Annotated in this window: 30 protein-coding genes and 1 pseudogene (1 of these 31 only partly in view); 7 read left to right on the top strand and 24 right to left on the bottom strand. The window is 71.5% G+C overall.

Going from position 1 to position 57,671, the window contains the following annotated elements:
* The 3 genes from E0L36_RS06940 to E0L36_RS06930 all read right to left on the bottom strand — a co-directional run.
* Nucleotides 1-1,534, bottom strand: partial view of a type I polyketide synthase gene (locus tag E0L36_RS06940; RefSeq protein WP_374705513.1) — the beginning only. 3,614 nt of this gene lie to the left of the window's left edge; only the first 1,534 of its 5,148 coding nucleotides appear in the window; it begins with the start codon at nt 1,532-1,534; the stop codon falls past the left edge of the window.
* Nucleotides 1,531-12,879, bottom strand: coding sequence for a type I polyketide synthase (locus E0L36_RS06935; RefSeq protein WP_180927927.1), 11,349 nt, complete (start codon nt 12,877-12,879; stop codon nt 1,531-1,533). Before E0L36_RS06935 ends, E0L36_RS06940 begins: the two co-directional genes overlap by 4 nt.
* A gap of 276 nt (nt 12,880-13,155) precedes the next feature.
* Complete coding sequence (locus E0L36_RS06930) at nt 13,156-13,818, bottom strand: TetR family transcriptional regulator (protein ID WP_180927926.1); 663 nt, start codon at nt 13,816-13,818, stop codon at nt 13,156-13,158.
* A gap of 82 nt (nt 13,819-13,900) precedes the next feature.
* Here E0L36_RS06930 and E0L36_RS06925 point away from each other — a divergent pair, with 82 nt between their 5' ends.
* Both E0L36_RS06925 and E0L36_RS06920 read left to right on the top strand, forming a co-directional pair.
* Nucleotides 13,901-16,135: an MMPL family transporter gene (locus E0L36_RS06925; protein ID WP_180927925.1), complete on the top strand. Its 2,235-nt coding sequence runs from the start codon at nt 13,901-13,903 to the stop codon at nt 16,133-16,135.
* Between the two features lie 1,796 nt (nt 16,136-17,931).
* Nucleotides 17,932-19,068 carry an ankyrin repeat domain-containing protein gene (locus tag E0L36_RS06920; protein WP_180927924.1) on the top strand — a complete coding sequence of 379 codons (1,137 nt, stop codon included), beginning with the start codon at nt 17,932-17,934 and terminating at the stop codon, nt 19,066-19,068.
* A gap of 61 nt (nt 19,069-19,129) precedes the next feature.
* Here E0L36_RS06920 and E0L36_RS06915 read toward each other — a convergent pair.
* Nucleotides 19,130-19,292, bottom strand: a pseudogene (locus E0L36_RS06915) (IS5/IS1182 family transposase); the annotation flags it as partial.
* Nucleotides 19,293-19,567: 275 nt separating this feature from the next.
* A complete protein-coding gene (locus E0L36_RS06910; protein ID WP_180927923.1) occupies nt 19,568-20,212 on the bottom strand; it encodes a TetR/AcrR family transcriptional regulator in 645 nt (214 codons plus the stop codon).
* 309 nt (nt 20,213-20,521) lie between these two features.
* Here E0L36_RS06910 and E0L36_RS06905 point away from each other — a divergent pair, with 309 nt between their 5' ends.
* Nucleotides 20,522-22,009, top strand: a complete 1,488-nt coding sequence (locus tag E0L36_RS06905; RefSeq protein ID WP_180927922.1) for an MFS transporter — start codon at nt 20,522-20,524, stop codon at nt 22,007-22,009.
* Nucleotides 22,010-22,273: 264 nt separating this feature from the next.
* Here E0L36_RS06905 and E0L36_RS06900 read toward each other — a convergent pair whose 3' ends face one another.
* The gene (locus E0L36_RS06900; RefSeq protein WP_374705512.1) at nt 22,274-22,999 is read right to left on the bottom strand and encodes a D-Ala-D-Ala carboxypeptidase family metallohydrolase; all 726 of its coding nucleotides are present in this window, start codon (nt 22,997-22,999) and stop codon (nt 22,274-22,276) included.
* Nucleotides 23,000-23,551: 552 nt separating this feature from the next.
* On the bottom strand, nt 23,552-24,454 hold the full coding sequence (locus E0L36_RS06895) for a hypothetical protein (protein WP_180927920.1): 903 nt from the start codon (nt 24,452-24,454) through the stop codon (nt 23,552-23,554).
* Between the two features lie 285 nt (nt 24,455-24,739).
* Between E0L36_RS06895 and E0L36_RS06890 the strand changes: the two genes are divergently transcribed.
* The gene (locus E0L36_RS06890; protein WP_180927919.1) at nt 24,740-25,381 is read left to right on the top strand and encodes a hypothetical protein; all 642 of its coding nucleotides are present in this window, start codon (nt 24,740-24,742) and stop codon (nt 25,379-25,381) included.
* 145 nt (nt 25,382-25,526) lie between these two features.
* On the opposite strand, the gene E0L36_RS06885 is transcribed toward E0L36_RS06890, so the two are convergent.
* Nucleotides 25,527-26,729 carry a glycosyltransferase gene (locus tag E0L36_RS06885; protein WP_308416708.1) on the bottom strand — a complete coding sequence of 401 codons (1,203 nt, stop codon included), beginning with the start codon at nt 26,727-26,729 and terminating at the stop codon, nt 25,527-25,529.
* Nucleotides 26,730-27,408: 679 nt separating this feature from the next.
* Between E0L36_RS06885 and E0L36_RS06880 the strand changes: the two genes are divergently transcribed.
* On the top strand, nt 27,409-28,314 hold the full coding sequence (locus tag E0L36_RS06880; protein ID WP_180927917.1) for a GH25 family lysozyme: 906 nt from the start codon (nt 27,409-27,411) through the stop codon (nt 28,312-28,314).
* 273 nt (nt 28,315-28,587) lie between these two features.
* On the opposite strand, the gene E0L36_RS06875 is transcribed toward E0L36_RS06880, so the two are convergent.
* The 5 genes from E0L36_RS06875 to E0L36_RS06855 form a co-directional block, all read right to left on the bottom strand.
* The gene (locus E0L36_RS06875; protein ID WP_219636120.1) at nt 28,588-29,277 is read right to left on the bottom strand and encodes a TrkA family potassium uptake protein; all 690 of its coding nucleotides are present in this window, start codon (nt 29,275-29,277) and stop codon (nt 28,588-28,590) included.
* On the bottom strand, nt 29,270-30,610 hold the full coding sequence (locus E0L36_RS06870) for a potassium transporter TrkG (protein WP_308416655.1): 1,341 nt from the start codon (nt 30,608-30,610) through the stop codon (nt 29,270-29,272). Before E0L36_RS06870 ends, E0L36_RS06875 begins: the two co-directional genes overlap by 8 nt.
* Nucleotides 30,611-31,052: 442 nt before the next feature.
* Entirely contained in the window at nt 31,053-31,772 is a 720-nt protein-coding gene (locus E0L36_RS06865) for a DUF981 family protein (RefSeq protein WP_180927916.1), read from the bottom strand.
* Between the two features lie 268 nt (nt 31,773-32,040).
* Nucleotides 32,041-34,503: a PI-PLC domain-containing protein gene (locus E0L36_RS06860; protein WP_258016071.1), complete on the bottom strand. Its 2,463-nt coding sequence runs from the start codon at nt 34,501-34,503 to the stop codon at nt 32,041-32,043.
* Nucleotides 34,504-34,714: 211 nt separating this feature from the next.
* Nucleotides 34,715-36,064, bottom strand: coding sequence for a cytochrome P450 (locus E0L36_RS06855; protein WP_180927915.1), 1,350 nt, complete (start codon nt 36,062-36,064; stop codon nt 34,715-34,717).
* Nucleotides 36,065-36,501: 437 nt separating this feature from the next.
* Between E0L36_RS06855 and E0L36_RS06850 the strand changes: the two genes are divergently transcribed.
* Nucleotides 36,502-37,665 (top strand): polyprenyl synthetase family protein, encoded by a 1,164-nt coding sequence (locus E0L36_RS06850; RefSeq protein ID WP_180927914.1) that lies wholly within the window; start codon nt 36,502-36,504, stop codon nt 37,663-37,665.
* A gap of 243 nt (nt 37,666-37,908) precedes the next feature.
* On the opposite strand, the gene E0L36_RS06845 is transcribed toward E0L36_RS06850, so the two are convergent.
* Nucleotides 37,909-40,407, bottom strand: a complete 2,499-nt coding sequence (locus tag E0L36_RS06845; RefSeq protein ID WP_180927913.1) for a type I polyketide synthase — start codon at nt 40,405-40,407, stop codon at nt 37,909-37,911.
* Between the two features lie 332 nt (nt 40,408-40,739).
* On the opposite strand from E0L36_RS06845, the gene E0L36_RS06840 reads away from it, so the two are divergent.
* On the top strand, nt 40,740-41,381 hold the full coding sequence (locus E0L36_RS06840) for an endonuclease (RefSeq protein ID WP_180927912.1): 642 nt from the start codon (nt 40,740-40,742) through the stop codon (nt 41,379-41,381).
* 99 nt (nt 41,382-41,480) lie between these two features.
* Here the strand turns inward: E0L36_RS06840 and E0L36_RS06835 are convergent, their stop codons facing one another.
* From E0L36_RS06835 to E0L36_RS06790, 10 genes are all read right to left on the bottom strand, one after another.
* On the bottom strand, nt 41,481-44,369 hold the full coding sequence (locus tag E0L36_RS06835; RefSeq protein ID WP_180927911.1) for a LuxR family transcriptional regulator: 2,889 nt from the start codon (nt 44,367-44,369) through the stop codon (nt 41,481-41,483).
* Nucleotides 44,370-44,607: 238 nt separating this feature from the next.
* Nucleotides 44,608-45,381: a thioesterase II family protein gene (locus tag E0L36_RS06830; protein ID WP_180927910.1), complete on the bottom strand. Its 774-nt coding sequence runs from the start codon at nt 45,379-45,381 to the stop codon at nt 44,608-44,610.
* 291 nt (nt 45,382-45,672) lie between these two features.
* The gene (locus E0L36_RS06825; protein ID WP_180927909.1) at nt 45,673-48,561 is read right to left on the bottom strand and encodes a LuxR family transcriptional regulator; all 2,889 of its coding nucleotides are present in this window, start codon (nt 48,559-48,561) and stop codon (nt 45,673-45,675) included.
* 1,342 nt (nt 48,562-49,903) lie between these two features.
* Nucleotides 49,904-50,359 (bottom strand): tellurite resistance TerB family protein, encoded by a 456-nt coding sequence (locus E0L36_RS06820; protein WP_180927908.1) that lies wholly within the window; start codon nt 50,357-50,359, stop codon nt 49,904-49,906.
* A 459-nt stretch (nt 50,360-50,818) separates the two neighbouring features.
* Entirely contained in the window at nt 50,819-51,853 is a 1,035-nt protein-coding gene (locus tag E0L36_RS06815) for a CNNM domain-containing protein (RefSeq protein ID WP_180927907.1), read from the bottom strand.
* Entirely contained in the window at nt 51,850-53,199 is a 1,350-nt protein-coding gene (locus E0L36_RS06810) for a hemolysin family protein (protein WP_180927906.1), read from the bottom strand. The genes E0L36_RS06815 and E0L36_RS06810 overlap by 4 nt, the downstream gene beginning before the upstream one ends.
* Before the next feature lie 333 nt (nt 53,200-53,532).
* Nucleotides 53,533-54,063 (bottom strand): TerD family protein, encoded by a 531-nt coding sequence (locus tag E0L36_RS06805; protein ID WP_180927905.1) that lies wholly within the window; start codon nt 54,061-54,063, stop codon nt 53,533-53,535.
* A 180-nt stretch (nt 54,064-54,243) separates the two neighbouring features.
* On the bottom strand, nt 54,244-54,531 hold the full coding sequence (locus tag E0L36_RS06800; RefSeq protein WP_180927904.1) for an acyl carrier protein: 288 nt from the start codon (nt 54,529-54,531) through the stop codon (nt 54,244-54,246).
* Nucleotides 54,518-55,645, bottom strand: coding sequence for an HAD-IIIC family phosphatase (locus E0L36_RS06795; RefSeq protein WP_180927903.1), 1,128 nt, complete (start codon nt 55,643-55,645; stop codon nt 54,518-54,520). Before E0L36_RS06795 ends, E0L36_RS06800 begins: the two co-directional genes overlap by 14 nt.
* Nucleotides 55,626-57,554 (bottom strand): GNAT family N-acetyltransferase, encoded by a 1,929-nt coding sequence (locus E0L36_RS06790; protein ID WP_308416654.1) that lies wholly within the window; start codon nt 57,552-57,554, stop codon nt 55,626-55,628. The genes E0L36_RS06795 and E0L36_RS06790 overlap by 20 nt, the downstream gene beginning before the upstream one ends.
* Nucleotides 57,555-57,671: the final 117 nt, after the last annotated feature.

Below are 57,671 nucleotides of genomic sequence, written 5' to 3'. Positions count from 1 at the left end.
GCCGGGTGTTTCCCTGTTCCGCTTCGGCCGGGCGGGACGATGCCGAGGCCGCGTCGGAATCCTCCCGCGCGGGCCTCTCCTCGAGGATGACGTGCACGTTGGTGCCCGATATGCCGAATGCGGAGACTCCGGCGCGTCGAGGACGGTCAGTCTGGGGCCAGGGAACCTGCTCCGCGAGCAGCCGCACGTCGCCCGCGGACCAGTCGACGTGCGACGTGGGCTCGTCGACGTGCAGCGTGCGCGGCATGGTGCCTTCCCGCATTGACATGACCATCTTGATCACGCCGGCCACCCCGGCCGCCGCCTGGGTGTGCCCGATGTTCGACTTGACCGAGCCCAACCACAACGGCCGGTCGGCGGTGCGGCCCTGGCCATAGGTGGCGAGGAGCGCGTCCGCCTCGATCGGATCGCCCAGCGAGGTGCCGGTCCCGTGCGCCTCGACGACATCCACATCGGCGGACGAGAGGCGGCAGTCCCGCAGCGCCTGGCGGATCACGCGTTGCTGAGCAGGTCCGCTGGGCGCGGTCAGGCCGTTGGAGGCACCGTCCTGGTTGGTCGCCGAGCCACGCAGGACGGCGAGCACGCGGTGACCGTTGCGCCGGGCGTCCGAGAGACGTTCCAGCAGCACGAGGCCGACACCTTCGGCCAGGCCCATTCCGTCCGCGGCGGCGGAGAACGCCTTGCACCGGCCGTCCGCCGCCAGGACCCGCTGCCGGCTGAAGCCGGTGAGCTCTGTGGGCGTCGACATGATGGCTATCCCGCCGGCAACGGCGAGGTCGCACTCGCTCCGGCGCAGTGAGTGCAGAGCCAGGTGCAGCGCGGTCAGCGAAGAGGAGCAGGCCGTGTCGACGGTGACCGCCGGCCCCTCCAGTTTGAAGGTGTACGACAGCCTCCCGGCGAGGACGCTGCTGGCGGTCCCGTTGATGAGGTGACCCTCGAAGCCGTCGGGGACCACGTCGATCCCCGCCCGGTACTCCAGCGGGTTGCAGCCGACGAACACGCCCGTGGGGGTGGCGCTCAGCGCGTTCAGCGGCAGTCCCGCGCGCTCGAAGACCTCCCAGCCGACCTCCAGGAGAACCCGCTGCTGCGGATCCATGGCCGCGGCCTCGCGCGGCGAGATGGCGAACAGTTCGGCGTCGAAGTCGGTGACGCCGTCAAGGAAACCGCCCTCCCGTACGTACGTCCTGCCCTGGGCGTCCGCGTCCGGGTCGTAGAGCCCGTCCAGGTCCCAGCCGCGGTCTTCCGGAAGGCCGGAGACGGCGTCACCGCCGTGACTGACCAACCGCCACAGGTCCTCGGGCGAACGCACTCCGCCCGGGTAGCGACAGGCCATGCCGACGATCGCGATGGGCTCACGGCTCCGGGACTCCACCTGTCGCAGCCGATGGCGAGTCTCCTGCAAGTCGGCTGTGACCCGCTTGAGGTAGTCGCGAAGCTTGGATTCGTTGCCGGACATGAGTCTCCGTCTCTGACGGCACGCGAGCGGTTGAGGCGTGGGATGGGCGAGAGAGGGCGGACGAGGAGGAACGCTCAGACGGTGTCGTCGAGCTCCCTGTCGATCAGGGCGAACATCTCGTCGTCGCTGGCCGTGTCGAGCACCGCGGTGCCGCGCGGGCCCCCCGGTTCCGACGCGTCCACAGCCGTCTGGTCCCGCTCCAGAAAGCTGAGCAGTGACCGGACCTGTTCGACGGCCCGCAGGCGGGTCTCCGCTTCCGGTGGAGCCGTCACCATCTCCTCTTCGAGCCGGGCGAGTTCGTCGAGGAAGGACCCGCCGGCCCGGCCGGCGCCGTCTAGGCGCAGTTCGGCCCGCAGGAGTGTGGCGATGTCACGCGCGGTCGGAACGTCGTAGACGAGCGTGGGACGCAGGGCGAGGCCCGTGGCCTGGTTGAGCCGGTTACGAAGCTCCACCGCGGTCACGGAGTCGAAACCGATGTCCCGCAGCGCACGGGCCGGATCGACGGACTCCGGACCGCCATATCCCAGCGTCGCGGCCGCGTGCGAGCGCACGAGGTCAACCAGGGCGTTGTCCTGTTCACCACGGGTCAGCCTGGCCAGACGTGCGGTCAGGGTGGTCCCGTCCTCGCCGGTGGTGGCGCTCGGCGCCACCGACTCCTCGACCGCCCGCCCGGCCTGCGGGATCTCGTCCAGGAAGCGGCTGGGCCGCCCCAGAGTGAACAGCTGCGTGAAGCGTTCCCACGCGACGTCGGCGATCGCGACGGCTTCCTCACCGTGGTCCAGCACCTGCTGGAGCCCCTGGAGGGCCAGGGTGGCGCTGATCGGTTCCAGCCCCTGCCGCCTTGCGCGTTCGAGGAGGACGGGGCGCCGCTCGGCGTCCTGCTCGTCCCACTCGCTGACCGCGTCCCAGATACCCCAGGCCACAGTCGTGACGGGAAGTCCGCGCTGGCGGCAGCGCGCCGCCCAGGCGTCGAGGTGTGCGTTCGCGGCGGCGTACGCACCGTGATCCTTGCTGCCCCACAGGGCGGCGATGGACGAGTAAACGACGAAGGCGTCCAGCTCCCGGTCTCCGGCCACCTCGGCGAGGACACGAGCACCTTCGACCTTCGCCCCCACGACGTCGTCGTACTCCTGTGGCGTAAGCGCCGCGAGCGGGCCGAGTTGGTAGAGCACGGCGGTGTGCATCACCGCTCGGAGGTCTTCACCGTCGGCGTCCAGGCTCTCCACGAGCCGGGTCACGGCGAAGCGGTCAGTGACGTCGCAAGCGGCCACGGTGACCCGGGCACCCGCCGCGACGAGTTCCTCCCGCAGTTCTCCGGCTCCGGGGGCCCGCTCACCGCGCCTGCTGGTGAGCACGAGGTGTTCGGCACCCTGTCGAACCAGCCAACGGGCCAGGCAGGCACCGAGAATGCCCGTACCACCGGTGATCAGGACGGTGCCGCGCGGCCGCCAGGTGCGGTCCGACCCTCCGGTCGGGAGCGGAGCCGGGGCCAGCCGCCGGGCGTACAGACCCGCGGACCGGACGGCCACCTGGTCTTCCGCCTGCTGGGTGAGCAGTCCGATGACACGGTTCAGGGCGCGCTCGTCCACGTACTCGGGTACGTCGATCAGACCGCCCCACTGGTCAGGGTGCTCCAGCGCGGCGACCCGTCCCATACCCCAGACCTCGGCCTGCACCGGGCTGTCGACGACGTCTCCCGCACCGGTCGAGACGGCGCCCCGGGTCAGGCACCACAGCCGGGTACCGGCGCTGGTCGCCACCACGGCCTGCAACAGCGCCAATGTCGTGGCGATGCCGGCAGCAGTAGAGGACTCTGGCGACGGAGTCACATCCCCGAACGCGAGTGTCGAGATCACGCCGTCGACAGGGCCGCTCGCGATCACCGCCCGGAGCTGGTCGGCCAAGGACGTGTGGTCGGTCGTGCCGGTCTTGACGGCCAGCGGCACCACGTCGACGTCCAGTTCGACGAGTCGCCGGTGCAGGGCCTCCGTCCACGGATGCTCGGCACCTTCGGGTATCGCGTACAGCCAGCGGCCGGTCAGGGCGGTGGGCGTGGTGACGTCGGGCACAGGTCGCCACACCTCGCGGTACCGCCAGGCGTCCACCGTGGTCTGCTCGCGCCGGCGGCGACGCCAGGAGGCGAGCCTCGGCAGCACCGCCTCCCAGGCTGCACCATCCCCGTCCGCCGCCAGGGAGTCGGGGAGGGCCGTGGGGTCCTCGTTCTCGACCGCCGTCCAGAACTCCGAGTCGGACACGTCGCCGGACCCGGTCTGGCGACCCCCGGTGGCATGCGCCCGGGTGGTCGTCGGCAACCAGTAGCGGCTGCGCTGGAAGGGATACGTAGGCAAGTCGAGCCGGGAAGCGGCGCCCTGGGGGAACAGCGCAGTCCAGTCCACCGGAACGCCTTGGACCCACAGTTCGGCCGCGGCGGCGATCAGCCGGGCGTTCTCGTCCTCCGCTCGGCGCAGGGTGCCGGTCACCAGAGCCGGTCGCTCCGATGCCTCAGCGGTGGCCTGTATGCCCGGCACCAGAACCGGGTGCGTGCTCACCTCGACGAAAGTGGCCATGCCGAGCTCCCCCGACGCGAGACTGAGTGCGTCCGTGAAGCGAACGGGCTGACGCAGATTGGCGTACCAGTACTCCGCATCCAGGGAGGCCGCGTCGAGCGGCTTCCCGGTGACCGTCGAGATCAACGGGACCCGCAGAGCCTGGGGTCGCACGGTGGCAAGGGCGGTGAGCAGCCGTTCGCGAACGTCCTCGACCTGGGGAGAGTGGGACGCGTAGTCCACCGGCACCCACCGCGCCCGAACCCCGGCGGCCTCGGCGCTGGCCGCCACGGCCTCCAGCGCCGTCGGCTCACCGGCCACCACCGTGGCCGACGGGCCGTTGAAGGCCGCCAGGGTGGCCCGTCCCTCTGTCGGTTCCAGCCAGGTCTCGACCTGGCTGGGTCCGGTGGCCAAGGACAGCATCCGCCCTCGGCCGGTGAGTGTCTCGCGGATCGTGGCCGAGCGAAGCGCCACCACCTGGGCCGCGTCCTCCATGGAGAGCGCCCCAGCCACCACGGCGGCGGCGATCTCACCCTGGGAATGGCCGATCACGGCCGACGGCGTGACGCCGAGGGACTCCCAGACGGCGGCGAGGGAGACCATGGTCGCCCACAACACGGGCTGCACGACCTCCACCTGTTCCAGCCACGCGTCGTCATCCGCGGTGAGCACCTCGCGAAGCGACCACTCCACGTACGGTGCGAGCGCCCGCTCGCACTCCTCCAGACGGGTGGCGAACACGGAGGAGGTGGACAACAGCCCACGCCCCATACCCAGCCACTGTGAGCCCTGACCGGGGAAGACGAACACCACACCGGACGTGGCCCCACCGGCGACGGAGCCGGTGGCCGCGTTCCCAGCCACCTCACCCGCAGCGATCGAGGCCAGCCCGGCACGTAGTTCGGCGGTTCCGGCGCCCCAGACCACGGCACGGTGCTCCAGCGGCGCACGGGTGACGGCGAGATTCCAGCCGACCTCCGCGGGCTTCCCCCGGGGCACGGCGCCGATGAGCCGTTCGGCCTGAGTCACCAGGGCGGGGGCGGTACCGGCCGAGATCACCCAGGGGAGCATCGTCCGCGCCGGTGAGCCGTCATCGTCGTCGGCCAACCGGTCCTCGGTCGGCGCCGCGAGCTCGGCTGGAGCCTCTTCGAGGATCACGTGGGCGTTGGTGCCCGAGATACCGAAAGAGGAGACACCCGCACGGCGTGGCCTGTCCTGTTCCTCCCACGGGCGGGCCTCGGTCAGCAGGGTGACGTTGCCCGCCGACCAGTCGACGTGGGGGCTGGGCTCGTCGACGTTGAGCGTCCGGGGAAGGAGGCCCGCACGCATCGACATCACCATCTTGATCACGCTGGCCACGCCCGCCGCGGCCTGGGAGTGGCCGATGTTCGACTTGATTGAGCCCAGCCACAGGGGCCGCTGGCCGGAACGGCCTTGTCCGTAGGCGGCGATCAACGCCTGGGCCTCGATCGGGTCACCCAGCACGGTGCCCGTGCCATGGGCCTCGACCGCGTCCACGTCAGCCGGTGAAAGACCGGCGTCGGCCAGCGCCTCGCGTATGACCCGCTGCTGGGAGAGGCCGTTGGGGGCGGTCAGGCCGTTGGAGGCGCCATCCTGGTTGATGGCGGCCCCGCGAAGCAGAGCGAGTACCTGGTGCCCGTGCCGCCGTGCCTCGGAGAGCCGTTCGACGACGAGCACGCCCACGCCCTCGGCCCATCCGGTGCCGTCGGCCGCGGCGGCGAAGGACTTACAGCGGCCGTCGACGGACAGCCCGCGCTGCCGGGAGAACCCGGTGAACATTCCGGGGTTTGACATGACGGTGACACCCCCGGTGAGGGCGATGTCGCACTCCCCCCGCCGCAGGGCCTGCGCCGCCATGTGCAGAGCGACCAGCGAGGAGGAGCACGCGGTGTCCACCGTGATCGCGGGACCCTCCACCCCGAAGGTGTAGGCGAGACGGCCGGAGGCGACGCTCGGAGTGTTCCCGGTGCCCAGGTACCCCTCGACGCCTTCCGGGAGTTCGTCGAGGTCCGTCGGGTAGTCCTGGGAGATCAGTCCGACGTAGACCCCGGCACGGCTTCCGCGGAGCGAGAGGGGGTCGATACCAGCCCGCTCGACCGCCTCCCAGGAGGTCTCGAGTAGCAACCGCTGCTGCGGATCCATCGCCAGAGCTTCCCGGGGTGAGATGCCGAAGAACTCGGCGTCGAAGTCGGGGGCGTCGTAGAGGAACCCACCACTTCGGGTGTAACTCGTGCCGACGTGTTCCGGGTCGGGGTGGTAGAGGGCATCGAGGTCCCAGCCACGGTCTGCGGGGAAGCCGCCGATGGCGTCAACGCCCTCGTACACCAGTTGCCAGAGGTCCTCCGGGGAGGCCACGCCACCGGGGTACCGGCAGGCCATGCCGACGACGGCGATCGGATCGTCGTTGAGGGCGGTCGCCGGCTGGTGCCCGGTGGGCACCAACTCCCGTCCCTCCTGGTCCGGCGCCAGTTCGGTGTGCAGATGGGCGGCGAGGACGGCGGGGTTCGGGTAATCGAAGACCAGCGCCGTGGGCAGCTTCAAGCCAGTGGCCGTGGTCAGGTGGTTGCGCAGCTCGACGGCTGTCAGCGAATCGAAGCCCTGCTCCTTGAAGGAGCGTTGTGGGTCGACGGTGTGGGCGGAGGCGTGCCCGAGGACCGCCGCGACGTGGCCGCATACCAGCTCGGTCAGCAGACGCTCTCCCTCCGTCCGTCCGAGCCCTGCTAACCGCTCGGCAAGGTCAGTGCCGCGCGCGGCACCCCCGGTGGACGCCGTGACGGCACGACGAGACGGCTTGCCGACGCGGGCCAGGGCACGTAGCAGCGGGGGCGGGTCGTCCGCGGGGCGCCGGAGGGCTGTTACGTCGAACTGCGCGGGCACCAGATCAGGCTGGTACAACGCGTGGGCGCGATCGAACAGCGCGAGCGCTTGCGCCTCCTCCAGGGGCGCGAGCCCGATGCGGCGCAGTCGGCGCAGGTCGGCCTCGTCCAGTGCCTTCGTCATACCGCCGCTCGACTGCCACGGCCCCCAGGCGAGGGAGACCGCGGGGAAACCTTCGGCATGGCGCCGTCGGGCGAGCGCATCGAGGAAGGTGTTGGCAGCAGCGTAGTTGGCCTGCCCAGCCCCGCCGATAACGCCGGAGACGGACGAGTAGAGCGTGAACAGGGCGAGGTCCGCGTCGCGCGTCAACTCGTGGAGATTTCCGGCGGCCATCGCCTTGGCCCGCCAGACCTCAGCGAACTGCTCGGCGGTGAGTGCGGTCAGCTCGCTGTCCGAGAGGACGCCGGCGGCGTGCACGACGCCGGTCAGCGGACGATGGGCCGGAACCCCAGCCAGGAGAGCGGCCAGCTGTTCCTGTTCGGCGGCGTCACAGGCCACCACGGAAGCTGTCGCACCGGCCGCGGCCAGTTCCTCGACCAGCTTGGCCGCACCGACCGAGTCCGGGCCGCTCCGACTGGTCAGCAGGAGGTTCCGCACCCCGTGGCGTGCCACCAGGTGACGTGCCAGCAGCGAGCCGAGAGCACCGGTCCCACCGGTGATCAGGACCGTGCCGTTGGCGTCCAGGGGCCGCGGCATGGTCAGCACTACCTTGCCGACGTGCTTGGCTTGACTGATGTGGCGGAACGCCGTCGGGGCCTGACGCACGTCCCACGTTGTTACGGGAGACGGGGTGAGTACTCCTTCCGCGAACAGCTCCATCAGGGTGCGGAGCATCTGACGTATCTGTTGCGGCCCGACCTCCATGACGTCGAACGCCTGGTAGTCCACGGAGCAGGTCCGCGCCACCTGCTCGGGGTCACGGATGTCTGTCTTGCCCATCTCCAGGAACCGGCCGCCCGGCCGCAGGAGCTTCAGGGACGCGTCCACGAACTCGTGCGCCAGGGAGTTGAGCACCACATCGACGCACGGCTGACCGCCCGGGGAGCGGAACGCGTCCTGGAAGTCCAGGTTCCGGGAGTTCGCGATGCTCGCGTCGTCCACGCCCAAACCACGGAGCACGGGCCATTTGCCGGGGCTGGCCGTCGCCAGCACCCGCGCGCCCAGATGCCGGGCGAGTTGGACCGCGGCCATCCCGACGCCGCCCGCACCGGCGTGTACGAGGATTGTCTCGCCCCGTTGCAGGTCGGCCAGGTGCACCAGACCGAAGTAGGCCGTGAGGAAGGTCGCGGGGACCGAAGCGGCCTGTTCGAAGGTCCAGTCCGACGGCTTCGGCACCAGCAGCCGGGCATCGGTGACCGCCAGCGGACCGAAGCTCTTCGGCACCATTCCCAGCACCGCGTCGCCTGCGGCGAACTCGGTGACCTCCGCACCCACCTCGACGACCACGCCCGCCGCCTCGGCGCCGAGCGAGGTGGCCCCCGGATAGACGCCGAGGCCCATCAGGACGTCGCGGAAGTTGACGCCGGCGGCACGGACCGCGACGCGCACCTCCCCCGGGCCCAACGGCTCGGTCACCCGCGGCGCCGGTACGAGTGCCAGCCCTTCCAGGGTCCCGGTGCCGGCAGTCTCCAGGCACCATGCCGCCTGGTCGACGGGAGGAGCCAGGGTCCCGTCAACGACGGGCAGCGCGCGCACCAGCCGCGGGGCCAACACGCTCTCACCACGTACCGCGACCTGGGTCTCCCCGGCTGCCCGGGCCGCACCGACGGCCAGCACCAGGAGGTCGTGCGGCTGTTCCGCGACCGGATCCAGGTCCACCAGCAGGAAACGGTCCGGGTTCTCGGTCTGCGCGGTACGCAGCAAGCCCCACAGCGGGGCGGAGCAGAGGTCGACGTCGGAGGAACCAGCAGCCACCGCTCCTCGGGTGACCACGGCGAGACAGGACGTCGTCAGGGAATCATGACGCAACCACTGCTGGACGAGCTTCAGCACCTGCTCCGTGCGTTCGCCTGCCGCCGTGGCTGGCGCTTCGCCCTCGCCAGTGGGCGTGGCGGGCACCGGCAGGACCACCACGTCCGGCACCGGACTACCCGCCTCCGACGCGACGCACAACGCGTCCAGGTCGGCGAAGCCGGGGCAGCCGAGGCGCACCGTGTCGGCGCCCAGCACCGCCCAGTTGTCCGTCCGCGCCGGCGCACCGTCGGGCTGGGGAACCGGGGTGGTCCAGTCCAGGCGGTACAGGGCGTCCGGTCCGGCCACCGCGGAGGAGGTCAACTGCCGTGTGGGGACCGGCCGGAGCGTCAGTGACTCGGCCGCGGCCACCGGCTGGCCCGCTGCGTCCGCCACCACCAGGCTCAACGACTCGTCACCGGAGGGCCGCAGACGGACGCGTGCCACCGAGGTTCCCACCGCTGCGAGAGTGACGCCTTCCCAGATGAACGGCAGCCGCAGCCGATCCCGGGACCACGCCGTGGGGTCAGCCGCCAGGACGGCGTGCAGGGCGGCGTCCAACAGCGCTGGGTGCAGGCCGAATTGGTCCGCCACGCCGGCCTGTGCCGTCGGCAGCACAGCCTCGGCGAAAATGTCGCCGTCGTGACCACGCCACACAGCACGCAGCCCCTGGAAGGCGGGACCGTAGGCGTACCCGGCGTCCGCCGCCGCCTGGTAGAAGCCCTCGATGTCGACCTCATGCGCCCCTGTCGGCGGCCAGACGGTGAGATCCACGGCGGGTCGGCGCGACGCGGCGTGGTCCGCGCCGAGGAACCCCTCGGCGTGCACGGTCCACGCGGCGGCGTCGCTTCCGGGGTCCTCCGGCCGTGAGTAGATCGCGACGGGCCTGCGCCCCCGCTCGTCGGCCGCGCCGACGACGGTCTGCACCTGTACGCAGTCCTCCGCTGGCAGCGCCAGCGGCGTGCGCAGCGTCAGGTCCTCCAGACTCTCGCAGCCGACCTCGTCCCCGGCCCGCAGAGCCAACTCCACGAACGCGGTGCCGGGCAGAAGCACGGTTCCCGCGATGGCGTGGTCCGCCAGCCAGGGATGAGACCGTACCGAAAGCCGGCCGGTCAGCAGCGCTCCGTCGTCCGCGGCCATGCTCACGACCGCGCTCAACAGCGGATGTTCCACGACACCCAGGCCCGCCTGCCGCACATCGGCGGATCGTGTCGTGGTGGGGTCGAGCCAGTAGCGGTCGCGTTGGAACGCGTACGTCGGCAAATCCACCCGACGCCCACCAGCACACACCCGACGCCAATCCACCTCACCCCCCACCACCCAACTCTGCGCCAACCCCACCAACAACGACTCCACCTCACCCCGACCACGACGCCCCAACGACGCCACCACAACCCCCTCAGACCCACCCCAACCATCCACAACCAACCCAGACAACGACCCATCAGGACCCACCTCCAACACCTGACCCACACCCTCCCCCTCCAACCCCACCACCACATCAAAAAACCGCACACAATCCCGCGCATGCCGCAACCAATACTCCACCGACGCCAAATCCCCCGCACCCGCACGCCGACCCGTAACCGACGACACCACCGGCACCACCGGCTCACCAAACACCAACCCCTCCAACACCCCCCGAAACTCATCCAACATCGGCTCCACCAACGAAGAATGAAAACCATGACTCACCCCCAACCGACGCGTACGCACACCCCGCGCCGAAAACACCCCCGCCACCTCCAACACCGCCTCCACACACCCCGACACCACCACCGACTCAGGACCATTCACCGCCGCAACACACACCTCACCCTCACACCCCGCCAAAACCCCCAACACCTCCTCCTCACCCACACCCACCGCCACCATCGCCCCACCCTCAGGCAACCCCTGCATCAACCGCCCACGAGCCGCCACCAACACACACGCATCCCCCAACGACAAAACCCCCGCCACATGCGCAACAGCAACCTCCCCCACCGAATGACCCGCCAACACACCAGGCCGCACCCCCCACGACTCCAACAACCGAAACAACGCCACCTCAAACGCGAACAACGCCGGCTGCGCCCACTCCGTACGCTCCAACAACCCCTCATCCCCACCAAACACCACCTCACGCAACGACCCCGGCAACAAACCATCCAACACCCCACACACCTCATCCCACACCTCAGCAAACACCCCAAACGCCTCATACAACTCCCGCCCCATCCCCAACCGCTGCGCACCCTGACCCGCAAACACCAAACCCACCAACCCACCACCACCACCCACACCACCACTCACCACACCCACACCCTCACCACCAGCAGCCACCACACCCAAACCCTCCAACAACGCCTCCCGATCCCCACCCACCACCACCGCACGATCCTCCAAAACCGACCGCGTCCCCGCCAACGACCACCCCACATCCACCAACGAACAACCCCCACCCCCCCGACCCAAAAACTCCCGCAACCGCCCCGCCTGCCCCCTCACCCCACCCACACCACGCCCCGACAACACCAACGGCACCACACCCCCACCAGCACCAGCACCAGCACCAGCACCAGCACCAGCACCAGCACCAGCACCACTCAACTCCCCCACCACACCAGAACCAACACCACCCCCATCACACACACCACCCCCAGAAACCCCCTCCAGAATCACATGCGCATTCGTGCCACTAATACCGAACGACGACACACCAGCCCGCCGCACACCCTCACCAGGCCACGACCGAGCCCGCACCAACAACTCCAACGGCTCCCCCACCCAATCCACATACGCGGAAGGCTCATCAACATGCAACGTCCGAGGCAACACACCCGCCCGCATCGCCATCACCATCTTGATCACACCCGCCACACCCGCAGCAGCCTGAGCATGACCAATATTCGACTTCAAAGACCCCAGACACAACGACCGCTCAACAGACCGACCACGACCATAAGTCGCCAACAAGGCATTCACCTCGATCGGATCACCAAGCCGCGTACCAGTACCATGCGCCTCCACCGCATCAACATCCGAGGGGCTGAGCCGGGCGTCGGCCAGCGCGGCGCGAATGACCTCTTCCTGCGCCTCTTCGTTCGGCGCCGTCAGACCGTTGGACGCACCGTCCTGGTTCACCGCTGAACCCCGCACCACCGCCAGCACCGGATGCCCCTGACGCCGCGCCTCCGAAAGCCGCTCCAGCACCAGCATCCCCACACCCTCGGCCGCGCCGAATCCGTCAGCAGCGGCGGAGAACGACTTGCACCGCCCGTCAGCAGCCAAGGCACGCTGGCGACTGAGGCCGACGAGCCAGTTGGGAGCGGACATGATGGTCACACCACCGGCCAGCGCCATGGAGCACTCTCCACGCCGCAGGGCCTGCACCGCGACGTGAAGTGCCACCAGTGACGACGAGCAAGCCGTGTCGATGGTGATTGCCGGACCGCGTAGCCCGAGGGAGTAGGCGACACGGCCGGACATGACGCTCGGGGTGGTCCCCACGGCGAGGTGGCCGTCGAGACCGTCGACGGCGAGGCTGCCGTGGTGTGGGGCGTACTCCTGGGCGACGGCTCCGACGTAGACACCGATCGCTTCGCCGCGCACATCGTGGAGGGGCAGACCCGCCCGCTCCAGAGCCTCCCAGGAGACCTCCAGCAGCACCCGTTGTTGCGGGTCCATCGCCAGGGCCTCACGCGGGGAGATACCGAACAGTTCGGCGTCGAACTCGGCCGCGTCGCGCAGGAAGCCACCCGCGCGAACGTAGCTCTTCCCGCTGCGTGCGGGATCGGAGTCGTAGAGGTCGTCGAGATCCCAGCCACGATCGTCGGGGAGCGAGGAAAGCCCCTCACCTCCCTTCTCCACGAGGTCCCACAGGTCTTCCGGAGACGTCACTCCGCCCGGGTACCGGCAGGCCATGCCGACGACGGCGATGGGCTCGTGCTGCCGCCCCTGTAGGTCTGCGAGGTGCTGACGAGTCTGACGAAGGTCGGCTGTGACCAGTTTCAGGTAGTCGCGCAGCTTTTCGTTGTTCGCAGACACCTTTGTAACGCCCCCCAAGAACGAGACAGCGAGACCTCCCGCGAGGCCGTCAGCACAGAACACGTGCGGCTATTCGAGGGGATTGTGGGTCGCCGAAACCTTGCGAAGCTCTAGGGCCTTACCCCAGTCCGCACCCCGGGGGGGGCCTCGGTGGCCAGAGGGCGGAACCCACTGACTCGCCCCCGGGGTTGCGCGACGTACACCTCTGTGACCTGGGACATCGGCTGTTGTCGCCTGCGGGGCCGCACCCCGGGCCAACGGGCCGTCGAGCCACGGTTATGGCGTGATCGCGCCACGCTGCGCGCTGCGGTTTCCCGCACCTGTTCCGGCGCCGACGTCCGCCAGCCCGTCGATGGCCACGCGCGCCGCCTGCCGGAGTGCCGCGCGGACGTCCTCCACTGCCGCACCACGTGCGAGCTTGAGGAAGGCCGTGTTCACCAGTGCGCCGATCAGCGCACCGACCGCCGCCGAAGCCTCGGCCTCGTCGATCTCGTCCCCATAGGCGTCCACCACGGCGACCGTGATCTGGCGCTGAGCGTCGAACACCCAGTACAACGCACGCGTCAGCAGCGGCGGAGAGGACAGGATGAGCCGCACCCGCAGCGAAGGGAGTTCATCGGTGAACTCGGACTCCCCCGGCGAGGCCACCGCGTGCTCGATGGCGTTGAGCAGCGACTCCGCGAGAGTCTCCCCGGGGCGACGACCGGACACCTCCCGCACGAGCGCGGCCACCCGCGCTCCGATGTCGGCAAACAGGATGTCCTCCTTGCCGGGGAAGTAGCTGAAGAACGTCCGGGTCGAGATGTCGGCGGCGGCGGCGATCTCGGCCACCGTCGTCGCCTCGTACCCCTGATCAGCGATCAGCCGTACCGCGGCGTCGACGAGCGCGCGCCGGGTCCGCAGCTTCTTACGTTCCCTCAACCCCGTCCCGTTCGTCACGGTTGCATTTTACAAGAGCCTCGACAGCCCATACATTTTCGCACTGCTTGCAATATTGCACTCACTGCTATTTCATTGCGTCATGGACAGCATGCTGAATGCCCTCGGCCGGGCATGTGCCGTACGCCCCTGGTTAACGATCACCTCCTGGCTCGTGGTGACCATCGCGCTCCTGGGGCTGGGACAGGCTGCTGGTGGCACCTTCGTCAACGACTTCCGGGTACCGGGCGTCGAGTCACAGAAGGCCACGGACGAGGCACAGGACCACTTCCCGTCCGTCGGCGCGGTCACCGCACAGGTCGTGGCGCACGCACCCGAGGGCGAGTTGGACAGCCCGGGCCGTGCCGCCGCGGTCAACCGAATGCTCGACCGGATCAGGAGCCAGTCGGACGTCAACCGGGTGAACGCTCCCGTGGTCGGCGAGAACGGCAAGGCCATGATCACAGACGTCAGCTTCGACAAGGACTTGGGCGACCTCGACGCCACGCACTACCAGCGCCTGGACGAGGCAGCCGATCCGGCGCGCGGCACGGGACTCGACGTCGAGTTCCGCGGCATGGTGATCGACCTCGGCACCGAACCCACCACCGGCGGGTCCGAACTCGTCGGCGTCGGAGCCGCGTTGATCGTGCTGATCATCGCGTTTGGGTCACTGGTGGCCGCCGGGTTGCCGCTGGCGGTCGCCACGATCGGCATCCTGGCCGGCACCGCGCTGGTACTTCTGGTCGGATCGATCATGGCCATCCCGACATCCGCGCCGATCATCGCCACGATGCTCGGGCTCGGCGCAGGAATCGACTACGCACTGTTCATCCTGAGCCGGTTCCGGAACAACCTGGCCAACGGCGAGAGTCCGCCCGATGCTGCCGGGCACGCCTCGGCGGTCGCCGGACACGCTGTGGTGTTCGCTGGCGGGACTGTGGTCATCGCGATCCTCGGACTCAACCTGGCTGGCATCCCGTTCGTGGGCGCCATGGGCATCGCAGCCGCCATCACCGTGGCCGTCATGATGGTCGCAGCGCTGACACTCCTGCCCGCGCTACTCGGGCTGCTCGGACACCGCGTGAACTCGTTGCCCCTGCCACGGCTGCGGCCCACCCGGCCCGTCAGCGAGGCAAGCCATGCCCGGGGTGGGCATGCCGACACCCGGGCCGGCCGTCTGGGCGGCCACGTGTACCGCAACCGCGTCGTCTACGCCTGTTCCGCGACGGTCGTGCTGCTCGCCCTCTCCGCACCCTTGCTTTCACTGCGGCTCGGGAACCCCGACGACGGCACCCAGCCGCCCGAACTCACCCAGCGTAAGGCGTATGACCTCATCGCCGAGAACTTCGGCCCCGGTTGGAACGCGCCCCTGGTCGTCACGGTGACGGGGGCGGAGAAAGGCGGCGCCGAGAAGCTCAGCGCGGCGCTGGGCAAGGACCCCGAGGTCGCTCAAGTGACACTGCCTCAGCACAGTGAGAACGGCCAGGCAGCACTCCTCACCGTCGTACCGAAACACGCGCCCCAGGACGAAGACGTCAGCTCCCTGGTCCACCGGATCCGGGACGACACCGCTCCCCGGGCGCTCGCCAGCACCGGTGGCGAAGCGCTGGTCGGTGGTTCCACGGCTCTTCAGATCGACATGACGGACGTGATCGCCGAACGACTGGCGTGGGTCGTGCTCGCCGTGGTCGGGGCCGGAACCCTCCTGCTGGTCGCCATGTTCCGTGCCCCCGTGGTCGCCCTCAAAGCGGCCTTCATGGCACTGCTGTCGATCGGTGTCTCCTTCGGCGTTGTCACCGCGATGTTCCAGTGGGGCTGGGGGCTGGACCTGATCGGCGTCGACAAGACCGTACCGATCGCCTCACCAGTGCCGATGCTCATGTTCGCGGTACTCTTCGGACTGTCCATGGACTACGAGGTCTTCCTGCTCTCCAGCGTTCGGGAAGCCTACGACAGGACACGCGGCCCTCGGCAGGCGGTCATCGAGGGCCTGTCCTCTACCGCCGGGGTCATCACCGCTGCGGCCGCCATCATGACGTGCGTCTTCCTGAGCTTTGTCGCGGTTCCCGACACGCTCATCAAAATCATCGGAGTCGGCCTGGCCGCAGCAGTGATCATCGACGCCACAGTCATCCGGATGGTGCTCGTACCTGCGACGATGGCGATCCTGGGCCACTGGGCTTGGTGGCAACCGGGGAAGCGCCGACCCACCTCCGGAAGAACCTCGGTGGAGGCCCGGGCAGCCGAGCCGGAGGACGACCGACATGAGCAGGACACGGGCCAGACACTCGTCGACACCTCGAAGCATGCTCCCGAAAACCCACCCACTCACTGACCCGAAACCCCTGGGCCGGGACCGCGCGAGGCGGCAGCAAGCTCCGAACCTCGGCGGACCCGGCGGCCTGGTCGATGTGGCGGACAGCCGGGCGGAGGAGGGGCCCCCGGCGTCGGCGCCCTGGGTATCGGCGAAGGAGTTTCCCGAAGGCACGGGCGTCACGGGCCAGTCCGCGATCGGATGCCCAACTACCGGTACGTATGGCCAAGATGCCGTACAGCTGTCTTGCGCCTCAGGAAGAGGACGTTGACGATCTCCAGGTTGACGCCGTCCTCGGCGGCGGAGCCGGAGCACGCTTCCCTCCACGTGAACCCGCAGGGGCGGGGCGCTGCGAGGCGAGTTCGGAACCCCGGCGGGTCAACTCACGACGTCCTAAGCGCTCCAGGGTTGGGTACCGGTCGTCTCAGCGATCTCGTTCCAGACCCGCAAGCGCATCACAGCCACGGCGCTCCACACCTGCCGACAACCCCATGAGTATCGCTCGGAGACGCTGTGGCCGTCTCGTGGGCCCACACGGCGCTCTCAGCCTGACGCCCGCCGTTCGGCCTCCGGCCCGCGGAACACACGACGGCCAAGGCAACCCCGATAGCGCGGAACCGGCGCGCAGCGCACGACTGAGCATCACGCAATAGGAAAGCAAGTGTTGTGAAGACATCCCAGGCTTTTCACTCCCAGGGAAGTGAACTCGCCGAGGTTGGATGACAGATTCGGGCACTGGCCCCCTGGAGCAGGCTAGCTCCCGTCAGCAGATTCCCGGGCGGTTAACAAGCGCGACAGTCAGGGAGGACCAGGTGTGGCGCGAGCACATTCCACGACTGAACAGCGACGTGACCCTCTGCGACCAGCAGACGTGGAGGCGGTGAACGAAGCGGAAAACCGGCTCGTCGAGCCCGGCTCCGAGGCATTACGGAGTCTGCTTTTCGAGACGAACGGCGTGGTAGATGGCTACGGAACAGACGTCGTCTGGGGCGCGGAGGATCTCCGCCGACAACGAACACTTCCGGAAGAGAACGGAGTTCGCCCAGCTGTACACCCCCTTTGACTGCATGGTCTTCTTCGGCGACAACGGAGGCGGCGACCAGTTTCCTTCAATTCACTCTCTGAAGACCCTCAGGTCTACGTCTGGGATCATGAGTCCGACGACCGTTACGTGGCAGCAGAATCACTGGAGCACTATCTGGACTACTGCCTCGGCTGTTCCACCATGGGAGAAGACTGGTACCGCTCCGACGAGTAGATAACACGTGCCCTCCTTCGAATGACCTCGCGGCGTCGACTCGTTGTGGGACTAAGAGGTCACGCAGATTGGGGGCAGAGGGGGCCTCGGTAACTCGACGGGCGCACCGTGGTCATCATCGAGTCGCGACGCTCTGTGATCACTAGGGATGCCTGTACCCGCTCTGTCATCAGGGCTACCCGAACCCCTCTGGTGCGCAACTAGAGCTGACAGGCGTGGACGACTCACCGCTGGGACGAACGCCGGAACCGCCGACCTCTTGCGGCTGCCATGTCAGTGCTGGCCGCCAGACTGCCGCCATGGGCTTTGACGAACTGTTGCAGTGCCTTGCCGAGGCTGAGTCAGGAAACCTGCGACCAGAGCTGACCGGTGGGCGGTTCCTGGTCGTGACGTACCTCCCTGGGGATGATTCCGGCACAGGCACAGCGGAGCTCGCGAAATTCTCGGCGATCCGGCTGAGACCACCGAAAGGGCGAACGCGGCTGCTGGCGACGAAGAGTGCGAGTGCTGTCCTTTCGGCGTCGTCGGGACCGCCGCGTCCTTCTACGAGGCGCTGGACGTGCTCGGTGAAGACCTCGACTGCGAAGAGACGTTGGCGGAGCTCAACCAGGAGCTCGATCTAGAGGACGACGAGGACTTCGAAGACGACGAAGGCGGGGCGGACGGGCAGGACAGCGAGGACGACCATGTGGCCGCGCACCGTGACAGCGAGAGAGCGGCTGTCCTGACACGCATACGCTCGCCGCGGCGTCGCGCTGTCGCGCACTTGCTGATCGGTACTGCCTTCGGCCCGATAGACGTCGTATGGGAGGACTTCGAGGAGGACGCCTACTTGGGCCACGTGGCGGCGCATCTGCCTGGGGCGAGGTTCGTGACGCTGGTCAGTGCGGCTCCGCCGAATCAGGAGCTGGCTTTCGCGATCCTTCAGCTTCAGCCTGTCGGCACGCCGGAGGTGGGCGACCGCGCCCTGCTGCTGGCCGCCGCCGCGGGAGATCCGACAGTGCTACGCGCCGCGATCAGCGACGGCGCAAACGTCAGCGCTGTCGACGAACACGGCGCGACACCTCTGCACCACGCCGTGGCGGCGCGTGCCGATCCGCGTGCCCAACTGGCGTTCGGAAACGCGCCGCAGTTCGCGGCGGCCGCCAGCACCGGCCGTCCGACCCCCGTCTCCCGGCGGATCGGAGGCGAGGAGCACCGGGCCGTCCTGTGGTCCCTGCTCGACGCGGGCGCGGAGACCAACGCTGTCAACACCGGGGGCAAGACCCTGCTGGATCTGGCCGTCAGGTCGTGGCCGTACCCGGAGCGGGAGGTGCAGCGGCTTGTCGAGCGGGGAGCGGTCGGCCGGGAACTCAGAAACGCGAGTGTGGACTCACTCGTCAGGCGCCTTCCGTACGGTTACGAGGAGGACCTGCGCGTGCTGAAGAACCAGGTCCGCTTCTTGCTCGACGTCGGAGCGCCGTACGGACACCCTCTGGACGCCCTGCTCGCCCTCACCGGCTACTACGAGCGGGAGGTGTCTGGTGACTACCTCGCGGAACTAGTCGACATCATGGTGAACCGGGGAGTGGGGGATCGGCCGGGCACTCACGACAGGACGGCGCGGGAGTCCGCCCAGTGCTGGGTCGATCGAGGCCTGACCCACTACCAGGCGATGGTGGATCGGCTCGCCACGGTGGCGGACGATATCGGTTGAGGCGTCAGTCGCCCGCCCGGACGGGTGTGTCGACTTGTAAGTCGCGCGGATAGGCGTGGGGTCATGCTCGGCGGTTCGGGCGTTCGTCCCAGCGGTGGGTTGTCCATGCTCGTCGGATCAGGCCGCGGACGACGATGATGGTGTGCGAGGTCGAAGAAGGCGTCGATGACGGTGGCGCGGCGTTCGTAGGGGCGGGCGAACCGTTGGAAGGCGTTCAATTCGGCGGTGCGGACGGCGCGTTGATCGTCCAGGACAGCGGTTTCCCCAAAAGGGAACCGCTGGGGCCGGTGTCCATCGGAGCCATACACGCGGGTCTGCTCCCGTGGAGTGGGGACCGCCCTCGACACGTCGCCCCGAACCCGTCGAAGGTCGTCCGCGCGGGCCTCCAGCGCACCTCCCCATCGCGGAGATGGGCCGGCAACTTCCACCGCGCGCCGGGAGGCGGCTGAACCGGGCTGGCCGGCGGGCCGGGTTCGGGGGGCGGGGGGTGCTGGCAGGGCTATCCGGTCGCCGGTGCGTTCCACAGGCCGGTGAGCGCGTCGATGAGCAGCTCGGCCGTGTCCGTCCAGACGGAGGGCGGGTAGGACTCCCCTCCGGCGAGGCCGCGTTCGCGCTCGACGCACATCTGGACGATGAGGTGCCGGGCCATCACGCCCCGGGCCGCCTGGACCGTCGGGGGGAGGTCGGGCAGGCAGGCGTTGAGGCCGTCGAGCAGCGTCTGGAGTGCGGGAGCGGCGGCGGGTTCGGCGGCGATGGTCTCGTAGAGCGCGGGGTCGGCTGTGACCTGGGCGTTGAACCGGGCGTACCAGGTGGGGCTGCCCAGGCCGTCCAGATGCTCGGTCACGGGGCGGACCATGCACGCCACCCAGTCCCGCAGCACCGTGGATCCCCTGCTCTCCGCGACCAGCCGGGCGCGGATCAGCTCGATCTGTTCGGTGTGCCGCCGGGAGATCGCTCGCACGAGGTCGGTCTTGCCGCCGAAGTGGTAGTTGACCGCGGCGGTGTTGCCCTGACCGGCGGCGTCGCTGATCTGTCGGTTGGAGACGTTGTAGACGCCGTGTTCGGCGAAGAGGCGCTCCGCCGCCGTGAGGATGGCCTCCCTGGTCGCCTCGACCTTCTCCTCGCGCACGCTTCTACTGGTCACTGGCCTCACCGCTCCGGGACGTCGCGCCGCGGTGGGGTGGCCCGTCCCCCGTGCCACCCGTGGCCCACTCGTCCTCGTCGTGGGTGGGCGCCGCGGCGTTCCAGACTACCGAGGCCGCGGGCCGCGGGCCGGGGTCCCCGCGTCTGGGGGCGGGGGCGGGACGCGTTTCGCGGATCGGGCATCGCTGCCTCCTGTCGTCCCGGGCGGCGCTTGACCGGGCGTGTTCCACCGCCCTACATTTTAATTCAACGACTTGATTTAAAAGTCTGTCGCTCATCGTCCCACTTGTCCAGACGGAGGCCCCTTCCCATGCCCGACGCCCCCAACGCGCCCGCCGACACCGGGAAGGTCGCGGCCCGGGCGAACGCCGTCGTGGCGGTGCTGGCCTTCGCGGGAATCGTGGTCTCGCTGATGCAGACCCTGGTCATCCCCCTGGTACCGCAGCTGCCCGAGCTGCTCGACGCCGCGCCCTCCGACGCCACGTGGGCCGTCACCGCCACGCTGCTCGCCTCCGCCGTCGCCACCCCGGTCGTCGGCCGTCTCGGAGACATGCACGGCAAGCGCCGCATGCTGCTGGTCAGCCTGGTGCTGCTGACCGCCGGATCGGTGGTGTGCGCGCTCTCCGACTCCCTCGCGCCGATGATCATCGGACGCGCTCTGCAAGGGCTGTCCGCGGGCGTGATCCCGGTCGGCATCAGCATCATGCGCGATGAGCTGCCGGCCGAGAAGCTCGCCTCCGCGACCGCGGTGATGAGCGCCTCGCTCGGCGTCGGCGGCGCCCTCGGGCTGCCCTCCGCCGCGCTGATCGCCGACCACTTCGACTGGCACGTGCTGTTCTGGGTCTCCACCGTCGCCGGTGCCCTGGCCACCGTGCTCGTCGTCAGCCTGGTTCCGGAGTCGCGGGTGCGGACCGGGGGCCGCTTCGACCTCGTCGGCGCGCTCGGTCTCTCGGCCGCGCTGGTCTGTCTGCTGCTCGCCATCTCCAAGGGCGCCGCCTGGGGCTGGACCAGCGACACGACGCTCGGCCTGTTCGTCGTCGGCGCCCTGGTGCTGCTCGTCTGGGGCGCCCACCAACTGCGCACCTCGCACGCCCTGGTGGACCTGCGGGTCGCCGCCCGTCGGCAGGTGCTGTTCACCAACCTGGCGTCGATGTCGTTCGGCTTCTCGATGTTCGCCATGTCCCTGGTGCTGCCCCAGCTGCTCCAGCTGCCCGAGGCCACCGGCTACGGTCTGGGCCAGTCGCTGCTCGTCTCCGGTCTGGTACTCGCCCCACAGGGCCTGGTCATGATGGCCATGGCGCCCTTCTCCGCACGGATCTCCCGGGCCCAGGGGCCGAGGGTGACCCTGATGGTGGGTGCCGTCACGGTCGCCGCCGGCTACGTGCTCAACATGTTCCTGATGTCGCAGATCTGGCAGCTCGTGCTGGCCTCCTGCGTCATCGGGGCCGGTGTCGGACTGGCGTACGGGGCGATGCCCGCCCTGGTCATGAGCGCCGTCCCGGTCTCCGAGACCGCCGCCGCCAACAGCCTCAACACGCTGATGCGGGCCATCGGCACCTCGGCCTCCAGCGCTCTGGCCGGTGTGGTGCTCTCCCAGATGACCGTCAGCTTCGGCCCGGCCGAGGTCGCTTCGCAGAACGGGTTCCGGACGGTGATGGCCATCGGCGCCGGCGCCGCCGTGCTGGCACTGGCGATCGCCTCCCTCATCCCGCGCCAGCGGCCGACGTCCACAGGGGACGGCGCTACGCACGGCGCCCCCGAGCCCGTGCCCGCGGGCCGCGTCGAGCGGCGCGCCTGACCCCGGGGAGGCGCCCCGCGCATTCGGGCAGGCGGGTCACGGGGACGCGGATGTCCCCTGACGGGTGCTCGGGGTGCTCGGGGTCAGTGCCGTGATGGGGGCAGTGGCCACGACGCCCCTCCCGGCAAGGATCATGTCCCCACGGGCGCGCGAGGACATGCCACGGCCCCGGCAGGGCACGCGCCGCGCGTGAGGTGCGGCTCCTGCCGGGGTGTGGCGAGCGAGCGGGGGTCCGTCACCCCGCCGTACGGAGTTCCGCGGCCGTCACATTCCGCAGGTGGGCGCGGACCAGAACTGACCGCCACCGCCCGCGACATGCGTGTGGTCGTCGTGTCCCGGGTAGCCGGGGCCGAGGATCTCACCGAAACCATGGTTGCGGGCCGCGAGCGCGAGGGCGCAGAAGCCCTGCGAGCCCGCTCCCAGGTCGGCCGCGTGACCGTACATATGGCGGCTGTTGGCCGCGCCGCCCACGTTGGAGTTGCAGGACACGCTGCGGAAGCCGCCGTTCACCACGATCGGCTTGTCGCCCATGGCGTGCCGCATGGCCTGCAACTTCCACATTGTGACCAGGGCGTTGGCCTTGGCGGTGGCCGCCGAGACCTTTCCGCCGGACCAGTCGGAGTTGCAGTTGTTCAACTCGTCGTAGGTGAAGTTGGCCGGCGTACAGTCGTCGTCCTGCAACGCGTAGATCTTGGCGAAGGTGTTGGGTCCCGCGATGCCGTCGGATTCGAGCCCGTAGGCCGACTGGAAGCGCTGCACCGCGGCCTTGGTGGCCGGGCCGTACACGCCGTCCAGGGCAAGGTCGGCGCCGGCGCCCGGGTAGCCCGCCACCCGGATCTGGAGCTGACGCACGGCTTCGCCGGTGGAGCCCTCGCGCAGGGTGCCGCTCCACGTGTAGCAGGCGTCGGCGGCCCCCACCTCGGATGAGGAAGCCTGGGCGGTTCGGGTGGGCTCGCCGGTGGCCGCGGAAGCGGGGATCGCGAACGTCATACCGAGGACGGCCGCGGCGGCCGCCGCCAGCATGGTGCCGGAACGTCTCTTTGCCATGGGATCTCCAGAGGGAGTGGGGACAGGAACGTGCGGTGTCCGGCGGCGCCGCGCGGGGCGCCGCCCGGTCTGCGGGAGGGGATGTCGGTGCGGGTCGCCGGAAGCCTCGTGTGCGGCCGACGGCCCGTCGGTGACGTGTTCCCCAGGTGCGTGCTCGGGTACGGGAGTTGGCTTGCTGGGAGGGACGGTCAGGCGGTACCGGGGACGGTCCGCCGGGAGGGATGGCTTCGCCGGGTGGAGGCGTTCGGGCCGGGCACGCATCGCTGTCCGGTCGCGCTCCGCCGACGTGATCGAGTGGGCCGGTGACGCCAGTTCGCCGGGGTTCTGCCCCGGTTCGCCGTGACCGTGCCCGAAGGCGCGTGCGCACGGGCCACCGCCCAGCCGTCGCCTCCGACGGCCGCGCGTCCGGCGCGCCTGGACACCGCGTCCGGCCCGGTTGGGCCCGCTCGGCCCCGCCGGGACATGGCCGAGCGGAACCCGGCGCCGCACACCCGGTCAGGGAATGACGTAGGCGGTGACGGCCCTGTGGTTGGAGTACGAACCGCCCGCCATCTTCTCCGTTACCGTCGCGACCTCGCGGAATCCGTTCGCCTTCTTGGCCAGCAGGACGTCGACGCGGCGTTTGTTCAGCGTGTCGTGCCGGGAGGGGCAATCCCGGCCGCCGCACTTCTCGGCGATCGGGTCGGCGAAGCCGTAACCGCGGGCCTTGCTCCACCAGTTGCCGACACCGACGTCGATGTTCGCGTCCCCGGCGACGATCCTGACATCGCCCCCCAGGTTGTCGACCGCCCTGTTCGCCTCCCTGATGTTCTCGGACGCGCAGTCGGGACCGTTCCACTTGGCGGTCGGCCAGTGGATCGAGGCGACGGTGACGTCCTTCTTCTCGACGGTGTCACGCAGCCGTACGGCGACGTTGTGCACCCGGTCCTGACTGGTCTCGGTGGGTTCGAGGTTCCGGCACTTGCCCTTGGCGCCCTGGGGGGCGTCAGACCGCCACGTGGTGGCGTCCTCCAGGGTCAGCCGCTGGGTTCGGTAGATCACGGCGTTGGTCTGCTGGTTCTTCAACTTGCCGCACTTGCTGGTGTAGCCCATCGAACCGGGATCGGCGACCGCTATGCGCCCTTTGAAGGTTCCGGGCAGTTCGTCGGAGAGTCGCTTGGTGAGGGCCTTCAGCTGTTCGGAGTCCGAGATCTGCTGCACGGTGAGGATTCCCGGACTGCGGGGCTGGCTCTTGACGTACTCGATGAGCCGATCGAACCGGTCACCGGAGCAGGACTCCGGCACCATGTTCTCGATGTTGTTGTTGTAGGTCACCAGCGGCTCGGGCGCGGCCGTGGTTTCCGGCGCGCCCTGGGCCACGCCGCTTCCCGTGACGGCCGCGACGGCCATGACAGCCACGGCACTCACTGAAACGCGGACTGACGCGCTACGTCTGGAACGCGACATGCGGGGTCCTCCGTTGTGGGGGTGTGGGCCAGAGTGGCACAGGCACGTCGGAATGTGAGCACCTCCGTTCCAGAAAACTCACAACTCCCCTACAGCCGCGTTGTGTTGATCTCCGCGAGCGCCCAAAGCCCGGTCCTCGTCGCGGCGATGCGGGTCCCGGAGCGGAGCCACTCGCTCGCGGTCCCCGCACGGGGGCTGGGCGCCCGCCGTCGTGGAGGTGCGCCTACTCTCGTGGGGGTGGGGGGACTTCGGGATCCGGCGGGCGACGCGGACGTGCTGACGGCGGCCTTTCCGGCCGGGCTCATCGATGACGTGCGGATCGTCCTGGCGGTCATGCCGGGCGCCGGGTCCCCGCCGATCGCGCCGTTCGAGGTCGAGGTGGAAGGCGAGACGGTCGCCATCCCCACCCGCCTCTACAACGAGGAGCCGGAGACCGGCCCGCGGGGGCGGCTGACCGCCACCCAGCGCGAGATCCTGCACTGCCTCTACTCGCGGCACCACGACGGTCTGGTCCGCCAGCGCCATCTTGAGCGGATCCTGGTGTCTAGGGAGCCGTGGGTGGTTCCGTTCGTCATGCGACTGGCCGGCGAGTACGTACTGGAGATCATCGAGGCCATCAGCCGGGGACTTCCCGGGCTCTCCACCCCGGGGTCGCCCGAGCGCCGCCTCTACGGGGAGTTCATCGCCCGGAACCCGGCGTTCTTCGCCCGCACGGAACGACGCGTGGTCAGCTACTGGTCGTGCAACCACCGCTGGCGGTACGTCACGTTCGGGAGCTACCCCGGCTGCGTCCTGCTGGAGGCGTTCCGGGCGGCCGTGGAGGAGCGGGTGGGCCGGGCGTGGCCACGGCACACGCCGCCCCCGCTGACGGGGACGTAGGCGTGGGCCCGTGTCGTGTGCGCCCGCCGGGGGGCTCAGCCTCCCGGTGACCGTCGGCTGGTGGCGTCGGGGGACTGCGGCGGCGAACCGGGGTGGTGGGCACGGGAGTTGACGGCTCGCGCTCGCCGGGCCGCCCGGCTGCCGTTCAACCAGCCATGTCGAGCAGCAGGTTCGCGGCCACCGACGCCCCGTCGGTGCGGAGCGTGTCCGCCACGGCGGCCGCCCGGACGCGGGTCTCGGGGCGCAGCGCCGTCTCCAGGGCGACCGACAGGGAACGGGTGGTCGGTACCGGTCCGTCGTGCGCCGCGCCGATGCCCAACTCCGCTACCCGGCCAGCCCAGTACGGCTGGTCCGCCAGCTGGGCAACCACCACCTGGGGGGCGCCGGCGCGGGCGGCCGTCGTGGTCGTTCCCGCGCCGCCGTGGTGGACGACCGCGGCCACCCGGCGGAACAGCGCCTGGTGGTTGACCTCGCCGACGGTAAGACGGTCCGGGCCGTCGACGAGCGTCAGGTCCGCCCAGCCGCGCCCGATGACGAGGCGCCGTCCGTGTGCGCGGACCGCCGCGTCGGCCACCTGGGCGATGTCCGTCACGGCGTGCATCGGCATACTGCCGAAACCGACGTACACCGGGGGCGTTCCGGCGTCCAGGAAAGCCAACAGCTCGGCGGGGAGGGGGCGTTCGTCCGGCGGGGTCCACGCGCCGGTCTGGACGACGCCGAGGCCGGGCGTCTCCCGCCAGGGGTCCAGGACGGGGTCCGTCGCCAGCCACGGCTGGTCGCCGATGACGTAGTCGCGAACGTGGGTGACCTGGCGCAGGCCGTGGGCCGCCCGGTTCGTGTGCAGCGCCTCGCCGAACAGCGCGTCGGTGTGCTGGAGGTCCAGCTCCCACAGCGTCCGGTTGTCGGTCGTCTCCGGCGGGAGCGGCCGTCCCGGGTAGGCCAGTGGCCCGCGGTGCGGCGCGGGCAGGGTGAGTTGCTGGAAGGTGACGGATACGGAGGGGACGCCCAGCAGCTCGGCCACGGACAGGGCTCCGGCCGCGGCGGGCAGCATGCCGGTCGCCACCAGCACGTCACAGCCCTCGGCCGCAGCGGGGATCGCCTCGAACTGCCCGGCGATCACCTCGGCCGCGCGCCGGGGCAGGTCCGACGCGGGCGGGGCCGCCCTCGTCCACACCCGTGCCGACTGGCTGACGGGGACCAACGGCACGCCCACACCGTCGAGTCGGCGCGCGGAGTCCTCGTCCGGCGGTGCGCACACCCGCACGTCGGCGCCGCGTTCCCGGAGCCGCACCGCGAGTCCCACCAGCGGTTCGACGTCCCCTCGTGACCCGTAGGTCGACAACAACACGCGCACTTCGCGTCACCCGCTCCATCGGTTCCGGCGCCTGAGTTCCGGCGCCTGGTTTCGGGCGCCTGGTTTCGGGCGCCTGGTTTCGGCGCCGATCGGTGATTCTGGGGCAGACCGGGGATCTTGCCGCAAGCCCCCCGGTGCGCTATACGTTGAGCGTGGCGAGGAGGCGGGTAACCTCCTCGCCTTTGCCGTGGGTTGGCCCCCGCGCCGGACGGTCCACGGGTGACGCGCCGCTCCGGCGGCCGCTTTCGGGGGGGCGGACCGGGAGGTGTGCGACCGGTCACCGTCAGCGGGCGTCGCGGACTGGGCGGGGCGCGGTTCCCACGGATGGGGCTCGTCCGGTCGCCACTCCCCCAACCTCCGTTCCCTCAGGCGTGGTTGCCGGTGTACGTGGCGCGGCGCAGCCATCGGCGGACCACCGCGCCCGTACGCGGGTGAAGCCGTCGGGCCGTCGCGTGGCCGTGGCACACCTGGGCCCGCCCCCCCCCGGCCCGTCTCGCCATCCGCCCGCACCGCCAAGGACGTTGAAACTTTCCCGGCCGGGGCGCGGGTCTCCCAGCTCACGGGCGCGGCAACTGGTTCAGACCACAGGCGGGCCGGGCAGAGTCTTCACGCGGCCCTTACCGTCGAGTATTTATGGCGTGTCTGCATCAAGTACGCAATCCAGGAGGCATACATGCGGAGACCAACCCCCCACCACGGTTTCTACGCGCGTAGGGTCGCCACGGCCACCGGCGTCGTCGGCGCGGCGGTCGCGCTGACCCTCTCGACCGCCGCGACCTCCCTCGCCGCCCCGCCCGTCGAGGAGAAGGGCGAGAAGGGCGAGTACCAGCTCGGCGAGGGCTACATGGGCATCAGCGCCCAGCAGGAGCTGGCGGGCAAGGAGCAGCGCCAGGTCGGCCCGAAGGACACCAGCGGCGTCCAGGGCATCGACGTGTCGCACTACCAGGGCAGCATCAACTGGGGCTCGGTGAAGGGCGACGGCATCCAGTTCGCCTGGATCAAGGCCACCGAGGGCACCACCTACAAGGACCCGAAGTTCAGCGCCAACTACACCGGCGCCTACAACAACAAGGTCATCCGGGGTGCCTACCACTTCGCCCGTCCCGCCTCGTCGAGCGGCTCGGCACAGGCCGACTTCTTCGCGAAGAACGGCGGAGCCTGGTCCGCCGACAACCTCACCCTGCCCGGCGTGCTGGACATCGAGAACGGCTCCAGCTCGCAGTGCCACGGGGTGGGCCAGGCCGCGATGCGCACCTGGATCAACGACTTCTACACCACCTACAAGCAGCGCACCGGCCGTGACATGGTCATCTACACCACGGCCAACTGGTGGAACACCTGCACCGGTAACTGGACCGGCATGAGGGACAAGGCCCCGCTCTGGGTCGCCCACTGGACCACCGGCAGCCCCACCATCCCCTCGGGCTTCCCGACCTGGACCGCCTGGCAGTACACCGATAAGGGCAACATCGGCGGCATCAGCCCCGTCGACCGCAACAAGTTCAACGGCTCGCGGGACCGGCTGCTGGCCCTCGCGAACAACACCACGCTGGCCAACCCCAAGGTCGACGTGGACTAAGCGATTCGCCGCCCCACGGGGCGTGTCGAACCCGGCACCACGGCTCCGGCCGCCTCTCCGGAGAACCCGGTGACACCCGCGACGCCCGGCTCGACGGGGCGACGCGGAGGTCGCCGGGGGACCGCGATGCGGCCGAAGCCGCTCAGCACCTGGCCGGGCGCCTGCGAACCGCGGAGCGTGGGCGCCCGCCGATCGCGGGCGCACCGGCCGCCCCGTGTCCGCCCACCCTCCGTCCGTCCGGGCGGCGCCCCGCCACCGTGTCGCGGGGAGGACCTACTGGAGTTCGCTGAAGCGCTCGACCGCCCGGGTGCGGCCCGCGACGATGATGGTGTCGCGTTCGGTCAGCACGGCGTCAGCGGTGGCGTAGGTGAAGTCCTCGCCCGGGCGTTTGATGGCGACGACGGTGACGTCGTGCCGGGAGCGGATGCCGCTGTCGCTCAGGGGCCGGCCCACCGAGGCGGCCGGTGGCCTCGTCTTGGCCATGGCGAAGTCGTCCTCGAACTCGATGTACTCCATCATCCGGCCACGGACCAGGTGGGCGACGCGCTGTCCCATGTCGTGCTCGGGGTAGACGACGTGGTGGACGCCGAGTTGGCGGAGGATACGGCCGTGGGGCTCGCTGATGGCCTTGGCCCACACGTCGCGGATGCCGAAGGAGATCAGCAGCGAGGCGGTCAGGATGCTGGCTTCCAGATCGCTGCCGACGGCGACGACGGCACGGTCGAACTCGTGGACGGCGAGCTGGCGCAGGGCCTCCTCCTTGGTGGAGTCGGCGCGCACCACGTGGGTCAGGGAACCGGAGAGTGACTGCACGACCTCCGGGTCCTCGTCGATGCCGAGGACCTCGGTCTCCTGGTCGACGAGTTCCAGGGCCACGGCCCGGCCGAACCGGCCCAGGCCGATGACGACGGCGGAGTCGCTCCGGGCGATGCGGCGGGCTTGGGGCTGACGCTTCCTAGCCAATGACGGGTCGCTCCTCAGGCAGGTCGTACATGCGGACGCGGCTACGCAGGGCGAGTGCCGAGGCCACGGTGATCGGCCCGATCCTGCCGATGAACATCAGCACCACCAGCATGATCTGCTGGGCGGCGGGCAGGTCGGCGGTGATACCGGTGGACAGCCCGACGGTGGCGAAGGCCGAGGTGATCTCGAACAGGGAGCGGTCCAGGCTGTGTTCGGTGGAGAGCATCATGACCAGGGTCGTGCTGACGACGGCGGCCATGGACAGCAACACCACGGTGAGCGCCTGGCGTTGGACGTCCCCGGGCAGCCGCCGGTGGAAGATGTTGACCGCGGCCTCACCGCGAATCTCGGCGTACAGGACGAAGAACAGTACGGCGAAGGTAGTGACCTTGATGCCGCCCGCGGTGCCCGCGCTGGCGCCGCCGACGAACATCAGCACGTCCATACCCAGCCAGCTAGCCGGGTTCATCGCGCCGATGTCGACGCTGTTGAACCCGGCGCTGCGCGGCATGACCCCCTGGAACCAGCCGACGAGCAGCTTGCCCGGGGTGTCCAGCGACCCGAGCGTGTCCGGGTTGCTCCACTCGACCGCGGTCACGAACGCGCTGCCGCCGACGAGGAAGACCCCACTCGCCCAGATCACGATCTTGGTGTGCAGGGACCAACTCCGGGGCCTGTGCCAGCGGCGCCGCAGCTCGAACAGGACCGGGAACCCCAGCCCGCCCGCGATGACGGCGAACCCTATGGGCAGGCAGATCCACGGGTCGGTGGCGAAGCCCATCAGACTGTCGGAGTACAGCGCGAACCCGGCGTTGTTGAACGCCGAAACGGCGTGGAAGACGCCCAGCCACACCGCCCGGGGCCAGGGAGTGTCGTAGCCGAACCCGAATCGCAGGGTCAGGGCCAGCGCCGTGACGGCTTCCAGCACCAGGCTGGCCTTGACCACCCCGATGACCACCGCTCGGACGTCGCCCAGCCCCAGCGTCTTGGTCTCCGTCGCCGCGGTGATGCGGGCGCGCAGGCCCATACGCCGCGACACCAGCATGACCAGCAAGGACGCGAAGGTCATGATGCCCAGCCCGCCGAGCTGGATCAGGACCAGGATCACCGCCTGCCCGAAGCCGCTCCAGTAGGTGGGGGTGTCCGCCACCGCCAGCCCGGTCAGGCAGACCGCGGAGGTCGCGGTGAACAGCGACTCCACGAGGCCGGCCCGGCCGGGACCCGAGGTGGCCGAGGGCAGCGTCAGCAGGAGGGTTCCGCAGGCTATCGCCGTGGCGAACCCCAGTACGACGGCCTGCGCGGGATGCCGCAGCCGGGGACGGCGCCTCAGCACGGGAGGCCGTTCCCGAACCACGCGAGGGTCACGTTCGTTCGCACCGCTCGACGATAGCCAATCGTCCGCGCGGTTCGTTCACGGCCTCCAACGAGCCTCGTGCGGGGGTCACGGCGAACGGGACGACACGGGTGCGCGTCCGCCCGGGATTCCCCCCGGTACGTGCGGTGTGCTGGTTCCGGCCGGTGCCCGGCGCCGGGAGGTGCCCGACGACGGCTGCGGAGCGGGGGGTTGGCCCACACTCGCGCTCCGGCCGCGGCTCCGTCGTTCCGTGGGACCGGCCCTCGCCGCGTGCGCGGGGCGTGCCAGGCACTTGGCACCGCGCGCCGCGTCGTCGGTCTCGCCCGCCGTCCGGGGCGGAGCGTCCGCGCGCGACGGCGCCCCCGTCCCGGGGGCGGGGGCGCCGTGCGGTGGGTCGCGTCGGGATCCATCGTCCGTCGTCTCACATGGTGTTGACGATCAGTCCGATGTGGGTGAAGTAGTTCAGCGCGCCGAAGAGGAGGAAGGCCACCCCGGCGATGGTCCAGCAGGCGCCCACGATCCAGACGAGGGGACGGCGGGGGCGTCTCAGCACGAAGGGGAAGAGCACCGCTCCGATGCCGACCAGCACGTACAGGCCGGAGATGAAGCTGGCCTCCAGCATGGGGTGGTCGGCGAACTCACCGGAGATGGGCTCCTCCGGAGGGGCGGCGAAGAGGGTGTACTTCCATCCGGCGGCGGCGATACCGAAGCAGGCCAGGCCCAAGCCGAGGACGAGGAGCGAGATCGGCCCGGTGAGGGTGGCGACGGTCCGCTGGCGGTCGGGGACGGCGTCGAGCGCGGTGCCGCGCTTCCAGAGGAAGAACGCCGCGGCGAGGAGCAACGCCCCGAAACCGAGGGCGGGTTCGCCGAAGATGATGTTGTCGAAGGGGAAGCCCTGCCCGGCCAGCGGCCAGGTGAGCGTCATGTGCAGCCCGGTGAGGAAGAGGAGGAGCCCGAGTGCCCCGAAGGCGAGCGCCCAGCCGTCCGGGACCACGGGCTGGCCCTTCAGGAGCCGGTAGCCCAGCGCCACCACCAGGAGCAGACCGACTCCCGCGGCAAGGGACATGATGGTGTTGTAGGTCGGCATGCGGGTCCAGTCGATCTTCAGACCGTCCTGGGCCGCTGTCAGGAGTGTGCTCATGGACCGAGACAACCGCGCCCGGTTCGGCACCCGGCCCGGAGCCGGGGCGCGCCCGGCCGAAATCACCTGATCGCGTCCGTCCGTTCCGCTGCCCGGCGGTGGACGGCCATCCACCGGACCGCCCACGCCGGGCCGTCCGGCCGCGCGACGGCGAACCGCCCGGTCCCGGGCCGGCGGCGGCACCGACCCGCCGCGCACACACCGGGCCAACTCACGGCGGCGCGGGGGCGGTTGGCCGCAGGGTGCGCGCCGCCGGGGCGACGGATCCTCAGGAGGCGCGGTCGGCGTTGATCGCGTCGACGGCGGACCGGGCGTCACCGAGGTTGGCGAAGTCGACCGCGACGAAGTTCACCGGGCTGTCGCGTTCCGTCTCACAGCGCCGCACCCGCTCCCGCACGTAGTTCTCGGCGTTGACCTCCTCGGCGTCGATCCGGCTGCCGCCGCCGTGCGTGATGAAGTGGTTCAGGAGGAACAGCCGCTTGTCCCGGCCGCCCCGGTTCGGCACACAGCTCATCTCGCCGGGGTTGCTGAAGTCGTACGGCGTCTCCATGCCGTACCGGTAGTAGTTGCGGTACCAGGGCTCCGGTCCGTCCCCGTTCTCCGCGAAGACCACGAGCCGCTTGTCGTCCTCGACCATCTCCCCGAGGGTCGGCCACTCCGCGCCCGGATCGGCGTCCGGGGTGTGCAGCAGCCGCTCGACTCCCGCCTCCCGGAACGCCTTCGCGGTCCGCTCGCCGCTGACGCCGTCCTGGAGGATCAGGGTGAGCACCTCGCCGGGGTGTTCGTCGAGCCAGTCGCCCACCTCGCTCAGGGTCTCGACGAGGGGGACGGCTCCGGCCCGGCAGACCGCGTGGCAGAGCCACAGTCCGGGCTTGACCGGTCCCGTGCGGTCGACGATCCCGCTGATCCGGCGCTGGGTGCCCGGGCCGAAGTCGGAGAGCTTGAGGCGTTTGGTGACCTCGTCGCCGCGTTCCCAGGTGTGCGTGTCGAGGAGCAACGCCCGTGCGCCGTTGTCGAGTTGGGTGGTGATGTCACCGTCCTGGAGCGGGCTGATGAACCGGTCGGCGGTGGAGGACATCGAGTTGTGGGTGGCCAAATACGCGGCCTCGTCGTACCGCAGGTCGCACAGCTCGGCCGAGCCGTTGCAGTAGACGCGCTTCGAGCCCTGCGCGACCGTCGGCAGCAGGGTGGGGCCCAGGACGATGGTGGTGGTGACGACCGCGCCGATACCGCCGAGCGCGACCCGGCGGGTGCGCTGCGTGAGCTTCCGGCCCGCCGCGCGGCGCTGCCACACGACGGCGAAGCCGAACAGCGCGAGGCCGGAGACGAGCGGGACGAGCGCCGCGAGCAGCCCGGCCGAGGCCAGCGAGCGGACACCGGTCCGTTCCAGGTCGGTGACCAGGTTGGCGAGGGACGTCGGCCAGGAGGCGGGCGGGGTCCAGAGCCAGGCGTCGGCCCGCCAGCGGATCGCCAGGAAGATGAGACCGGTCAGCGCGCCGCCCACGGTGAGCAGGGCGCCGAGGCCGCGGAGACGGCGTATCCGGGCGCGCGGGCCGAGGAGCCACAGCAGGGCGACGGCCAGCACACCGACCACCGCGGCGAGCGTCTGCACCAGCCCGAGGGTGATGTGGGTGACGTCCCGCGCGGACTTCAGCGCGCCCGTGTCCATCCCCGAGTCCTGGAGGTCCTCGGCCACGTTCCACGCGCCACCGTCGGTGATCTTGATCAGGTCCTCGCGGGCCGTGTCGCCTCCCGTCCCGGCGGTGCTGCCGGGCAGGTGCGGACCGGCGGCGGCCAGCGCGGTGGCCACGTCACCCACCGCGAGCGACCCCCGGATCTGCGGGCGCAGCTCCTCCCGTTCGCTCTCCGGGACGCTGGACAGCAGCAGCTGGGTCGCCTTCTTGGCCTCGCCGTCGCTGAGCTTCACCCTCGGCAGGTCGGGCTGGCGTCCCGCGGCGACGTCGTCGAGGGCGGTGTCCATCCGGGTGAGGGCCGCGTTCAGGTCGGCCTCGGTGCGCTTCTCGCCGCCGGACACCAGACCGCCCAGGTAGACCTGCGCCAGGTCGTTGAGGTTGGCCAGTACCGGGGTGAGGTCCACCGAGAGGTCGAGGGCGTCGGCGTCCCCCCGCAGGTAGCCGAGGAGCGCGGCGATCTGCGAGTCCGTCAGCTCCCGCACGGTGGCGGGCGGGAGCACGGTCTTGAGGTTGGCGGTCACCACGGGTTCCGGCACCGGGAGCCGCGCCAGCAGGCTGCGCGTGACCGGCTGCGCGCCGGGGTCGACGAGCACCTCGTCGTAGAGCCGGTCGTAGGCCCGCTCCTTGTCCAGGACGCCCTGGTAGAAGCCGGTGCTGAGCACCGTGGCGCGCAGCGTGCCCGCGGTGGCGAGGACGACGACGGAGAGCACCGCGAGTACCCCCGCCACCCTCCGGATCCGGCGCAGCGACCGCGCGTCCCGCCACCGGCCGGGGACCACCGGCGGCACCGGCGGCTCCTGACTGGCCCCGCCGCTCCCGGCCGTTCCAGTCCCGCCAGCCCCCTCCGCCTTCGTGGACTTCCCGGCCTGCCCGGTCGTCCCGGCCTTCGTGGCCTTCGTGGCCTTCGTGGCCTTCCCGCCGCCCCGGCCGTTCTCGGTGCTCTCGCCGTCCCGGGCCTGCTTGGCCTGGTCTGCCCGCTTGGCCTGCTGTGACCGCTTGGCGTCGTCGCCGTCCGGCTGTGTCCCGCTGTCGCGCATCACGTCGTCCTCCCCCGGTGTTCCGTCTCCCGCCGTCCCACCACGCTACCGAGTGGCCGGTTCCGGAGGGTGGCCGCCCGTCGACTCTCTCCCTTCGCTCCAGGTCAGCGAGGTGTTCCGGGGAGGCGGGGAGGATGCGGAACCCGGCGGCCGCCCGGTTACGGGGACCCGTCCCCCTCGGGCGGGACGGCCGGGGAGGACGGGCCGGGGGTCAGGCGGCTTCGGGGAGGGCCCGGGCCTGCACGGTGACCGGGGTGCGGGGCGGGGTCAGCAGCATCCGGGGCTGGATCCGGAACTGCGAGCGCTGGTGGTGGAGATGCCAGCGGGTGAGGATCGTGGACAGGATGATGACGGCGGCGTTCATCGCGAAGGTGTCGCCGATGCACTTGCGGCGGCCCGCGCCCAGCGCGAAGAACGCCTCGCGCTGGGTGGAGGTGGCGCGTTCGGGCGCCCAGCGGTCCGGGGCGAACGCCTCGGGGGACGGGAAGATGCCCGGGTCGCGGTGGAGGGCCCAGGGGCTGATGCCGACGTCGGTACCGGCCGGGATGCTGCCCTCCGCCCAGCGCACCTCGGAGGTGGTGGTCCGGGTCATGAGCCAGACCGGCGGGTAGAGCCGCATGGACTCGGTGAGCACCTGCTGGAGGTAGGGCAGGCGGGCGATGTCGTCGTGGGTGGCCTGGCGGCCCGCGAGGACCTCGTCGAGTTCGGTGGTCAACCGGGCGAGCACCCGGGGGTGTTCGGCCAGCAGCCGCAGGGTCCAGACCAGCGAGCTGGCGGTGGTCTCCAGCGCCGCGCCCACGATCGTCATGGCCTGGTCGGCCATGGCGAGGTCCGGGTCGGGCTCGTTCTCGTAGGCGCGCACCACGTCGGAGAGCAGGTCCGCGTAGGTGCCGTGCCCGGCGCGGTAGCGGGCGAGGACCGGGGCGATCAGGTCACGGCCCTCCGTCCGCACCTTCGCGCAGCGGCGGTTGATGGACAGCGGGAGGCGCGGCAGGAGTCTGCCCGGCATCAGTCCCTGGCGGTACATGACCACGGTGGCTTCCGGGACGAGGTCGCAGATCTGCTTGGTGGTGTTGGTGGTGCCGGGCGCGGCGACCAGCGTGCGGGAGACGATCAGGCTGACGACCTGGCCGATCTCCCGGTCGAGGTCCATCGCCTGGCCCGGCCGCCAGGAGCCGACGACGTCCGCCACCGAGGTGCTGACCGCCGGGCTGTAGCGGGCGAGCCGCAGCGGGTGGAAGGCAGGCTGCATCAGGTGGCGCTGCCGGGTGTGTTCGTGGGCGGGGCAGGTGACCAGGCCGTTGCCCAGCAGGGTGCGCAGGCCCTCGATGACCGGGCCGCCCTTGTCGAAGGCGCGGCTCCCGGTGACCAGCACCCGCCGGGCCAGGTCGGGGCGGGTGACCACGACCATGGGCCGGCTCCAGATCCGGATCTGCGCGAGGGGCCCGTGGCGCTCCAGGCCCTGGAAGAAGGCCAGGGGGGCGCGCGCCATCTGCGGGAGGTGGCCCAGCAGGGGCCAGGCCCCGGGTACGGCGACGGGGTGGGTGTCAGGTCGGTGCATTGCGAACCTCGCGGCGGGGGAGCGTCGTTCCCGGTCTCGGACGGAGGTCGATCCTGACTCTCTCCGGCGGTGGCTGGCCGACCGTGCACGCATAAATTCCCACTTCCGAGTGAGAAAGGGCCGTTTTGGTACGGGCCGGGCCCGAACTCCGCCCACACGAACGGATGACCCGGTGGGTGGGCGGCGGCACCGCCGGGGAGGAGCGCGGCGCGCGGCGGAGGATCACGCCCGGTCAGACGGGGTGTGGTCCACCCCATCCGGTTCTCCCGTCTTCCCTCCCGGTTTCCGCCCGTTTTCCCAATTGCCGCCATGGCGTTGGATACTGCTCGTCCTCCCCGTGGCGCGCGGGCCGGGTGACCGTCCGCACGGCGCTCCCCCGCGCTCGCGCTCTCCCGAGCGGGGCACCCCGCAAGACCGAAAGAGGACGAGTCCCCGACGTGACAGTTCGTGCGAGTCCCCCGTCCGACGAACCGACCGCCTCGGCCCTGGAGGGCCGGTCCGCCACCGCGGCGCAGCGGCTCGGCGAGCACATCCAGGAGCTGTACCCGCCCACCTGCCGCCCGGAGTACGCCCGGGACCTGCTCTGTTGTGACGAGGCGTGGGCCGCGCTGTCCGAGTCGTCCCGGCTGCGCCTCGCGGACCGCCTGCACCACGTGCTGGGTGGGCCGGTCCGCCATCTGCTGGAGGCCGGTGGCCGTCAGTGGCGGCTGAGCATGGTGGTCACCTTCGCCGAGGTGCTCGGCTGCCGTACGGAACAGCTCGACGTCCTGGCGGCCGCGGTGGAGCTGCTGCACACCGGCTCGCTGATCGTCGACGACGTGCAGGACGCCGCCCCGTTGCGCCGGGGCCGGGCGGCCGCGCACGTCGTCTACGGCACGGCCACCGCCATCAACGCGGGCACCAGCGCGTACTTCGCCGTCGACCGGGTCATCCGGCGTATCGCGAGCGACGACGCGGAGCTCCGCGCCGTGCTGTACGACCACTACCTGGGGGCGGTGCGCAGCGCGCACGCGGGTCAGGCGCTGGACATCGAGGGGCACCGGGAGGAGATGGACCGTGCGGTCTACTCCGGCAACGCCGACCAGTTGCGGGAACTGCTGCTGCTGACGCACCAGTTGAAGTCGGGCGCGGTGGTGGGCGCGGCGCTCGCGATGGCCGGGGTGATGGTCAACGCCGACCGGCGTCTCACCGCGGCGCTGTCGTCGTTCGGTACGGCGGTGGGCACCGCCTACCAGATCACCGACGACGTGGCGGATCTGATCGGTGTCCCGCGCACCGGCGCGCTCACCAAGCGGGTGGGCGAGGACCTGTTCAACGGCAAGGTCACCATGCCGCTGGTGTGCGCGGTGGGGCTCGTCCCGGAGCACGACCTCGCGGAGGTGTGGGGCGCGGTCCGGGAGGGCGGCGCCGACCCCTCCACCGTGCGCGCGGCGACCGACCTGCTGATCCGGTACGACGTTCCCGAGCGGTGCCGTTCCGAGGCCGAGACGCTCCTGGACGAGGCGTGGGGGCGGCTGGAGCGGCTGCTGCCGCCGGTGGCGTGCGCGGACTCGCTGCGTGACCTCGCCCACCGGATCGTCTTCACCGGCCGCGTCGCCTGACGGCGCGCCATCCGCCCAACTCCCCGTCCGGAGCCGGGAGTCGCCCGGCCCCCAGGCCGCGCCCACCGGACTGGCCACGGGGTTTCAGGTACCGGGGCCGGGGCGGCGGGGGCTCGCGGCGTGGCGGGCGGACGCGCGGTGCCGGGGCCCGGACGGTGTCCCGACAGGGCGCTCCCCGGTCACCCCAACACGGTGCCGGGGAGTCACCGGAGGGCTCGCCGCCCGGCGGCCAGAGCCGCGAGGTCACCCGTCGCGCCCCTCCAGCCCGGTACCTCCGGGAAGCCCCTGTCGGGGGCGCTGGAAGGCGTACGTGGGTAGGTCGGCGCGGCTCACGTCGAGGCCGTCGAACGCCCGCCGCCAGTTCACACCCACGCCCGCCGCCCAGGCGCGGGAGGCTCCGTCGAGGAACCGGGCGAGACCGCCGTCAGCGCGGCGCAGCGTGCCAACCACCGTGATTTCGCGGCCACTTGACTCCGCCACCTCGGCCACGGAGCCGCCGAGCACGGGATGGGCGCTGATCTCCAGAAAGGCGTAGTGCCCCTCGTCGACGAGGGTGGTGACGGCCTCGTGGAACCGCACGCCGGCGCGCAGGTTGCCGCACCAGTAGGCGGCGTCCAGCTCCGATCCGTTCAGCCTGCCGCCCGTGACGGTGGACACGATTGGCACGCCCGTCGCGCGGGGCGTGACGCCCTCGAACCCGCCCCGCAGTTCGGCCAGCGCGGCGTCCACCCGCGCCGAGTGTGCCGCGTAGTCCACGGGCTCCAGCCACGCGGAGACGTTCCCGGCCACCAGATCCGCGCGCAGCCGCTCCAGGGATTCACGCTCTCCCGACACCACCGTCTGGGAGGGGCTGTTGAGGGCGGCGAACCCGATCCCGCCGCCCACGCGCGCGAGGTGGTCGTGGAGTTCCGAGGCTGGGAGAGCGACGGACAGCATCCCGCCCTTCCCTCCGTGGTCGGCCGCGAGCACCCGCGAGGCGAGCGCCGCGACGCGCGCTCCGTCATCGAGCGAGAGCGCTCCGACGGCGACGGCAGCGGCGATCTCCCCGGGGCCGTGCCCCACGACGGCGGCCGGGCGGACGCCGTACGCCTGCCAGAGACGGGCCAGCGCGACCATCACGGCCCAGGAGAGGGGCTGCGCGACCTCGGCATGGTCCATCCGGCCGTCGAGCACGGTGTGCGGATCCCAGTCCACGTACGGGCGTAACGCCCGGAAGCAGGCGTCGAGCGCCTCGGTGAACGCCCGGGCCTGGCCGTAGAGTTCACGCGCCATACCGGGCCAGTGCGTGCTGTGCCCGGGAAAGACGAACACCGGCCGCGTGCCCGCGCCGGGGACGTCCTCCAGGGACTCCGCGCCGCCGCGAACCACCGGGGTGCCGTGCTCCGAGGCCAACGCCGCGAGCCCCGAGAGCAGTTCACCGCGCTCCGCGCCGAGCAGCACGGCCCGGTAGCCGAACTGCGTGCGGGTGGACGCCAGGGACCAGCCCACGTCCTCCACTCGCGTCCAGGGGCGCTCCCGCAGGTGATGGTAGAGCCGGGCGGCCTGGCCCCGCACCGCCTCGACGCTCTTCCCGGAGAAGATCCAGGGCAGTGTCCGGGCCGCCGCCCCCGCGCCGCCGGCTCCCCCGGCCCCGGTGGTTCGGGCCGCCGCGAGGTGCCAGTCGCCGTCGTGCCCGGGGGACCGGGCCTCGGGAGCTTCCGGGCGGCCGGGCCCTGGGCCGTCCTCCCGGCCCGTACTCCGGTGTGGGCCTCGAGAGTTCGCCGACGCGCCACGCTGGGTGGAGCCCCGGGAGCGTCGTGGTGGCCGGCCGCCGTACGGGGCACGGAGGACCGTCCGGAGGAGGCCGAGGATTCCGCTGGTCTCCTCCACGCGCGTGGAGGAACCGGAAAGGCCCACCAGAAGAGGGGCGGCGGTCCACGACGCGGTGGGGGCCAGCCTGGGACCCGCTCCCGCCGGAGTGAGCACCGGCGCCTCCGCGCCGCGACGCCGCCCGGCCGACGGCACGAACGCCCGAGCGGGGGCCGGGTGATGGGACGGGCGCGCGCCCCGCGCCGGAACCGGAGGGCCCGTCGCGGCGACGGGCTGGTGTTCCCGGCCGCCGCGCAGGACGGCGTACACCGAGTCGCGGTCGGCCCGTGCCCGCTCCAGCGTCTTCAGGAACAGCATGCCGCCGTGGGGTGCGCCGGCGCGCCGGCGCACCTCGCCGACGAGCGCGGCCGTGACCTCGCCCGCGCTCAGGGCGGCTGCCGCCAGCCGCACGCCCAGCAGCGTGGACGGCTCTCCGGCGCCGAGGGTGAGCCGGGGGCCGCTGAGCCGCAGTGCCTGGGCGACCAGGTGCGCCGGGGAGGCGCGGTGGGTCTTCGAGTCGGCGGCAGGCGGGTGTCCCGGCTCCAGCGCCATCCGGACGTCGTCCCAGTGGGCGGCCACGTGGACGGCGATCCTGGAGCCCCGGAGCGCCGCCGGAACGACGGCGGCGTCCTCCAGCGCCTCCCAGGCGAGTTCGAGGAGCACCCCCGACAGGGGGTCCATGGTCGCGGCCTCGCGTGGGCGGATTCCGAAGAACGCGGCGTCGAATCCGTCCGCGTGCTCGGACGCGCCAGTGTGCGGCGCCGTCCCGGTCTCCCCGGCCGCCGATGCCGGGGTGGGCGAGAGCCCGGACCGGGTGTGGCGCCCGTCCAGCGGCCGCTCCCGGATGTCATGAGGTGAGTGGGTGCCCGGGAGGCGGCAGGCCACGCCGACCACGGCGATCGGGGTCCTGCCGGCGCGGTCCCCACCACGGTCCGCACCGGGTCGGTGACCTGTGTGCGCCCCCCTCGGACTGTCGACCGTCATACCCCGCTCCCCACTCCCGCTCCGGCGCCTGCCACACCACGCCGCGCGGATGGCGCGGCACCCCAGATCGCGGTCCCGATTGTGCGAGGAGCGGCGCTCGGTCCCCCCTGAGGTCGGCCCCGGCACCACCCCAGACACGGGCGGGCGGGTGCGCCTCGGCGGTGGGCGGCGGGGTGGTGGAGGCGTGGGAGCGGCCGTGCCGGGGCACCCGGGGGGTGTCCGCGAGACACGGGAGATGACCTATGACCACACGAGACACCGCGGCGGCCCTGCTCGACGGATACGGGCGGACCTACGCCGAGGAGGCGGGCGTCCGGCTGCGTGACACCCCACAGCCCCTGTACCAGCTGCTGGTGCTGAGTCTGCTGCTCAGCGCCCGGATCCGCGCCTCGGTCGCCGTGGCCTCGGCGCGGGCGCTGTTCGCCGACGGGCTGCGCACTCCGCGGCGGATGCGGGAGGCGACCTGGCAGCGGCGGGTGGACGCGCTCGGCAGGGGCGGGTACCGGCGCTACGACGAGCGCACCGCCACCCAACTAGGCAGCGGGGCGGCGCTGTTGGAGGAGGAGTACGGCGGCGACCTGCGGCGGCTGCGCGCCGCGGCCGGGGGCGACGTCGGCGCGCTCCGCGCGGGGCTGCGACGGGTGCCGGGGCTCGGGCCCGTCGGGGTGGACATCTTCCTGCGCGAGGCGCAGGCGGTCTGGCCGGAGGCCGCTCCGTACCTGGACGCGAAGGCGCTCCAGGGGGCGGAGCGACTGCGGCTGCCGACCGACCCGGCGCGGCTGGCCCGGCTGACCGACGGGCACGGCCCGGAGGAGCTGGCGGCGGCCCTCGTGCGGGCGGCGCTGCGGGAGGACGTGGCGCGGGACGTGCTGACGCGCGTCTGAACGCCGCCGTGGTGCGCCCCCACCAGCGCGGGGGCGCACCACGTGGAACCGGCGACCGGGTGGGCGGTGCCGGGTCAGCGGGACCGGTTCCCGGGGTGGCTAGCGGGCGCGGCAGCTGGCGCAGCACCGAGCGCCGCCGTGCTCGCCCGCGAGCACCCCCTTGAGTTCCTCGCGTGAGGTGATGCCGAGCTTCCGGTAGGCCCGGTTCAGGTGCCACTCGACGGTCTTGATGGTGACGAACAGGGCGTGCGATATGTCCCGGTTACTCTTGCCCTCGGTGGCGAGCTGGGCCACCCGGCGCTCCTGGGAGGTCAGTCCGTCCACCCCGGTGGCCTCGGTGACCCGCACGCGCACCCCCATCGCCGACAGCTCCGCCCGGGCCCCCTTCACCAGGGCCCAGGCGCCGCAGGCTCGGGCGAGCTCCATCCCCCGGGTGAGGGTGTCGCGGGCCTGGGAGAGACGCCCGGCGGTCCGCTGCGCGGCGCCGAGGTCCAGCAGGGTCCCGATGTGGTCGAGGCGCGCGCCCGTCCGCTCCAGGATGTCGGCCGCCTCCTCCAGCAGTTCGACGCCCCGCTGCTCCGGGGTGGTCAGCCCGGCGACCCGCAGGGCTCCGCCGATCACCCGGGGGGCGCCGAACTCGCGGGCCTGGAGCAGTCGCGCGTCGACGAGTTCGGCGGCCTCGGCCGTGCGGCCGGCCCGTCCGAGGACGACGGCGGCCTCGCTGGCGTAGGCCAGCGCGGGGTGGGCGAGCTGGTGGGCCTCCAGGAGCTTCCGGCCCTGGACGAACGCCTCGACGGCCGCGTCCTGGTCCCCCAGCGCCGCGTGCAGCCGCCCCTGGGCGAAGAGGAACGGCGAGTAGAGCAGGGTGTGTTTGCCGGGCTCGTGGCACTCGTACTGGTGGAGCAGCGCACGCGCGGCGGTCAGCTCCTGCCGGGCGATGAGCGTCTCGGCCAGGGCGGACACGGCGAACGCGGTGACCGAGCCCGCGACGTTCGCGTGGGTGATCCGGTCCAGCACGTTCCGGGCGTCGCTCTCGGCCTCGGAGAGCCGCCCGGTCTGGAGGCGCACCCAGGAGCGCAGGCAGTAGGTGGCGTCGACGACGAGGGACATGCCGCGCGCCGAGACCTCCTCCAGGACCAGGGTGAGCAGCCGGTCCGCCTCGGCGAGCCGGTCGCACTGGACCAGGACGAAGGCGACCAGGCACCAGGCGTGCGCGCCCAGGTCGTGCAGGTGGAGCCGGACCCCCTCACTGAACGCGCCCTTGATCATCTCCTCGACGGTGGAGAGCACGTCGATGACCGGCTCGCCCTGCCGCAGCGCCTCCAGGGCCTGTTCGGCGGTGAGCAGCTGGCGCAGGCCGGGGTCGACCGCCGCGCTCCCGCCCAGGCTGCGCAGTTGCAGCTGGGCGAGTGGGCGGAGGTCGGGGGTGGGCTGCGCGGTGGAGAGCAGCGCGGCGTCCAGCATGTTGGTGAGGGCGACGTCGTCCTCGTCGACCTCCTTGCGGAGCAGCTCCAGCAGCGGCGCGGCGTCCTCGTTGCGGGCGGTGACCGCGAGGGCGGCGACCAGCTCCAGCCCGACCTTGCGGCGGGCCGTGGGGTCGTCGCTGAGTTCCATGGCCTGGTAGAGGTGGTCCAGCGCCTCCGGCTGGTGGCCACGGAGTTCGGCCCGGCCGAGGTCGACGAGCACCTCCGCGCGCTCGCGCGGGGTGAGCGACTCCTGGAGGGCCCGCCGCAGGTAACCCACGGCCACGGTGTCGCGCCGGTCGCCGACGGCCCGCTGGGCCGCCTTGCGCAGGACGGCGACGGCCTCGGAGTTGCCCCCGACCGGCGCGCGCAGCAGGTGGTCGGCGATCTCCGCGATCGGCGCGGCGGCCTCGGCCAGCACCCGCGCGGCCCGGGTGTGCCCCTGGTTCCGGGCGCTGAGGGGCAGGTTCTGGTAGATCGCGGTGCGGGCGACGGGATGGACGATGCGCGGCGGCAGGTCTGAGGCGAGCAGACCCACGTCGGCGAGCGCGCCGAGCGCCTCGGGGACCGCCGACTGGTCGAGTCCGGCCACGTCGATGGCGTGTTTGAGGTCGGCCTCGGTGCCCAGCACCGCGACCGCCTCCACCAGTGCCGTTGCGGTGGGTTGCAGGCCGCTGAGCTGACGCAGCACCCGGCGCACCACCTTGGGCGGGGCGAGGTCCGCGACGGCGCTGGCGGGCAGGTCGGGCCGGTCCAGTCGCGCGGTGCCGATCTCGTCCACCAACTCCCGCAGCAGGAAAGGGATTCCGCCGGTGGACGCGTAGCAGGCGGGGGCGTAGCGCGTGGCGGCCGAGTCGCCGAGCGTCTCGGCGAGGTAACCGCGGACGGCCGTCTCGCTCAGCGGTTCCAGCCGCAGCAGGTGCGCGGCGGGGTGCGCCACGATCGCGCGGGTGATCTCGGCCTGCCGCCCGCGCTCGGCCGGATCGGTGCTGATCGCGAGGAGCAGCGGACGGTCGTCCAGCCGGGCGGTGAGGTAGTGCAGGAAGCGCAGGGAGGGCTGGTCGACCCAGCGGATGTCGTCGATCAGCAGCGCGACGGGGCGGAGTTCCGCGATGTGCGCGCAGAGCCAGTACAGCCCGTACAGGTGGGAGTGCTGGCTCTCGGTCTCGTCACCGAGCGGGTCCTGGGCGCCGTAGTCGAAGAGTGGCGCGGCGAGCCGGGCGGGTCCGCGGAACACGCGCCGGCGTTCCTCCTCGGTGACGGAGGTCAGCCAGCCCTCGAAGAGCTGGCGCACCACGCCGTAGGAGAACCCGCTCTCGAACTCGATGCTGCGGGCCTGGAGGACGGTGAACCCCTTGCGGGTGGCGCTGTCCCGCAGTGAGGTGAGGACGGTGGTCTTTCCGTGCCCCGACGGCCCCTCCACGACGAGGAGTTGGCCGTTCCGCTGGAGGCAGCTCCGGATCGCGCCATCGGTGATGCGTAGTTCACGGTCTCGTTCGATCAGCACAGGGTCTTCTGTACTCATGTGTCGTTCTTACCTCTTCTGGTCCGGTGAGTCGGACCCGCCGCGGTACATGCCCCTTTTCCTCCCCGCTGGGGACCCGTGCCGGATCGGGCCTTCGCGCCCTACCGGACGTCAGGTGACGGTATGCCAGTTCCCGGTACCAGCGGGTCAGTTGAGTCAGGTGCGACGTCGATGGCCCGGTGAACGGTTGCTTCCGGGGCGCCACCGCGCGCGGGTGGCGCCCCGAACGCCCGTGGTCTCAGGTGGTCCCGGAGGTGATCGCGGCCAGGCGGTCGAGGACCCGCTCGGCCACCGCGTCCCACTGGGTGTTGAGGTAGAAGTGGCCGCCGGGGAGCACGTGCAGCGCGAACTCGCCGCGGGTGTGGTCGGCCCACCGTCGGACGTCCTCCACCGGCGCCCGGTCGTCGGCGTCTCCCACCAGGGCGGTGACCGGGCAGCGCGGCTCGGTGCCGGGCTGGTGCCGGTAGGTCTCGATGGCCCGGTAGTCGGCGCGGAGCGACGGCATGATCATACGCACCACCTCCTCGTCCCGGAGCAGGCCGGGGTCGGTGCCGGTGAGGCGCCGCACCTCCTCCAGCACCCCCTGGTCGTCGCGGAGGTGCACGGTGTCCTCCCGCACGACGGACGGCGCCCGCCGCCCGGAGACGATCAGGGCCAGCGGTGGGGTGGCGGTGCGCTCCTCCAGCCGCCGGGCCACCTCGTAGGCGAGGACGGCGCCCATACTGTGCCCGAAGAGCACCAGCGGCCGGTCGGTCCAGGAGGTGAGCCGCGCGAACACCTGGTCCGCCAGGGCGTCGAGGGAGTCGACGGGCCGCTCGCGCAGCCGGTCCTGACGGCCGGGGTACTGCACGGCCCGCACGTCCGCCGCCCGCCCCAGCCGGGTGGCGAGCGGGTGGTAGGCCGAGGCGGAACCACCGGCGTGCGGGAAGCACAGCAGGCGCGGGACGGCGTCCACCGGATCGGCCGCGAAGCCCCTGATCCACTGGCTGTGCTGGTCACCGGGGTGCGGCATGGGTGTCACTCGCTCCTTCTTCTCTGAGCTGAACGGTTGTGCTGAGTTGGACGGCCGTGTGAGCTGGATGGCCGTGCTGGGCTGGGTGGCCGCCGGGGCCCGGCCCGCGCCTCGGCGGCCGTCCACCGGTGGGGGCCCACCCTGGCTGGGGTCTTCCCCGGGGGCGCGACCCCTGGCGCGATTCTCGACTCCGGGGTCGTCCGCCTCCCGAGGGGAGAGCCCCGGCCGCCACCCCAGCCCGGGGGCGGCTACCGGGGTGCGGAAACGGCGGGCCCGGTGGTCCTCCTGGGGTCAGTACCGGGACAGCGAGTGGGCCAACTCCGCGCGCGAGGCGATCCCGAGCTTCCGGTAGACCTGGCTGAGGTGCCACTCGACGGTCTTGACAGTGACGAACAGGATGCGGGCGATCTCGTGGTTCCGCTTCCCCCCGGCCGCGAGTGCGGCGACCCGGTACTCGCGCGGGGTGAGCCCCGGAGGCGGCCCGGTCCGGGCCGGCTCACGGAGCCGCACGCCCATCGCGGCCAGATCCTCACGAGCCCGTTTGACGTAGTGAACGGCTCCCGCGCTCTCCGCCAGGTCCACGACGACGCGCAGGTGCTTTCGGGCGCGCGCGAACTGCCCGTTGCGCCGCAGCTCCGAGCCGAGGTGGAGCAGGATCTCCACCCGGCTCATCACGGCGGAGGAACCCTCAAGTACCCGTGCGGCCTCCTCCAGGTACGCGACGCCTTCCGGCCCCCGCATGGTGAGCCCGAAGGTCGCCAGTCCCCGGCCCAGAACGGTCGCCCCACCGAACCGTCTGGCCTCGTCCAGGAAGGAACCGGCGATCCGCCGCGCCTCGGCGTGGCGGCCCAGCATGGTGAGCCCCCTCGCCTTGGCCGCGGCGGGGCTGAACGCCGGGCTGATCAGCCCGGCCTGTCCCAGCCTCTCGATGACGTGCGTGAAGTCCCGTACAGCCGCCTCGACTTCACCCTTCCCCATCCGTATTCGCCCACGCGCGATCACGCACATGAGCGGTTCGGTACGACGGGAGGTCGATTCGCGGGCGACCCCCTCCCGTGCGAGTACTCCCGCCGCCAACTCCGGCTGCCCCCGTAGCCGCAGCAGCTCCGTCAGGGTGTAGGTGGCGTAGGGCCGGATCATGGAACGTTCGGGCGTGTCATCCTCGCGCAGAAACGCGGCGGCGTCGCTCTCCGCCTCGGACAGCATGCCCCGTGCGAGGTTCACCATCCCACGCAACGCCCGCAGATCCGTTGAGCGCGCGTCGAACCCCCGGGACACCGCGTGCTGGATGGTGTCGTCCAGCACCGTCCGGGCATCGGACAGCCGACCACAGCAGTGCAGGGAGAAGGCAAGTGGCCACACGACCTCCGAGGGGTCTTCCACCACCTCCGGGAAGGGCCAGGCGCGGGCGAGGGCCTCATCGCAGAGAGCCTCCACCTCCTGCCCGGACTTCCCACTGAGCAACGCCTGGAGGGCCCTTCTCGCCAGACCGGTCAAGGTGGAACCCATGGAGCCAGGGCCCTCGATCGGCTCTCGGTCCCGGAGCTCAGCGCCCCGGGTCCCCCTGTCAGCCTTGTCAGGGAGCATCTGCTCCAGCAGGACCAACTCGGATTGCAGACATAAGGCCAACTCCTCGTCGACCTCCCGCACATCGTCGTGCGCGGTCCGGAGCACCTTCATCGCGGACTCGAAGCAGGCGGCCTCGCTGAGTTCCCGTCCCAGATGCAGCGCGACCCTGGCCCGCGCGATGGGCTCTTCCGTCAGCTCCAGTGCACGGGTGAGGTGCTCGATGGCGCCGGGCTCACCGAGACGCGCCTCGGCCTCACCCAGCCCAGCGAGCAACTCGGGGAGGGCCTCATCCTGAACCGACTCCCGCAGCGCTCGGCGGAAGAGAGCGAGGGCGAGGGAGTGGTCCGCTTCGTGCAGGGCGGTCGTGGCGGCGGCGACGAGGATACGCGCGGTACGGCCATCGTCGTTGACCGGAGGGGCGTGCAGCAGGTGCTGGGCGACGCGTTCCGGCGGGGCGGCCGCCTCGTCCAGGGACTGCGCGGCGGACCAGTGCACCCGGTAGCGGAAGGACTGCGGCAATTGCTCGTAGAGCGCGTTGCGGACGACCGGGGAGGTGAAGCGCAAGGGCGAGTCAGGAGAGATGATGCCCAGGTCACGCAGGGCGGCGACCCCGTCTTCGGCCGACTGGTCACCGAGTCCGGCCAACCCGGCCAGTTGACTGACACCGCTGGCAGCCTCCAGGACCGCGAGGGCCGAGGCCAACTCCAGGGCGGCACTGGCTCGTTCAGCCGGAGCGCACTGGATCCAGTCCTGCACGGCGCGGGCGACGGCCCGCGGCGCGGCTCGCGCGATGACGTGGGGATCCCGGAGGGCCTCGTCACCGTGCTCCTGGCGTACCTCGGTGACGAGTTCACGTAAGAGGAAGGGATTACCGGATGTCATCCGATAGAGGGCACGTACCGCCTCGGGCTCCAGAGACACACCGGCGTGCGTGCCGAGGACGTCCGTCACGGCCGTCTCGGTGAGAGGTCCCACGGGAAGACGCAGCGGAGATACCACATCGAGAGAGGCCCGCGCGTCGGCCAGTTGCCGATCGCCACGGGTGTCGACGGCGGAGGCGCAGCAGAGAACCGGAAGCTCCTCCAGCCGACTGCCGCTATGACGCAGGAAACGCAGGGACGCCTCGTCAGCCCAGTGCAGGTCGTCGATCAGTAGCACCACGGGTGCGGCACTGGAGAGATTGACGATCAGCTGATGGAGTCCGCGCCGGACCGGCTCCTCCCATTCTGGATCTCCCGTTCCCAGCTCCCCCACATCACCTACGTCTGACTGTTCCTGATAGTCGAACAGTGGCGCGGCCAACACTGCTTGTCCATCCAGGAGGGCAGCGCGCTGTTCGGCGGTTACGGCGGCGAGCGTCTCCTCGAAGAGCTGTCGCACAATACCGTAGGGGAAACCGGACTCGAACTGACTACCTTTTGCACGCAGCACGACGAACCCCTCACGCTCCGCGGAACTTCGGACCGAGTTGAGCAACGCGGTCTTTCCAGTACCGAAAGCGCCCTCTACGAGAACGAATCCGCCCCTGCTGTCCTTCCCGGAACGCAACCTGGTGTCCAGGAACTGAATGTGGTGGCGTCGCTCGATGAGTCGCGAGGGATCACATCGCACGGCAGATTCCTGCTGCATGATAATGAATCGCCTATCTACTCAGACTGAACACAGCCTGAATCGTCATACGCGACCAGCAAGCGGAACCGGTCGCGCCCGTACTCTTACCTCAACCTGAGATGCGCACCGCCATGACTCCTGATAAGCCCCCAACATTGATTGACTCACGGGACGAGTGAGATCGGGACGGATACGCTGTCAGAAATACGTCGGATTCCAGGGTTCACATCATCCGTCGCCGACACCACGTCCCAGCGATCCGAGGGTAAGTGGATCATTAACCCCGCGATTGCCGCGCCCCCTCGGGTCAACTCCCGGCTCAGGCTAGCTCATCTTTCGCTCAGACGGGACTGCCGTTACAGGAACGGAAGTTACTGAATGGTTGCTCAATCAGGTCCGGAACAGCACCTTCGGCACGCCGACACGCGAGCGACGTCCGTTCCGGGAAGAACCGCCTCGTCGAGAAACAGCGAAAGCCCGCACACCTCAATACCGGACCCCAGTAGAAAGGGCCAGGGGAATGGCAGGGGCGAACCCCTGGGGTCAAATCTATCTTCACAACAGCACCCCGTGTCCGGGGAGGGCGGGCTCGGCCAGCATTTCACTGACCCACTCGTGGTCAGCCGGGTGACCTCAATCCGGGAACACCGGGACGTCCGCGAGTCATTCGCTGTCCCCATTCGGCTACCACGGCACCACGCCAGCCCATTCAGCACGGAATAACGCTTCCTTACTGAACGAGGAGCCCTCCTGTGATATCCCCGCGTACCACCACACTCCGGACCTCCAGTGGATGAGTCCCGCGCCGTGAACGGAGGGCCGCGCACGGTCCGACTGCCGGCTCACGCGAGACGGCGCTCGTTCACCCCCGCGCCCCGGTGCCAGCCAGCGCGACGCCTGTCTCCGCCTCGCGTCAGCGCAGTGCGGGCGAAGGCGACCGGCAGGGATCTCGCGGTCGGCTCACAGCGCGAGCGAATCAGAGCCAACGGGAGTGGATGGCCCGGCGGTTGAGGAGCTGAGGCGACGGAGACGGCGGGTCACCCGTCCGCGCACGTGGGCGCGTCGGGCGGGTGGCCGCGTCAACCGGCGGGCGTGGCAAGGGAGATCGGGGAGGGGCTGGAGGAGGGAGGGGTGACCGGAGAGGGCGATCGGGGCAGGGGGTCCGAGGCTGCCGGGGTCTGCTGACGGGCGTCGTGGGGGCCGGGGTCGCGGTGGGCGGCGGGTGCCGGGGCGGCCGGTGCCGGAACCAGCCGTGCCGCCGCGCCCACCGTCGTCGGGTGGGGCGCGGCGGCACGGGAGCCACGGCAGCGGGCGGCCCCGGCGAGCGGGGCCGCGGGGTGCGTCAGAGGTCGAACTCCTCCGGCGGGATGCCGAGGGCGTGGCAGGCCTCGCGGACCACGGAACGCTCGGACTGGTCGAAGTCGCCGTCGGCGCCGCCGATCACGATGCCGATCTGCACCACCGCGCGCGCCTCGGTGTCCTTCTTGTTGGCCTTGCCGATCGTCTGGAGCACGCTGACCTTGCCGAACTCGAAGTCGGCCTGGAGCTTGCCGCAGTAGTCCTCGAAGCGCCGCTGGAGGTCGTCGGCGGGGAAGTTCTGCAACACCTCGTTGGTGCTGATCAGCGAGGCGACCCGGCGCCGCTCCGCGTCGTCGATGGAGCCGTCCGCCGCCGCTACCAGGGCGCACATCGCCATGCTCGCGTCGCGGAAGGCACCGCTCTTGAGGTCGTTCTTCTTCGCGTTCAGCTGCGACTGCATCGTCGAGGCCGATTCCTTGAGCCGGTCCCACAGCGCCATGCGTGTCCTCCGAGACGGGATGTGATCTACAGCGGCGTAGAATCTATCAGCAAGGCCCGGCGAACCAGCGGCGGTTGACGCTCCGTCCCTCCTTCGGGGACACCTCGCGACCTCGCCGGATCCACCCGGCCCGCGCCCCGTCCGGTGGCGCGCTCAGCCCGCCGTGGACGTGGTGCCGCCGGGTTCCTGGGAGCGCGCGGCGACCCGGCTGCCCGGTGAGGAGCGCACGCCGCGCTGGCTGGTCCGGCAGGCCGCCCAAGAGAGAGTGCACCACGTGCGGGACGTGCGGGGATCCGGCGGGCACGGTACGTCGAGGGCGACGGTGGCGCGACATCTGGTCCCGACGGCCGCCCAACGACCCCGCGTTGACAGACCACTGTGCAACGCGGCCCGGACACACGTCGGTTGGCGAACGCCCCGGCGGCCCAGGCCGGTTGGGCGGCGGACGGCGGACACGGGTCAGCGTGCCGCCGCCTCCTCCGTTACGGGGCCGACCAGTTCGGCCAGCACGTCCTCCATCGTCAGGAGCCCCAGCACCGCGCCCCGGGCGTCCTCCACCACGGCTAGGTGGGCGACGGCCGCGCACATGACGGTGAGCGCCGCGTCGAGCGCCGTGCCCGCCCGGACCCGGGGCAGCGCCCGCAGCGCGGAGCGGGGGAAGGGACGGCCCGGAGGCAGGGTGTCGTCCAGCGCGTCCTTGACGTGCAGGTAGCCCAGCATCGCCCCGTCGGGCCCGACGACCGGGAAGCGTGAGTACCCGTGGCGGACCGCCAGCCACTCCAGCCGCTCCGGGGTGGTGCGGTGGTCGGCGGTGACGGTCCGCCGGGGGCTGAGCATCACCTCGTCCACCGTGTGACCGCCCAACTCCAGGGCTTCGCAAGCTCGTTCACCGCTTCCTCCGGGCAGCAGCCCCGCCTCGGAGGAGCCGCGCACCAGCGCGCTGAGGTCGCGTCCGGTGCACACCGCGCCGCCCTCGCCGCCCGATTCCGCCCCCGGCGGCCGCCGTACCGAGCGGGCTGGCGCGCGGACGGCGGTGACCACCGGCCGCGCCACCCGGGCCAGCGCCACCAGCCCCGGGCCCAGCGCCAGGGCGAGCGGTCGCGGCGCGGCGAGCGCGAGGTTCCTCGGCAGCAACTCCCCCACCAGCGTGTGCAGATAGGCCACGGCGGCGAGGGCGAGCAGGCAGGCGGCCGGGCGCGGAAGCCACGGGGGCGTCCCGGCCGCCTCGAAGCCCGGCTCCAGCAGCCGCGCCACCGCGGGCACGGCGACCGCGCCCAGCACCAGCGGAGCCAGGGTGACGCCCAGCCGCGCGGTGGCCATCAGCCCGGGCAGCCGCTCCAGGCCCCGCAGCACGCCACGGGCCCGCCCGCTCCCCGCCTCGGCCTGGGTCTCGATCGCGCCGCGCCGGACTGAGGCCGTGGCGAACGCGGCGGCGACGAGGAAGGCGGTGCCGGCCAACGTTGCCAGCGACAGTCCGAGGTGCGTGGCGGTCACGAGACGACCCGCCCCGGCTCCGGCAGCACGGCGCCCGCGTCCCGGGGCGCGGTGATCCGCAACCGGCTGGCGCGGTGGTGCGCGACCTCCACGACCTCCAGCCGCCAGCCCCCGGTGGTCACCGCGTCCCCGGGCTCGGGGATGCGCGCCAGGTCGTGCGCGACCAGTCCGGCGACGGTCTCGTAGGGCCCGTCGGGCACCGTGAGGCCGATGCCCCGCAGACGCCCGGTGCGGACGCTGCCCTCGGCCCGCCACACCCGGCCGCCGTCCGCGCCGGTCCGCAGCGGCGCCAGGTGTGGTGCCTCCTCGGGGTCGTGCTCGTCGCGGACCTCGCCGACCACCTCCTCGACGATGTCCTCCAGCGTGGCCACACCCGCGGTGCCGCCGTACTCGTCGACCACGACCGCCAGCGTCCGCGCCCGCCGTAACCTCGCGAGCAGCTGGTCGACGCTGAGCGTGGCCGGGACCAGCAGCGGCGGCCCCGCCAGTTCCGCGACCGGGGTGCGGGCACGGCGCTTCGCCGGAACGGCCAGCGCGTCCCGAACGTCCACGACGCCGACCACCTCGTCCAGCGTCGCGCGGTAGACCGGGAAACGGGACAGTCCGGTGGCACGCGTCAGGTTGCGCACGTCGAGCGCGGTCGCGGAGCACTCCAGCGCCATCACCCCGACCCGCGGCGTCATCACGTTCTCCGCTGTGAGGCCGCCCAGGCGCAGGGTGCGGACGAACAGCTCGGCGGTGTCCGGCTCGATGCCACCACGGCGCGCCAAGTGCCGTGCCAGCGCGGCCAGTTCGGCCGGGCTCCGGGCGGACGACGGTTCCGGGGCGGGCTTCAGCCCGCAGCCGCGCACCAACCGCTCGGCGACACCGTTCAGATGGCGGACCAGCGGTCCGGACACGACAGCGCGGGTGCGCCCCGCCGGGGGCGGCGTTCCGTGCTTCCTCCCCGGGAGCCGCCCGAACACCCCGGCGCTCGGGCCGAGTTCGACGGTAAGTATCACCGCGAGGGCGCAGAGCGCGGCCCCCAGCGTCATCGTCACGACCGCCACCACTCCGTCCGGAAGGCCCAGTCGGCCGAACGGCACCCGCAGCAGCGCGGCGAGCGCGGGCACCGCCAGCATCCCGCTGAGCAGTCCGGTGACGGTGACCGCCAACTCGGCGCCGGACAGCCGGACGGTGAGTGGCCGCACGGCCAACTCCGCCCCACAGGCGCCAGGTTCGGCCGGGGTGGCGGCCCGCTCGCGGGCCGCCTGCTCGACGGTGGTCAGAGCGGACCCGGCCGCCAGCGACGCCAGGCACCACAGGGCCAGCGGGAGGGCGGGAAGCAGCGGGAGGAGGGAGGTCACCGTGCCACCTCCACCCGGGAGTTCACGCGGACGGGCGGGGAGGGGACACGGTGGGGACTCGGAGGGTCGTCCATGGGGAGACCGGAACTCCTTCGCTCGAACGGCCGGACGTGCTCGGCGTACCGAACAGCCACGGCGGAACGTGCGGGCCCCGGACGGCAGGGCCGCCCTCCCGGCGAACCGCCGTCGGGGGCAAGGGATTATAGGAGACGCGCTCCCCCACGCGTCCCCGGCTCCGGCCACGTCAACCGGTCTCCCGGCGTCCCTTCACCAAGGCTCCCCTCCGCCCCCGCGAACGGCCCGGGCGGGCGGTGACCGCCCGGCCGCCCCGGTTCAGTGGGGGTCGCCGCCGAGCAGTTCGGCGAAGCCCGCCGGGTCGGTGTCCATGCCCTGGAAGGTCGGCCGGAAGCGCCACTCGCCCTCGTCGTCCCGGACGAACTCGCAGATGATCGCGGCGGTGGAGTCGGGGGCGCCGGAGAAGTCCACCCGCAGCAGCTCGGTGGTGTCCTCCACCACCCGGGCCAGGGTGTTCGTCACCTCACCGAAGGTCTTGTGGCCCTCGCGCTGCTGTATCGCCACCCCGCAGACGACCCGGCCGTAGGACTCCGCCAGCCGCTCCAGCTCCAGGGTCATCGCCTCGTCCGTGCCCAGGCCCTGACCGGTGCGGCTGTCCCGGGTGAGGGTGATGGTGCCGTCGGGCGCGCGGCTGTCGAAGTAGACCAGGTAGCCGGGACGGCCCCGCGGGTCGTCGGCGGGATAGACGGCGGCGACGAGATCAAGGTCCGTCGGGGGCGCACCGAACGGGCTGGGGTCCCACTTGAGGGTCACCTCGGCCTTGCCGATGCCCTTGCTCAATCCGCTCACAGGTCCCTCCCTCGGACTGACGGGGACGCCTGCCGCGCCCCACCTCAATAGTAGGGCTCCACGGCCGAGTTGGGATCTTCCCAGGGAACGGCCGCATCCGGTCGACGGCGGACCGCGCCCCCGCCGGCACGCCAGGTTCCCCCGGGCGCCCACCCCGAGCACCGCGCCGCGCCCGGCGCCTCAGTCCGGCGGCCCGGAGGCCACCCGGGCGGCGACGAAGTCCCGCAGGGTGGCGATCGTCTCCAGTGAGTCGAGGTTCAGGTCCTCGTCGGCCACGTCCACGCCGAACTCCCGCTGCATACCGGTGAGAAGCGCCACGCCCGCGAGGGAGGTCAGCGCGAGTTCCGGTCCGAACAGCTCGGTGTCCTCCGGGAGCCGGTCGATCTCGGAGTACGGGCGACCCAGCCCCTCGGCCAGCAACCGGCGGACGGCGTGCTCCACTCGGGCGTCCGTGTCACCCGCCGCCACGGCCGGGCCCTCCCTCCGCCTCGGCTCCCCCGGCGCCCCGCTCCGTCACGCGCAGCCACGCCGGATATCCGGGAAGCGGCCGCCGGAGCGACCGGGCCAGGGTCACCGGCGGCTCGGCGCTCCGCGCGCCGTCCGCCAGCCGCAGCCCCATCTGCCGGAAGAGCAGCCGCAGTTCGAGGTTGGCCGAGGTCGACCGGAAGTCCACCCGGAACTCGGGGGCGCCCGCCGCCCGCGCCCGGCCCATCAGCCAGCGCAGGAAACCCTGCGACACCCCGCGTCCGGCGACACGGCAGGAGAGCGCCAGCAGTTCCGCGCGCCACGCCTCGGGCGCCGGGTCGACCAGCGCGGCGCCGATCAGTCCGTACCCGCCGAAGACGTCCTCCAGCTCCGCGACGAGCAGCAGCGCGCCACGCTCCGTCGCCGTGGCGAGCGCCCCGGCGTGGGGAGTCAGCCCGGAAGCGTTCAACCGGTGGGTACGGACGGCCAGTTCGGCGCAGCGCGCCAACTCCCCGGCGGTCGCGGCGCCCACGGTCAGCCGCATACCGCAGGAGCGCAGGAAGTCCTCCCGGGACCCGCCGAACTCCCGCCCCGCCCGGACGCGTTCCAGCTCCTCGCGGTAGCGGCCGACGCGGGCCACGGCCTCCGGGGTGGCCGCGGGCGCGACGCCCGCGACCAACGCGGGTACCGCCGTGGGCTCCAGGGTCAGGACCCCAGGCAACATCGCGGCGACCTCGGCCCGTTCGTACGCGCTGTCGTCTACCAGCAGCAGGGAGTCGACGCCGATCCCGAGTTCGGTCGCGAGACGGCGCAGCGACTCGCTCTTGTCCTGCCAGCCGACCTGCGGAGCCACGAACCTGCGGGCGAGTTCGCGGTCGGCGCGCAACGCCTCCAGCACCGAGGGCGCGGTCCGGCTGGCGACGCTGCTGAGCACCCCGCGCTCGGCGAGCGCGTCGACCGCCTCCAGGACCCAGGCCCGCGGGGGCGGAGGTCGGCCGCTGGCCGACTCCAGCGCCACGCCGTCCCAGAGGGTGTCGTCCAGGTCCCACACCACGCACTTGACGTGGCCGAACACGGCCGGGAGCGCCTCGGACACCTCATCCGTCGGCGAGGTCATCGTCCCGCCCGCTCCCCTCCGTCAACCGCAGCTTCATCGTCATGTGCGCGGCCTCGAAACCGAACTTCCGGTACAGCGTGCGCATCGAGACGTTCCCTATATGGGTCTTGCCGACGACCTCGACCACGTCCCGCTCGGCGGCGAACTCCAGCCCGGCGGCGACCAGCAGCTCCGCCACCTCGGAGCGCGACTCCACCGGCGCGACGGCGAGCGAGCGGAAGTTGGCGTAGCGGTCACCCGTCATAGTGTTCTGGTTGACCGTCATCCACAGCCAGCCGACGGGGGTGGCGTCCTCCGGGAGGCAGGCGACGAGCATGCCCTCCCGCGACTTGCGCATCGCCCTCGCCAGCCGGGCACGGTGCCGCTGCGGGTTGTCCACGGCCGCGTTGCCGAACGAGACCCGGGCGATCTCGGCCTCGAAGTCCGCCACCGCGTCGAGGTCGGCCTCCCCGGCGGTACGCGTGACGTACGGGCCGGACCGCACGGCCAGCAGCGCCTGCTCCGGCAGTCGCCGGGCGGCCCCGCCCGGGGCCAGCCGTCCGGCGTCCGGCGCCGGACCGTCCTGCTCCCCGGGGGCCGCGGGCCCCACCTGGCCGACGGCGGCCGGGCGCGAGCCGTCACCCACGGACGCCGAGGCCTCGCCGAGCCGGGACCCGGCGGGATCGGACGGCGCGGGCGCGCCGCTCGCCGCCTCCGGCGGCCGGGCCGGGGCGGGCGGCTCGGGCAGCTCGGCCATGCTCACCAGCTGGCGCGGCCGGAACGGGCCACGGCCACAGGTGGGGCAGCCCTCCGCGCGCAGCGCGCCGACCGACGACCAGCGGGCACCGGGCCCGACGGGAACCCGCGCGCCACAGGCGACGCACTCGTACTCGCGCTGCCGCGAGCGCTTGTCGCGGGTGTAGAGCGGGCCCTGGTAGCTGCCGCCGACCGAGGACTGGGTCGCGCTCGTGGTCAGCAGGTGCTGGAGGAAGCCGGTGCCGCCGAGGGTGCCGCTGCCCTCGTACTCGTTGAAGTTGCGGATGAACCCGTTGACGACGAGGCCGAGGTTGAGGATCTCCTGCTGCACCTCCAGCATCTCGTTCGGGTTCTTGGCGCCGAAGGAGAAGAAGACGCTGTTCGCCGGGCCCGGCCGCAGCCCCTCCACCACCCGCGAGAGGAAGAGCCGGGCGCCCTCCGCGGTGTAGGGCGGGTCGGTCATCGCGGCGTCGTGCTGACCACGCAGCCGCTCGGGTAGCGGCTCCCGCAGGTCGTGCTGGACCGTCTCGACGCTCACCGCGAGGTCGGCGGTCACCTCGCGGATGTACCCCAGGATCTCCTCGGAGATGTCGACGACGGTGAGCCGCTGCACCAGCGGGGTGCCCAGCAGGTCACTCACCACCGCGACGGCGAGGGAGACCATGTCGTCGTCGCCGACCAGCAGCAGCGAGCCGCCCGGCAGGACCCCGGCCCGGGCCAGCGCCAGCACCCTGCGGACCTTGGTCTCCGGGGTGCACCGGGACTGGTCCAGGCTCATGTCGGCGCCCGGCCCGGCCTCCATCAGCTTGGTCAGCCGCTCGACCGCCTCGCTCAGCGTCGGCGGGATCACCAGCTCACGGCCGTCGCACTCGGCGCAGGTGGCGTCCAGCGAGAGGTCCATGCCCAGCTCCGCGACGAGCGCGAGGCCGGAGGGGGTCAGCCGGGAGGGGCGCTCCCGGGTGAACAGCCCGCGGCGGCGCAGCTCGTTGCCGACCGCCGCCGCGATCGGCACCGGAAGCCCCGTCGACCGGCTCAGCTCCTTGGTGGAGGCCGTCGTCAGCTGGCGCATCGCGCGCAGCACCGACCGCACACCGGGTGGGCCCTCCTGCAGGGTGACGGCTTCCGCGACCTCCCGCAGCACCGACTCCGCTTCGCTGTCTCGCCCGCCAGTCACCATAGAATCCAAGTGTCCGCACCGTGTGGCCGCTGTCGGCCATTTCTCTCGAACGCACCAGGAGCCATCCGTTCCGGATGGCTCCGCTGTTTTTCGTGTTTCCGGATTCCCACCGAA

It is taken from the genome of Streptomyces sp. AJS327 (assembly GCF_013450295.1).
Lineage (GTDB): Bacteria > Actinomycetota > Actinomycetes > Streptomycetales > Streptomycetaceae > Streptomyces.
Note: the sequence above shows the minus strand (reverse complement) of the source record. Positions and strands in the feature narration are given on the sequence as shown.

Coding starts and splice junctions, on each gene's coding strand:
- E0L36_RS06880 (WP_180927917.1), top strand. CDS start 27,409: ATGCGGAGACCAACCCCCCACCACGGTTTCTACGCGCGTAGGGTCGCC.
- E0L36_RS06795 (WP_180927903.1), bottom strand. CDS start 55,645: ATGACCTCGCCGACGGATGAGGTGTCCGAGGCGCTCCCGGCCGTGTTC.
- E0L36_RS06860 (WP_258016071.1), bottom strand. CDS start 34,503: ATGCGCGACAGCGGGACACAGCCGGACGGCGACGACGCCAAGCGGTCA.
- E0L36_RS06840 (WP_180927912.1), top strand. CDS start 40,740: ATGACCACACGAGACACCGCGGCGGCCCTGCTCGACGGATACGGGCGG.
- E0L36_RS06865 (WP_180927916.1), bottom strand. CDS start 31,772: ATGAGCACACTCCTGACAGCGGCCCAGGACGGTCTGAAGATCGACTGG.
- E0L36_RS06925 (WP_180927925.1), top strand. CDS start 13,901: ATGGACAGCATGCTGAATGCCCTCGGCCGGGCATGTGCCGTACGCCCC.
- E0L36_RS06905 (WP_180927922.1), top strand. CDS start 20,522: ATGCCCGACGCCCCCAACGCGCCCGCCGACACCGGGAAGGTCGCGGCC.
- E0L36_RS06855 (WP_180927915.1), bottom strand. CDS start 36,064: ATGCACCGACCTGACACCCACCCCGTCGCCGTACCCGGGGCCTGGCCC.
- E0L36_RS06900 (WP_374705512.1), bottom strand. CDS start 22,999: ATGACGTTCGCGATCCCCGCTTCCGCGGCCACCGGCGAGCCCACCCGA.
- E0L36_RS06835 (WP_180927911.1), bottom strand. CDS start 44,369: ATGAGTACAGAAGACCCTGTGCTGATCGAACGAGACCGTGAACTACGC.
- E0L36_RS06820 (WP_180927908.1), bottom strand. CDS start 50,359: ATGGCGCTGTGGGACCGGCTCAAGGAATCGGCCTCGACGATGCAGTCG.
- E0L36_RS06830 (WP_180927910.1), bottom strand. CDS start 45,381: ATGCCGCACCCCGGTGACCAGCACAGCCAGTGGATCAGGGGCTTCGCG.